Consider the following 57,671-nt stretch of genomic DNA (forward strand, 5'->3'; position numbering starts at 1 on the left):
CAAGGTAAAAACTTTAAGTAAATATTTTGACTATATCTGCGCTTTATAACTTTCAATATTTGAAATACTGGATTAAAAATTCAGTTAATACCGGAAAAAACCACAACGCGTTGTTAATAAAAAAACTAAATGTGGAAATTTTTAAATTTGGCTTTCTTTTATTGAAAATAATCCCTATACTTGCAATCCGATTTTTACGGGCTAAAAATCGCATTAAGAGCTTAAAATCATGGATTTAGTAAAATTTGTTGAAGAGCAATCAGTAGAAAAAAAGCAGCTTCCATCCTTCAAAGCTGGTGATACTGTAAGTGTTCACTATAAAATCAGAGAAGGAAATAAAGAACGCGTTCAGGTTTACCAAGGTGTTGTTATTCAGCGTAACAGCGTTGGTGTAAGCGAAACTTTTACTGTGCGTAAAGTATCAAATGGCATTGGCGTTGAGCGTATCTTCCCTGTTAACTCTCCAAACATCGACAAGATCGAAGTTAACAGCGTTGGTAAAGTTCGTCGTTCTAAACTATACTACCTGCGTGCCCTTACTGGTAAAGCAGCTCGTATCAAATCAAAACGCGTTTAATTTACCCAACCGCTTAGCGGTATATAAAAGATTAAAAGGCCTTTCTGAAATAATTTCGGTAAGGCCTTTTGCCATGTGATGGTTTTTGAAAAACGGTCCTCTTAATCTGTTGATTTTCAAATACGAAGGCAAAGGCAAGCTATCAAAGTAAACTAACGCGGGTTTGTAACCCGTGGTGAACCATGGCTTAAGCTTTCAGTTTCAACGATATCGAATCACAGATTACGCCGCCACTAAACCTGCGACAGTGCAACAGCCATAAAAACCACGTCATTGCGAAGCAATCCCCAACTTTACAGAGCGAATTTGCATAGCCGCTATACTAATAGAGGATTGCTTCTTACCTCGCAATGACGCATTTAAATAGCTTTTCGAAAAAGCACAAAAAAAGCAGATGAGTTCCCCATCTGCCTTTCTTTATATAAAACGTACGCTAATTATTCGCTATCCGCTTCCTTTGCCGCATCACCACTATCATCTTTTTTAGCTTTTGATGCTGTTTTTTTCTTAACAGGTTTCTCTGCGGCGCTTTCTTCCACTGCCGGATTTTCAGCTGTCTCAGGATGATCAACCACCAGTGACGGAGCAGGAGTAATACTGTTCATAGTAGGTGTTTCCTCTACCAAAACGGCTGGCTCAACTGGAGCTGCAGGCGGCTCAGGAACAACAATTGCATCAGGCTTTGCAGCTTCTTTTACCGGCTCCGGATCAACCAGCTCAGCCAAAACCGTACGACCGCCTTTTACTACATCGCCAATATTTACCAGGATCTTAGTACCCAGCGGCAGGAAAACATCCACTCTCGAGCCAAACTTAATAAAACCGAACTGTTGGCCCTGCTCAACAATATCCCCTTGTTTAACATACCAAACTATGCGGCGGGCCAGTGCACCGGCTATCTGTCTGAACAATACAGTTACACCTTTGCTGTTTTCAATAGCTATAGTTGTACGTTCGTTCTCGGTTGATGATTTAGGATGCCAGGCCACCAGGTATTTACCTTTATGGTATTTAAAATAACTTACCACACCTGCAATAGGGTTACGGTTCACGTGCACATTAACCGGCGACATGAAAACCGATAATTGAATACGTTTATCTTTTAAAAATTCGGTTTCTTCAGTTTCTTCAATCACTACAACCTTGCCATCGGCAGGGCAAAGGATAGTATTTTCGGCGGTTTCAATATCAAAGAATGGACTGCGGAAAAACTGCAGGATGATCAAAAATAAAGCACCCGAAAAAATATAAACTATCCATTTCAGCGTATGCGCAGTTGGCATGTAAAACTGGATGAGCGCATTTAAAACAAAAATGAACAGGATAGTAATAGCGAGTGAGGTATAGCCTTCTTTATGTATGGTCATTATTTATTGTGTTTAATACAAAACTACTAATTTGAAATTAAGTACAGGTATGCATATACAATTGGCGCGGCCATCAGCAAGCCGTCAAACCTGTCGAGCAGGCCGCCATGGCCTGGTAATATGCCCCCCGAATCTTTTACGTTAAGGCTGCGCTTGAACATGGATTCAACCAGATCACCCATGGTACCAAAGTTTGAGATGATAAGCGACATAATGATCCAGTCGAAACAATTGTATTCTGTATAAAAACGGCTCAAAATATATGCCGCCAAAGCGCAGATCAGGATGCCCCCGATAAAGCCTTCCCATGATTTTTTAGGCGAATGTCTTTCAAACAACTTGTTACGGCCAAATTTGCTGCCCACCAGGTAAGCCCCGGTATCATTGCTCCACAGCATAATTAAAAAGCCAAGCGGCACGTGAAAGTTAAAAACACCATCTCCCCGCGTAAAAGCCATGGCATGGAAAAACATGAACGGCACAACAGCCATCAGCAAACCCAAATAAGTGAAGCCAATATTAGTGAATGGCGCGGTAGATTTTTTATATAACTCGCCTATCGGAATAAAGCTAAGCAGTATGGGTAGCAGTATAATGTATTTATATGCCGGGAAATAGCAGTTAGCCGCAAAAAAGAAGAACATGATTACGCCGGCAAGTGCCCCGGTAAAACGCTCGGGCTGCATACCGCCCTGTTTAACCAGTTTGTAAAACTCCAGCAAGCAAAACAGGCTCAATAGCAGGTAAAAAACACTAAATACATAAGGGCCTAATAAATTAGACCCAATCATTACGATAATAAAAAATAAGCCAGTGATGGCGCGTTGTTTCATATATTAATTTGATTGAGGATCATGATCTCAATAGCCTTACTAAAATCCTCCTGGTGAATGTAAACTTCTATTTCGCCAAAGCTCCGGTGCGATGAATCCTGTTTATTCAGCAAAACGGTATCAATATGATTCCCGGTAAGCATTTGCTTAACAATTTCTGATTGGTAAAAATTAGTTGAAGTAAAAATTTTGACCCAGTTTTTTTCCATTTAACTCAACAGCGGGCTTTTTCCTTTAGCAGTATTTCTGTACATAAAAAGCAAAATTAAAATAATTATCAGGCTTAATGCATAGCTCTGGTAATTAAAAACGTGCTGATCGTTAGGATCAAGCGTAATGCGCTTTTGCGAATACAGATACAGGATCACAACCTGGGTGGCATTATTTAAAAAATGCGCCCAAACACTTGTCCAGATACTGCCGCTCCACATTACAAAATAGCCAAAAAACACGCCCAGCGCCACACGCGGTAAAAAGGTAAAAAACTCCATATGAAAAGCACTGAAAAGGATAGCCGTGATCCAGATAGCTGCATGCGGATTTCCTGTCCACCGGATCATGATGGTTTGCAAACACCCCCTGAATAAAAACTCTTCGGCAATGGCAGTTAACAACCCAACTACTAAAACCGCAAAAAGCATGTCGGATATGGTCTTCATTTGAAGCATGGCTTCGGTGGCTTTTTGGGCCTGGGCCTCCATTGCGCGCAACGCATCTTCCAAACTTTTTAATGGGGCCGGCAAAACCAGTTTCTGGTTAACATTTACTAATACCTCCATAACCGGGGATGAACAGATCATGATAGAGAGGATCAGCAATAACAGCACCGGTGGAAATTTGGGGGTAATCTTCAAATAATCTACAGGTTCCCTTACTATAAAGCGCGCAAAAATTACAGGGGCAAGATATAAGGGCAACGTAGTACTGATGATTTGCAACGTCCATAAAGCGGCACCAACATGCGGATTTCGGGTATTAAAAGTAAATGTATCCGTAAGTGTTTGTGATCCGAATATTACCCCGATAATCCCGGCAGCTATTAAACCGCACACAATCAGCATCCCTATAGTTAGCGCAATCAGTATTATAAATTGTAAAAACGGCGTTATTTGACTTCCCTGTGGCTGAGGGCTTTGATATGAGGCTTTTATCATTCGATGTAAAATTCGTATTTTTGCAGGCTAAAGATAAGGATGTCTGTACAAATAGGAAATATTGATTTAGGGGAGTTCCCGCTGCTGCTGGCGCCGATGGAGGATGTGAGTGATCCGCCCTTCCGCTATGTGTGTAAGCAAAACGGCGCGGATATGATGTATACAGAGTTTATTTCAAGCGAAGGCCTTATCCGCGATGCGGCAAAAAGCAGGCAAAAGCTGGATATTTTTGAATACGAAAGGCCTATCGGCATCCAGATCTTCGGGAGTGATATTGACCATATGCGCGAAGCTACCGAAATAGCTACGCTGGCCAATCCCGATTTAATGGATATTAACTATGGCTGCCCGGTAAAACAGGTGGCCTGCCGCGGTGCCGGCGCAAGCCTTTTACAGAATATTGATAAAATGGTAGCCATGACCAAAGCGGTTGTTGAGGCCACACATTTACCGGTAACCGTAAAAACCCGCCTGGGCTGGGACGATAACACTAAAAATGTTTACGAAGTTGCCGAACGCCTGCAGGATGTGGGGATCAAGGCACTTACTATACACGGCCGTACCCGCTCGCAGATGTATAAAGGCGAAGCCGATTGGTCGTTGATCAGGGATATCAAAAAAAATCCGCGGATAAAAATCCCCATTTTCGGCAATGGCGACATCGATTCGCCCGAAAAAGCAGCCGCTTGGCGCATGGAATATGAGGTTGACGGCATGATGATCGGTCGTGCGGCGATTGGTTATCCATGGATTTTTCGTGAAGTAAAGCATTATTTTAAAACCGGCGAATACCTGGATAAGCCAACAATTGCCGAGCGCGTTGCAGCCTGCCGGGCCCATTTATACAAATCAATAGAGTGGAAAGGCCCTAAAACGGGCATTTTCGAGATGCGCAGGCATTACTCTAACTACTTTAAAGGGATAGATCATTTCAAAGAGTTCAGGATGCGTTTTGTTACCGCCCCTGATCTTGAAGCAGTTGACCAGATTTTGGCCGAGATCGAAGAAAAATATGCCATCGAAATGGCTTAATATTTGCTCCCTTTCCATATATTTGAAATAAACGATACTTGTCACATGGTTACCACTATAACTGAGGGTGTTAAGGTTTCCATCGAAACCATATATCAGCCGGAGTATTCAAACCCGGCAAACGATCATTTTATGTTTGCCTACAAGGTAAGCATCGAAAACATGACCAACTACGCCATCAGGTTGATGAGCCGTCACTGGTATATATTTGACTCAAACGGTGCAAAGCGCGAAGTGGAAGGCGAAGGTGTAGTAGGCCAGCAGCCTGTTATTGAGCCGGGCCATACCCATGAGTATGTATCAGGCTGTAACCTTAAAACCGACATGGGCAACATGAAAGGCGAATACCACATGATCCGCCTGTTGGATAACGCCAACTTCAATGTACAAATCCCGGAGTTTTATCTGATAGCGCCATACAGGCTGAATTGAGAGTCAAGACGGCAAGATTCAAGAAACAAGAAAGACAAATCAAAAATATAAAGAAAAGCCCTAACGGAATCACTCCGTTAGGGCTTTTCTTTATATATGGTTTTAAGATTGGGGCTATCGTTGTCTTTCCCTATGCGGTCTTTCTTCGCGCGGAGCCAAAGCTTGCCTGCGGGGAGCTCTGTTGCTATGCTGAGCGGCAGCCCTTGCAGCACCATTATTTACTGCCGCGACATTTGTCCTCCTGGCTGGAGAATGGCTGTTAGCGGAATTGTCGGCAGATGGTGCAGCATTACCAGCATGAGCCGGATTAGCTGCTGCATTTGCTCTTACTGAGGGTTGTGCCCTGCTTCCTTCTTGTGTAAAACGGCTTCCGTTGACCTTGTTCATGGCAGCGGTTGCCGGATGCCCGTTATTATTTTTTGCAAATTGGCTTGGGTCTTTTACCGCAACCTGCCGGTGGGTAATTTGATCAGCCGTAGGCTGTATATGACTTTCCTTTTCGGCAGCCTGCTCTTGCGGCTGTGGTTTTGCGGTCACACCACCCGGTCCGTTAAAACTGTTATTATTAACGGTAACGTTGTTATTGATAACAGTTTTGTTGATATAGGTATTATGCACAACCGTGTTATTAACATTCACAACAGCGGTATTGTACTGAAATGAATTACCGGCCCAGCGCCCGCCAACATAGCCGGTTCCAACATAACCGTAGCCGTAGTTTACACCGCCATAAAACCCAATGTGCGGGGCCCAGTAGCCTTCATGAAAAACGTATACTGCACCATCGTATCCCCAGTAACCAGGCGTCCACAAATAACCCACCCTGGGTGGACTCACCCACACTCCCGGAACCCAGTAATATCCGCCATCCTGGTCATAAGCCCAATAACCGGGTGTCCATAAATATCCATCAACAGGGCAGGGCGGCTGGGTATAGGTAGGCAATACAGGCGGCGCTATATTTACAGAAACACCTATACTGATTTGTGCATAGGCTTTAACGGATGCTGCTGACACTATCAAAAGCACCATAAATACACTTGCTATTTTTTTCATGATATATGATTTTACCCAAACCTACCCGTGTAACATGAACATTACATTAAGTTTCGGCCTGTTAAATGAACAGATCATGAAGATTAAAAGCCCCCCGGCCCCCTAAAGGGGGAGTGCAAGTGTCATTTTAAAACACAAAGGCCTGTTTCCGAATGAAACAGGCCTTTATAATTACAACAATCCTTCCCCCTTTAGGGGGTTAGGGGGTTAATTCCTCCTGTTAAATAAAAACGATGCATAGTAAACCAGCGTAGCCAGAGCGCTCAACGCGGCAACTACATAGGTCATGGCAGCCCACCAGAGGGCATCTTTTGCCATTTCATGTTCTTGTCCGGTTTGTACCACAGCATAATTGTTATCCAGCCACGCCAACGCCCGGCGACTTGCATCAAACTCAACCGGCAGGGTTATAAAGCTAAAAAATGTAACCAGTGCAAGCGCGGCAACACCAACTGCCAAAACATAAGGGCTACCTGAAAAGAATAACAGCATAATGCCGATGAACAAAGTCCACTGGGTAATAGTTGATGCCACGTTGATAACGGGCACCATAGCCGATCTGAAACTTAACCAGCCGTAAGCTTCGGCATGTTGCACAGCATGGCCGCATTCATGTGCGGCGACAGCGGCAGCGGCAATGCTGCGGCTGTAAAAAACATCGGTACTCAGGTTCACTGTTTTTGTTTCGGGGTTATAATGATCCGTAAGCTGTCCTTCAACACAAATTACCTGTACATCAAAGATACCATGGGCGCGCAGCATCTTCACGGCTACTTCCTGTCCCGATAAGCCAGACATTAAGCCAATTTCAGAATACTGCTTAATTTTACTCCTGAACCGCCATTGTACAATAAAGCTTACCAGGGCAACAATAATCATCAGGAACCAGGCCGAGTTCGGCGCGATGTATCCCATAATTAATGATATGTGATTCATATGATATTGATAAATATAAGTTAAAACTAAGTAGGTTGAAACCTTACAAACGTTACAGCGCTTGTTCAAAAACTATTCCGCTTTGAGCAAAAAGTTTAAAAGCATTAGGTTACCTCAAAGTTTTTGCTTCCCGAATAGCTATTTTTGAACATGTTGGAGCCATCATTTTCATACTGGGAGCGTACAGCCTTTACCGATAACGCCGATGTTATCATTATTGGCAGCGGACTTGTTGGCCTTAGCGCCGCCCTTCAGTTAAAAAAACAGCAACCAACCTTAAAAGTTTTAGTGTTGGAACGCGGCTTCTTACCATCAGGCGCCAGTACTAAAAACGCTGGTTTTGCCTGTTTTGGTACAGTTTCGGAGCAAATTGAAGCAATAAATCATTCATCAGAAACGGAGGCCATGCACCTGGTAGCTTACAAGTGGAAAGGACTGCAACGTTTAAGGGAAAATTTGGGTGATGCTAACATCGATTATTATCAATATGGCGGGCATGAACTGTTTATGGATCATGAGGAAAGCCACGCACGTGAGTGTATTGATCAAATAGATCACCTTAACAAATTATTAAAACATGCTATAGGCCATGCTGACATTTATTCAGTAGCCGATGAAAAAATTGCAGGTTTTGGCTTCAATAAAGTGAAGCATATCATATACAACCCTTTTGAAGGACAGATTCACACCGGCAAAATGATGCGTGCTCTATTATATAAAGCATACCAACTCGGCGTATTGGTACTTAATAATTGTGGCATTTCCGTTATCGGGCAGGAAGATCAGCACATCAGGCTAAGTACCTCGCAAGGTATTTTTAAAGCGGGCAAAGTGATCCTGGCTACAAATGCTTTTGCAAGCCAGCTATATCCTCAGCTTGATGTAGTACCCGGCCGCGGACAGGTAATGGTTACCAAGCCTGTTCCAGGGTTAAAACTTAAAGGCACTTATCATTTTAACCAGGGTTATTACTACTTCCGCAATATTGATGGGCGGGTATTGTTTGGCGGCGGCCGTAACCTCAATTATAAAGCGGAAGAAACCTGGGATTTTGGGCATACCGATGAAGTTAAACAGCAATTGATAAACTATCTGAACCAGGTGATCCTCCCCGGCCAAAATGTAGAGATTGATTATTGGTGGAGCGGCATCATGGGTTTCGGGCAGGAGATCAGCCCGATAGTAAAACAGGTGCAGCCTAATATTTTTTGCGCTGTGAGATGCAATGGCATGGGCGTTGCCATGGGGAGCTTGGTAGGTGAGGAAGTGGCAGAGTTGTTACTTAATTCGTAAGTAATTGATTTTCAAGAACCCGGTAAATTACTCGCCGATTTTGTCTGAACTCGAATTTATGAAATTAAAAGAATTCATCGAATTTGCTTAGCATTCTGTTAATTGATCAAATTCCATCAATTCGAGTTCAGGCGACAGCAACACAGGTAAGAATAACCTGTTATTAGCTAAATAGATAAGCGCCTGGCACTACTGCAAATCTTTTTTGAAATTTTTTTAAATCACTGTTGAATATTTGATTTAAAAGTCTGATATTTGCAAACTCTTTTTGGATAAAGGGTTGATAATTAAAAATATTTGTCATGTCAAGAATTTGTGATCTAACAGGAAAAGGATCTATCGTAGGTAACAACGTTTCAAACTCAAACGTTAAAACAAAACGCAGGTTTCATCCTAACTTGAAACTTAAAAAGTTTTATATTCCTGAAGAAGATAAATGGATTACCTTAAAGGTATCTACTTCTGCTGTAAAAACTATCAGCAAAAACGGTATTACCGCCTGCATCAATAAATTTGTTAAAAAAGGCTACATTTAGTAGTCGGCTTTCAAGTTTAGCAGTATAATAAAATTGAAAAATTACGTAAGCCGTGAGGTGACACGTACAACATAAAAAGAAAATGGCAAAAAAAGGCAACAGGGTTCAGGTGATTTTAGAGTGCACCGAACACAAAACAAGCGGTATGCCAGGCATGTCTCGCTATATCACCACTAAGAACAAAAAAAATACAACTGAAAGATTAGAGTTGAAAAAATTCAACCCTGTTTTGAGGAAAGTAACCGTTCACAAAGAGATTAAATAATTAGTTGACCGGATTGATTGGCTCATTAAGTTTTATCTTGATATAGCCAACTCAATAATTCACTAAATCAATAATTAAACAACATGGCAAAGAAAGTAGTTGCAACGCTGAAAGTAGCAGGTAAAGGCAAAGAATATTCAAAAGTGATCACCATGAATAAATCACCTAAAACTGGTGCTTATTCATTCAAAGAGCAAATTGTCCCTAACGATTTAGTTAAGGATGCAATTGCAGGTAAAACTATATAATCACTCTTTGATTAAAATATTGAAGCCGTCTTGTTTTAACGAGAGGGCTTTTTTTGTTGAATGATATTAGATGTGCAAATTTCAGGTGTGCAAATGCGCAGATGAAGAAAGGTGATTTGATATGGCAACATATTTGAATACTGAAATTAGTACATTGAACAAACAATCTGCACATCTGAAATTAGCACATTTGCATATCAACGAACATGGGATTATTTGATTTTTTTAAGAAAAAGGAAAACACGCAGCAGGAACAGCAGGCGCTTGATACCGGTTTGGAAAAAACCAAGGATAACTTTTTTTCAAAGATCACCAAAGCCATCGCCGGTAAATCAACCGTTGATGATGATGTGCTGGATGAGCTGGAAGAGATCCTGGTTACATCCGACGTTGGCGTAAGCACCACGCTCAAGATCATTGACAGGATCCAGGCCCGTGTTGCCCGGGATAAATATGTAAGCACCAACGAGCTGAACACCCTGTTAAAAGATGAAATTCAACAACTGCTTGCCGAAAACAACAGTAACGACTTCCGCAATTTTGAATATGGCGATCATAAGCCATACGTAATTATGGTAGTTGGCGTTAACGGCGTAGGTAAAACCACCACCATAGGCAAGCTGGCCCATAAGCTTAAGCAGGCTGGCAACCAGGTTGTTTTAGGCGCTGCCGATACCTTTCGTGCAGCCGCGGTTGACCAGATTAAACTTTGGGGTGAACGTGTTGGTGTAAAAGTTGTTGCTCAGGCTATGGGTTCCGATCCTGCTTCAGTTGCTTATGATACCCTTCGTTCGGCTGTGGCCAATGGCGATGATGTAGCTATTATAGATACTGCCGGCCGTTTGCATAATAAAGTTGGTTTGATGAACGAGCTAACCAAAATCAAGAACGTGATGCAAAAGGTGATCCCCGGTGCTCCGCATGAGATACTGCTGGTACTGGACGCCTCAACCGGGCAAAACGCCATTGAGCAATGCAAGCAGTTTACCGAAGCTACCAATGTAAACGCCCTGGCGCTAACCAAATTGGATGGTACAGCTAAAGGTGGTGTGGTTATAGGAATATCAGATCAGTTTAAGATTCCGGTTAAATATATAGGTGTTGGCGAGGGAATGGATCACCTGCAGCTGTTTGACAGGCAGGCGTTTGTTGACAGCTTGTTTAAAGCTTGATTTTTTGATTTCAGTGATTTTTTTGATTTCACCGATTACCCATGGCAAGTTATGAAAACGATTCATTAACAGAGAGAATAATAGGCTGTTGCTTTGAAGTTCATAAACATTTAGGGCCAGGGTTTATCGAAAAAGTATACTCAAAAGCTTTACAACATCAGTTACAAATAGAAGGTTTAGCTTTCGAAACAGAAAAGAAATTCGAATTATATTTTAAGGAAAAGTGTGTTGGAGAATTTAGATGTGATTTTTTTATTGAAGGCAAAGTTATTGTTGAACTAAAAGCAGTGACCGGCCCTTTTTTACCGATAATTTTCCAAAAGCAACTCTTATCCTATTTAAAAGCAAGTAAAATCAAGACAGGCTTATTGATTAACTTTGGCAATGTAAGTTGTTCAATTAAAAGACTGTCTGTATAAATGGAATCAGTGAAATCAAAAAAATCACTGAAATCAATTGGAAATAATGAAGACAAAAGAAATTTCCCGTCCATCTGTTAAGCAGGCCAAACCCCGTGTAAACGTGGTTACGTTAGGCTGTTCAAAAAATATTTACGATTCGGAAATATTGATGGGCCAACTGAAGGGCAACCAGTTTGATGTGGTGCATGAGGCCGAGAAGGTAGGCAAAAATGATATTATAGTAATTAATACCTGTGGCTTTATTGATAATGCCAAGCAGGAATCGATAGATACTATTCTGCAATACAGCGAACTTAAGGAGCAGGGCAAAGTAGGTAAGGTAATTGTTACCGGCTGCCTGAGCGAGCGTTACAAGCCTGAGCTTGAAGCCGAGATCACCAACGTTGATGCCTATTTCGGTACCAATGATCTGCAAAACCTGCTGGCTTCTGTAGGTGCAAATTACAAGCACGAACTTATTGGCGAGCGTTTATTAACAACGCCATCGCATTTTGCTTATTTTAAAATTGCTGAGGGCTGTAACCGTCCGTGCTCGTTTTGTGCCATCCCTTTAATGAGGGGTAAACACCTGAGTTCGCCGATTGAACAATTGGTTGAGGATGCAAAAAAACTCGCTAAAAACGGAACAAAAGAATTGATCCTGATTGCACAGGATTTAACCTATTACGGTCTCGACCTTTACGGCAAACGCAATCTGGATGAGCTGCTTCGCCGTTTATCTGATGTGAACGGTATCGAATGGATCAGGTTGCAATATGCTTATCCTTCAGGTTTCCCGATGGAGATCCTGGATGTGATGAACGAGCGCGAAAACATCTGTAAATACCTTGACATGCCTTTGCAACACATCACCGATAACATGCTGAAATCGATGCGCCGTGGTATTACCAAGCAAAAAACCATTGATATTGTGAACGAGATCCGCGATCGTGTACCGGGCATTGCTATGCGTACTACGTTAATCACCGGTTACCCGGGCGAAACCCAGCAGGATTTTGAAGAGATGGCACAATGGGTTGAGGATACCAAGTTCGACCGTTTGGGCTGTTTCACCTATTCGCACGAGGAAAAGACCCACGCTCATACTTTGGTTGATGATGTACCTGAAGAAGTAAAACAGGAGCGTGCCGATGCCATTATGGAAATCCAGCAGGGCATTTCTTTTGATAAAAACCAGGAAAAGATCGGCAATACCTATAAAGTGCTGATTGACAAAAAGGATGGCGGCTATTTTGTTGGCCGTACAGAATTTGATTCGCCCGAGGTTGATAACGAAGTTTTGATTGATGCAAGCATTGATTATGCTACCGTTGGCAGCTTTGTTAACGTAAAGATAGACAGTGCAGAAGACTTTGACCTTTATGGACAAATTGTAAAATAATGTTAATTTGCGGTCGGCTGTAAAGCGATTTGCGATTTATAATCTAATTTCGACATCAGCATTTAATTTTATTTGCTGATGTTTTGTTTTAGGGGAAATCTGAACTGAGCATCCAAAACCCGAAATCAACAATGGACGCATCCTGTATAAGTTATAAAGACACCGGTTTTTTTTCAAGCACAGTTGCCGAATATATCGACAATAAACCCGAACTACGCCCTTTTTATGGTTACCGTCCGGATATGGCCGGTTTTGCCGAATTTCTGAAAAACAAAAAGGTAGTTGCTGACCGCGAAGTGCTGGTACGTGTTTTAACTAAGCAATATGAGTGTTTAAGCAAAGAGCCGGGTAAATTATGTACTTATTCAACTGCCCTTACAGCCCAAAACCTGGAGCTGTTAAAGCAGGATAATACCTTTACCATTACAACCGGCCACCAGCTTAATATCTTCGCCGGGCCTTTATATTTCCTTTATAAAATTGCAACGGCTATCAAACTGGCTCGGCAATTGAAAACCGCCCATCCCGATAAAAATTTTGTGCCTGTTTACTGGATGGCCAGCGAAGACCACGACTTTGCCGAGATCAACTATACCAACATTGGCGGTAAAAAAGTACATTGGTGGTATGAAGCCTCGGGGGCAACCGGCCGTATCGACCCGGTGAGCATGCGCCAGGCACTTAACCAGTACAAAGGCGTTTTAGGTATGGAAGGCCATGCAACCGAGCTGGCCGAAATTGTTGAAACCGCCTATACCAAATTTGATAAGCTTGCCGACGCTACAAGATATCTTGTTAACTCACTTTTTGGGCAGTACGGTTTGGTGATCATCGATGCCGATGACCATGAGTTTAAAAAAGAGTTCGCGCCTTTTATGGAGCAGGACATCATCGGTCAGCATAGTTTTAAAAACATTACCGAAACTAACCAAAAGCTGCATGAGCTTGGTGTACACATCCAGGTTAACCCACGCGAGATCAATTTCTTTTACCTGAAAGATCAGCTTCGCGAGCGGATAGTTTTCGAGAATGACAGCTATCATGTGCTCAATGCCGAAATCAGGTTTACTGAAGCTGAGCTGAAAAAGGAGATCGCCGAATATCCCGAACGCTTTAGCCCTAATGTGGTGATGCGCCCGCTGTACCAGGAATGTATTTTACCAAACATTGCCTACATCGGTGGTGGTGCAGAGGTAGTTTACTGGCTCGAGTTGAAATCCAATTTTGATCATTACAAAATTGATTTCCCTATCCTCATCCTTCGCAACTCGGCTTTGGTAATCAAGAAAGAACAAGCTGCCAAGATATCACGTATGGATCTGGATGCACTTGCCTTGTTTAAACAAAGCGATGCCCTGCAAACCTATTGGATCAAAAAGCACAGCGGCCATAACCTGAGCATTGCCGAAGAATGGCGCGAAATGGAAAACCTTTTTGAGAAAATAAAACTCCGCGCATACAAGATCGACCCTACGCTTTCACCATCAGCTGCGGCTGTACAGGCCCGCCTTAAAAAGGCAATGGATAACCTTGAAAAGAAGCTGATCCGTGCCGAAAAAAGAAATTACAGTGTACGGTTGGAGCAGCTAACCGCTGTCAAAGCCGAGCTCTTCCCTAAAGACAGCCTGCAGGAGCGTTCTGAAAACTTCGGCCTCATGTATGTAAAATGGGGGCAAACTTTTATTGATGAGCTTATCCGCCTGTTTGAACCGCTTGATTTTAAGTTTACGGTATTAACGGAAAAATGACAGCAGGAAGCAAAAGTTATCCCAGCACCGGCAATTACGAAAAACTTGCGCCAGATGGGGTGGTGGGGAAGACGCAATTATGCGTCTTTATGAGGCCTACCTTACATTTACCGCTCTCGGAAACTTCAATATCAAGCCGGGGTCAGGTATATTCTTCCGCCAGATCTCTTTTTCCGAAAACTTAGCTACGCCGGGATAATCGCCTTGTTTACCTTCCATATCAAACATCAGCTGGAAATGCAAATGCGGTGGCCAATGGCCGTTTTCATCGGCATTGCCAATGGTTGCTATTTGGCTGTTTTTAGACACAGGCACCCCTTTAGAAAGCCCGTTCAGGCTTTTACGGCTTAAATGCCCGTACAGGCTATAAAGTGTTAAGCCATCAAGGTCGTGTTGTAAAATAATGGTTGGGCCGTAATCACCAATGGTATTATTATCCTGGTAACTGTGTACCATGCCATCAAGCGGGGCATATACCGGCGTTCCGGCGTCGCTCCAGATATCGACACCCAAATGCAGGCGCCGGGGCTCATCATCTGTGTCAAAATGACTGCTAAAGGCATAAATGGTACGGTGTTCCATATACCCGCCAATACCGTAACGGCAATGGTTGTCATGCAGCTTTTCGTTTACTAACTGGCTAAACATCCACGGCTTGTTAATAACCTCAGCCGTCAATTCCTTATTGGCGGCGGTAAGGTCAAAATGGTAAAGGCGGTCATGATCTGCATCAAAATCAACCACTTTGCCAATGGCTTCGGGATGATTGTTAACGTAATTAGCAAACAGCGTGTGCCGGTCCATCAGTGACTATTAGTTTTCTTCGGTATCGGGCTGGCGTTCCTCTTTACTGATCTTATCAAAGATCTTGTCCATACGCTCAACGTATTCGCTGGTGTCATCAACAAAAAACTCAAGCTGCGGAATGATCCTTACCTGGTCTTTGATGCGGGCGCCCAGTTTGTACCTGATTTCCGAAGCGTGCGATTTGATGGTATGCAAAGCGGTTTGCACATTGGGATTGCCCAAAAAGCTTAAAAATATACGGGCTATGGCCAAATCGGGCGTTACGCGTACCTTGGTTATGGTTACCAGTGTATTAGGCAAATAATTCATGCCTTCGCGCTGAAAAATAGCTGCAAGGTCTTCCTGTATTACTCCGGCAAATTTTTGCTGACGTTTTGATTCCATGGGTTGTTAGTTACGCCGATAAGGCAGATGAGTGTTTAATGCTTAATGCAAAAGCCTAAGTTATTGTTTTAGGCTTTTATTAACAATGGCGGCAGGGGGTTAATTACATACGTCCTGCGGGATCTCTTTGGTTATTTTTACTACTTTTTTTACAACGAGTGTACTGTCATATTCAGACCCGCGACCAACATCGCCCGATTTTGATTTGATGCCCTCAACCTCAACGTAAACCGGTTCGTAGGGTTTTTCGAAATTGAGCTGCGAATACTGAAGCTCCAGTTGGGCCGAACTGTCAACAGCCCAAAACTCCTGGCCGCTATCGCAATCTTTAAATGATTTAATTTCAGGACCTGCACTATACAAGCCTTTATAAAGCGTAACCCCGTCTTTTTTATGGGCATCATTATTACATGCGTAAACAGCAATAACAACAAGCAGCAGAACAAAAACTTTGATATACCTCATACCCATTTAACAAATTTACAAATCCTGTTTGATTTCATCCAATCCTTTAATACTTAAACGGGCGCTGATGCCGGCAGCTATTACCGAAATGCCGCCAACGGTTAGCAGCACCAGGCCAAAATCCTTAATTTTAAGGTCGATAGGATACGAGTCTAACACCGACATTTTGGCCCCCATTTTTATCCATCCGTAATGCTGCTGCAACAGGCAAAAAATGGTGCCCAGCGTTATGCCGATAATACAGCCAATAGCGGTGATCATCATTCCCTCAAAAAAGAAAATCCCCTGGATCATATTTTTATTGGCGCCCAGTCCGCTTAAAATGGCAATGTCCTTGCGCTTATCAATAACCAGCATGGTTAACGAGCCAATGATATTAAATATTGCGATGATAAGCACAAAGGTAAGGATCATGTAAACCGCCCAGCTTTCGTAATTAAGGGTTTTGTAAAGTTCGCTGTTTTGTTCCTTGCGGTTTTTTACGGTAAAGTCTTTCCCTATTTTATCCTGGATGTCTTTTTGCATGGCATCGATATTGGTGCCGCGCTTAAAATTAAGCTGTAGTGAAGAAACATTTACCGGCTGGTCAAGCAGGTCGCGGGCAAACTCTATGGGGGTTATGGCTATATCATCAAACTCCTGTTGTGTGTCGAATACGCCCGATGGGTTAATGCTGCGTACAACAAATTCATTTAAAGGATTAGCCGAGTTTTCCGCATCGCGCCGCGGCGAATAGATCTGCATGGACGAAAGCTCGTCATGAACATTAATACTTAAGCTCCCCTGTATGGTAGCGCCAATAACGGCAAAATTTTGATCGCCGCTTTTAAGCGTGAATGAGCCGCTGGCTATGGTACTGTCGAGCTGGTTGTTTTTCAAAAAATCATCGCTCACGCCCATTACGGTACCTAAAAATGGTTTATCGCCATATTTGATCAGGGCTTTTTCCTGCAATACTTCGGTAAATGAAAATACGCGCGCATCTTTATGCAAAGAGGCGAAATAAGATGTATTGGGATTGAAGGTTTTGCCAACCTTGGCTTCTATCTTTATTTCGGGCGTAAAATTACTGTATTGCGAAAGGATAAATTTTTCAAAACCATTGAACACCGAAAGAATGATAAGCAAAGCCGCGCTGCCAATGAGCACCCCCAACATGGATATACCCGAAATAATGTTGATAGCATGCATTTTTTTGCCCGAGAACAGGTAACGCTTTGCTATGTAAATGGAGGTGTTCAATTGTGTGGGAATTATGCGTTCAGGTTTTGCTTATGCTCAGTAAAACGTTGCTATGATGTTAACTAAGTTAAAAACGGATTGTTTTGTTTTTCGTAGCCGATGGTTGTTTCGGGACCGTGGCCAGGATAAACGGTAACATCATCAGGCAGGGTAAACAGTTTGGTTTCGATGTTATCAATCAGTTGGGTGAAGTTACCTCCCGGCAAATCCGTGCGACCGATGCTTTGCCTGAACAGGACATCGCCCCCTATCAATATCTTAGCCTCTTTATCATAAAAACACAAGTGAGCGGGTGAATGGCCGGGTGCGAATATCAGATGCAGCGTAGTATTGCCAAAGTGAACACTGCCGGTTTCAGGCAAAAATTCATCTGGCATAGGCGATACATCGTAACGGAAGCCCATAGATGGTGCATAAGCTACTACGGCTGCCAATACTTCCGACTCGCCAACGTGGAAACGGGGCTTAAGGCCATACTGGTCGAACACAAATTTATTGCCCAGCACATGATCGATATGGCAATGGGTGTTGAGCAGCATAACAGGCTTCAGGTTATTGTTTTTGATAAAGCTAACAACAGTGTTTTGCTCGGGCGCGGTATACATGCCCGGGTCAATGATCACACATTCGCCGGTTTCATCATACAAAACATAAGTATTTTCCTGGTAAGGGTTATTTACAAATGATATAACTTTTGCCATGCGGTAAAAGTACGGAATAAATTGATTGGGATAAGTACGATCCGTAGAAGCGAATCATATACGCAAATACCGACGGTTACAAATTAAAACTACACCCTAAAACTTCAGAGGTGATTTTGCCGGTTAGTTCATATACCAGTTCGTATTGGTGCGCTTCATTATAAGCGAACATGACCACCTTTTTATCTTCAGGATCAATAATGAAATATTCCTTTACCCCCACTTTTTCGTACAGGTTTTTCTTTTTTAAAGTGTCATGAATACGATTACCGGATAGTATTTCAAAAACAACATCAGGTGCACCATGAATGCCATCCTTTTGGATAATTGACTTATTTTCATTCAGGATCACCAGTACATCCGGCTGTAAAACGGATTGTTCTTGTTCGAAATAAACATCAGCAGGAGCATGCAGTATTACGCCCTTACCTGTTTCTTCCAAAAAATTATAAAGCAGGGCCGAAAGTTTTACGGAAATGAATTGATGGTCGGTGTTGGGTGCCGGGGTCATGATGAGTTGGTTGTACAACACTTCGCATCTGGTACCCTCGGGCAGCCTCCGGTATATATCGACAGCAGTTGCAGGGATGGTAGGACTCATGTTGTAAATACTTTTATGCTAATTTAGTTAAAACGGCTTAAATAAAAAAGTATGCTACGCCGCCGTTGCCCCTTCAATCAACTCCACCTCCGCTACCGGGCTAAACAGATAGATACGCTTAGTAGCTACTTCGGTACATTTAAAGCGCTTACGCAGCTTTTCGTCTTTGCGGAACACTCTACCGTCCTTTAGCTTAAACAATGCCTTAAGCGGGATCTTTTCTACCGTTAAAATTGCTTCGGATGTTTTGGGGGGATCATATTTGCGCAGCGAGCGGTACAGGTTCAAATCTGAGCAGCTTGACGCCGCCGGGTTATCCAGGTAGTTTACAATAGCCTTTTTAACATCTGCCGGGAAAATCTCTTTTTCAAAAAATGGCTGCATCATTTTTTTGAAATTGTTTTTCCATTCTGTTCCGTGAGGTTTGGCTTTTTGCTTATGCTCGTTCCAGGTATGCAGGTGTGCAAACTCATGCACTGTAGTTACCAGGAAAGCATAGGGGTTAAGGTCGTAATTAACCGAGATACGGTGACCTTTGCCGCCATAAGGTGAGCGGTAATCGCCAAATTTACTGTTACGGTTGCGCGAAATTTTAAATTCACATTTGAAGTAGTCAATCCACCGGGCAATGAGCGGGGCCGCTTCTGCCGGTAGATATTTCTCTAAAACTTTTACTTTATCCAATTTTTACCTCAATACAAATGTAAGAATTTGTGGTTGATAGTCCATAAACCATAGTCGATGGTTTGTAAAACTTTGATTTACTCTCTAAGCTTCTGCTGACGGTTATTTGCTCTAAAGTATAAGTCTGCCGGGATGGGCAAACCTCTACATCCAATCTCATCCTAAATTTAAAGGGTGTAAATTTTATCTTTCCCCTTCCTTTTTCTTCACCTCCCTGGTCATCTTCAAAGTCAACAACAACAACAACCCTAACGAAACAATAATAGCAACCCAAATCAGTACAGTGTAATCTTTCCCGGCAGGTTTTGCTGCCACTGCATAGCCGGTATTTTTAACAACAGCCTCATGTTTAATAACCGGGGTGTTCCCTCCAATACTATCAGCAAAAAACTTAAGATCATATTCCGGGACCTGAGCCGAGGGGTCACCGACCAGGAACCGGTAGCTTTGCTTAGTTTCAAGGTAGCTGATCAAATATTCGTCGGATTGAAACGCTTTGATCTCGCCGATGCTCAGCGGTTGGTTATCGCCATTGCTTATTTCTATTAACAGGTGATTGGTTTTTGCAGCAATTAACAGATCAGGCGTTTTATCTGATGACAGCTCGGCTTCGCTCAAGAGCTCCCTGCCATTGTTTACAAACTGGTAAACGGTAACACTCCGTTTATAATACCTCGGCGCGCTGATATTGAGGTGCAACTTATTTACCTGGTAATTATCGTTCAGCTTAATGTCGATAAAGGTAGTTTTATTACTATCGGTACGGGTGATATTTAAAGGCGCAACAGGCGTGTAACTTTGAACTGTTGATGCGTACTCTGTATAAATGCCGGCCTCCAAAAACTTAACCGGGTTTTTGTTTTTATCGTTTACCTGGATTTTTAAATAGCGATAATTACTCGCCGGAAACGATAACGATTGCAGGTAGGTGCCTTCACTGTTTTGTACAGCTTCCTGCAAGGGGATCTCTTCCTGGATGGCAAACCACTGTTTCAGATCATCGCTGCCCAGCAGGTTCACTTTACGTTTTACGGCTGTGTTTTGCAGCCTGATCCAAAGGCGGTCGAGTACCAGTCCGGTTTTATTTTCTATGATAAAAACAGTACTGGTATCGGTTTTTGGCGTGTTACTGATCTCCGGGAAAACAACAAAGCTTTGCTGGCTTCTTTGCGGCAGGCTGCCAGCCTGGATGTAAGGCACAAAGTCGCCTTTCGCGTCTGCAATGCGAATGTCCGACAGGTCGGGTTTGGCCTTTGCTACCAATTCCGGCTGTAAGCCAATGCGGTAAAAACCGGTGCTGTCAATCTTGTGCAGCGCGGCTTTATATTTAAAATTTTTTTGTGCCGATGCCGGTAATATAGCCCCGCAAAGCAGCAGTGTTAAAAGTATTAGCTTATTCATTTTTTTTAGCTTCATCATCGGCAATGGATCTTTTTGCTGTTCGCTGGTACATAAAGGCCACAATAAGCAATAGTACTCCCAAACAAAAGAAAGCAGCTATTTTACCCCAAACCGGGATGTTTTTAATATCGAACAAAAATAATTTTAATAGTGTGAGCGAGAACAGCGTTAGCGAAGCTACACGCATCACCCGCAGTTTGTACCTCATGCCCAGCCACATCAATGCGAAGGAAAGCAGTCCCCATAATACGGGTAAGCCGGTTTTTACGTATACGGTTTCTATTTGATCGATAGAATTAGCTTTACTAAAAAATAGCAGGTTGCTCATCAGGCTCACCTCAAAACTTAAAAACAATACAACGCCCGCGCTTAATACCCAGGTAAACGCTTTTTTCAGGCCTTCGTTCATATTTTGCTGACATAAGCGGATCACCCTGTAAAACAACAGACCGATAAATACAGCACCAATCCAATGTGCCATAAAATGACTGGTCGACGGCTTCTTAGTTTCGAGCATCAAATGTTGCAGGGAATAATATTGTGGTGTAAGTAACAGGTAAACAACCAGGCAGATGAACAGTATCACAAATTTTGTGTTGCTGCTAAAATTGATAACTTGTATTTTGGGCGATGACGTATAGTAGATAAATACAAACACAGGCGTATACACCATCGCATATAAAATATTAAGGTTGGTATCCGGGTAATGGTTCAGGAACTGGTGGTTGATCTCCAGCAGGCCGCTTAAATAAAGAAGCACAAGTGCGGCTACCCCAAAAAGCTGCTCAGTAAAAACATTGGTGTGCTCCACCTTGGTTGAGTCCTTTTTAACTAATACCGAAAGTAAAAATGAACTCACAGCAGCAAATAGCGTAGTGATGAAACCCTTATTTGCAATTATGGTTAAACTCAAACTGTAGTTACTATAAGTCTGGTACATGTCCATTAGCAAGCTTAGCAACATGGCTATCCATAAAAACACAGCTGTATATTTCATGAGCTGAATGCCAGAGCGCAGGTACAGCCAATAAAGCAACACCGTTTCTGAAGCCCAGAAAATGGTAATGTTATTGCCATGCAACTGAATAGGAGCAGCTAACGAAATAAACGTGAGCGTAATGCCGATAAGCAGGTACAAAATATTAGTATCCACCTTACGATTGCGGAACAGGACGTATGAAAGCACCAGGTTTACCACAGCCAGGCAAATACAAAACAAACCCCGGTATTGCTCAGCATGCATCATGGTTAACAGGTACAGGCCGGTAGCAAAATATAACCCGGTATTAAGAAGCAAAATGCTGAAATCGGACGCGATAAATTTTTTGTTCTCGCGTACGTTGTTAGCTATGTTGATAGTAAAGTAAAGCGCGTAAAAAATGCTGGCGTAAATAAAGCCGAAATGGTAGGTAGGAGGTGTAAGAGTATACAGCACCGTTGAAAAAACGATCACCGTAAAAGCGAACGATACGATATTAAGCACCCTCCATGCTTTGTAATAAGCAATAATGAGCAAGCCGGTATTCAATATCAGCAGGTAAATGAACAGGGCATTATAATTGGCGCTGCCATTACTTACCATAAACGGACTGGCAAACCCACCTACCAATGCAATTACGGCCAGTTCCTGCTTATCATATAATAAGGAAAGCAGCACCGCAAAAACGGTGATCACAATTAAAATAATGAATGCCGTTGTTTGATTAAACAAATGAAACTGCTGAAATGCCAATGTTATGGTAAAATAAAACACGGCCAATCCACCGCCTACAAGCACCGAGCTAAAGGCCTTATAACTATTACGCAGCACATGTGCAACCGCAATTAAAATTCCGCCGCAAACAATACCTATACCCACACGGCCTACTAAGCCTATCCAATCGTTATCAATAGCATATTTTACAAAGAAGCCAATGGCCAGCACCAGGATGGCTATGCCTATTTTATTGATGAGATTTTCGCCAATGAATTTTTCCAGGTCGGGATGGCGCTCAAAGAAAGACGGCCTGGGCTGCAAAGGTTTCGCGGGCCTAAAATCGCGTGTTTTTATAGGGCGATTGATAATCGACTGGCTGTCTTCAATAACTTCGGGCTGCCGTTCAATTTTTGGAGGTGTAATAGGTTCTGGTTTTATCTCTGCCTCAACAGGAGCTTTCGGTTTTTCAACAGGATGTTCTGGTATAAAAGGTGCAGGTGGCGGAGCTATGATTGCAGGTGCCCGTTCTTCTGCTTTTTTGACATCTTCAGCACCCGGCCGGGTTATCTTAAGCTGTTCAATAATACCTTTTAGTTCGAATATTCTAAATTCAAGTTCTTTGATCTTATTGTTTAAACTGCCCTTGTGGTTCAGCATCATGATAATGACAACCACTAATAAAAAGACGGCTAATACATCCATAGTTTTAGGTTTGTAAAAAATAAAGATAACGGAATTATGAAATAATCCACTATCAGGCATGCCCGTCAATAGGCATATTGCATATAAATTAAAGCTTTAATTGTAATTTAGCTGTACGGGCAACTGCCAATCACCTATAAACCATCCTATTTCATGAAGACATCTTTTAAACGTTACTTTTTTTTGTGTTTTCTTTTTGTTACAGCATCCACCTATGCGCAAACCATCAGTCCGGCGCTTTTAAAACATCAGTGGAAAGCCTCCTGGATCACCGTTCCGCAGGAATCTTTAAAGGAATACGGGGTTTATTATTTCAGGAAAAACATTGACCTTGCCGCTAAACCTTCATCCTTTATTGTTCATGTATCTGCCGATAACCGGTATAAGCTTTATGTTAACCAAACCTTGGTTTCATTAGGCCCTGCACGCGGAGATACTTATTACTGGAATTATGAAACGGTTGATCTGGCACCATATCTTCAACCGGGCAAAAATATCATCGCTGCTGTGGTTTGGAACGATGGCGATTATCGCCCCGAAGCGCAGATCTCGCTGCAAACAGGTTTCATTATGCAGGGCGATACGCCAAATGAAGAAATAATCAATACCAATAAAACCTGGAAATGTATCCGTGATAAATCATTTAAGCCTATCACCGGTATAGGCTGGCATCCCTATTATGTTGCCGGGCCGGGCGAGCGGATAGATTTAAACCTCTCTATAAAAGATTGGAACACGACCGGGCTTGATGACAGTAGCTGGAAAAATGCTATCCGTATTGACAACGGAAATCCCAAAGGCGTAACCAATGCCTTTGGCTGGATGCTGGTTCCATCGTCAATACCCGCCATGGAAATGACCTTGCAAAGGATCCCGGTTTTACGGAAGGCGGATGGGGTAACTGTTTCATCTACATTCCCGGCAACAAAAACAGCGGGTATTATCCCGGCTAATACGTCGGCTACTTTATTGCTCGATCAAACCTATTTAACTAACGCGTTTTTAACCCTCAATTTCAGCAAGGGCAAAAACGCCGGTATTGGCATTACTTATACCGAATCGCTTTTTAAAAGCTTAAGTGGCCCGGAAGGCCCGGTTAAAGGTAACCGGAATGATGTGGATGGAAAGATCTTTGTTGGCAGGCGCGACAGCATAGTTGCTGACGGCGCCTCCGGCAATTCATTTACTACTTTAACATGGCGCACATTCAGGTACATCGAAGTGAAAATAACCACCAAAGATGAACCATTAATTATCGATGATATTTACGGAACGTTTACCGGGTATCCGTTTAAAATGAATGCCAAACTGGAAACGCCCAACCCCGAATTACAGCAAATGCTGGATATCGGCTGGCGCACCGCCCGCCTTTGCGCCGGCGAAACTTATACCGACTGTCCATACTATGAACAGCTGCAATACGTTGGCGATACCCGCATCCAGGCGCTGGTATCTTTTTATAATAGCGGCGACGACCGCCTGGTGCGCAACGCCATCAACCAGATGGATCATTCCCGCCTGGCCGAAGGGATCACGCTAAGCCGTCACCCCTCGTTCTCGCCCCAAATTATTTCCACCTTTTCGCTCTGGTATATCGGCATGCTGCATGATTACTGGATGTACCGGCCCGATAGTTTATTTATTAAAGACAAGCTGCCCGGCATGCGCGATGTGCTCAATTTTTTCAGCAAGTATCAGCAAGCCGATGGCTCCTTAAAAGATACACCCTACTGGACATTTGTTGACTGGGTTAATGACAAAGGCTGGGATTTTGGCCAGGCCCCCAAAAGCGCCAAAGGCACTTCGGCTATATTAGACCTGCAGTTGATGTGGGCCTATCGGCAGGCCGCCGAAATAGAAGCAAAAATGGGAATGCCCGCGTTTGCTGAAATGTACAAGGCCAAAGCAGCGCAATTAAAAACCGCTATCCAAAGTAAATACTGGGATGCTGGCAAAAAACTTTATGCCGATACCGAGGACAAGCAATTATTTTCGCAGCATACCAATTCTATAGCAATATTAGCAGGTATGGTATCCAATGCCACAGCGCATAACATCAGCTTAAAATTATTGAATGACAGCACACTCACCAAATGCACTATCTACTTTAAATATTACCTGCACCAGGCCATGGTTAAAGGCGGTTTCGGCGATGATTATTTAAACTGGCTTAACATCTGGCGGGATAATATCAAAATGGGCTTAACCACCTGGGCCGAAATCTCCGACCTTGACCATAACCGCTCCGATTGTCACGCCTGGGGAGCAAGCCCGAACATTGAATTTTACCGTACCATTTTAGGGGTGGATACCTACGCGCCGGGGTTCAGCAAAATAAAAATTGAGCCGCATTTGGGCCAGATCAAAAACATTAGCGGCGAAGTGCCTCACCCTAACGGAAAAGTTTATGCCAAATATGTGTTCGATAAAGGAAAATGGAGTATCAACATAGCGCTCCCCAAAAACACATCGGGCATTTTTGTGTGGAAAGGAAAAACTTTTACACTTAAAACAGGTAATAACAGTTTAAGCATTTGAAAAAAATAACCAGGGTATTTACATTTACCTTAATTGCACTGATTTTGCCACGCATAAGTAAAATACTTTTAAATATTGACTCGTTAAATAAAAGCAACGCTAACTTTACCTTTGTTGCTTCAATGGGATAAATTGACTTTATCACATTATTTAACAATTTGATATTATTAAAATGTGATATTTATGCGCTGGGAACTAAGGTTTTCACCAAATTGCCAACCAGCTAAATAAATTACGCTAAATGAAAAAAACACCATCCCAATTAAGGGTTCTCTCAATCGATATCGGTGGATCACACATTAAAGCCACTATCCTGAATAAAAAAGGGGATTTAAAAATGGAGTACGACAAGATACCTACTCCCGCTCCTGCAAATCCCGAAAACGTTATAAAAGCTATCAACACCCTTGTGAAGGATTTTCCGGCATATGATAAAATATCGGTTGGTTTTCCGGGTTATGTAAAAAACGGGGTTGTTAAAACCGCGCCTAACCTTGGTACCGATTACTGGGCCGATGTTGATTTAAGCAAAAAACTGGAAAAAGCATTAGGCAAACCAACACAGGTGGTAAACGATGCCGATATGCAGGGGCTTGGCGTAGTTGCCGGGAAAGGCCTCGAAATGGTGATAACCCTGGGCACAGGTTTTGGTACTGCTTTGTTAATGGACGGTCATTTATTGCCCCACTTTGAGCTGGCACACCTCCCGATAAAAGAAGGCATTACCTATGATAACTATATCGGCGAGAAAGCTTTGGAGAAAGAAGGCAAAGAGAAATGGAACAAACGCATGAAAAAGGTTTTCAAAATATTGAAAACTGTATTCAATTACGATACTTTATACATTGGCGGCGGCAATTCAGATGAGCTTACCTTTAAGCTCGACAAAAACATGAAAATAGTTACCAATGCCGATGGTATCAAAGGCGGCGCAAGGCTTTGGCTCAGCGAGGACGAAAGTAAAACCAAGCGCAAAATAGCAACACCTACCGAGTAAATTAAAAACTAACACTAACTACAATACCTGATAACAAAATGGAAAACCAACAAGACATAGAAAAATTGGCGATTGATACCGTAAGGGTATTGGCAGCCGATGCTGTGCAAAAAGCAAACTCAGGCCACCCGGGTACAGCTATGGCGCTGGCACCAATGGGCCACGTTTTATGGACAAAGTTTTTAAACTACAACCCTAAAAACCCTGATTGGGCAAACCGCGACAGGTTTATCCTTTCGGCAGGCCATGCTTGTATTTTACAGTACAACTTTTTATACTTAATGGGCTACGATCTTTCTTTAGATGATATCAAACAGTTCCGTCAGCTAAACAGCAAAACGGCCGGTCACCCCGAATATGGATTGGCGCCGGGCATTGAAGTAACTACTGGTCCGCTGGGACAGGGTTTTGCCAATGCTGTGGGCTTTGCCATTGCTCAAAAACACCTGGCTGCCCGTTACAACAAACCTGGTTTTGAGCTGTTCAACTACAATATTTACACCATCTGCAGCGATGGCGACTTGATGGAAGGTGTAACTTCCGAAGCGGCATCACTGGCAGGTCACCTGCAATTGGGTAACCTGATCTATTTATATGATGACAACCACATCTCAATTGAAGGCAGCACTGATATTGCTTTTAATGAAGATGTAAGCGCCCGTTTTCGCGCATACGGCTGGCACGTACAGGATTTGACAGATGTTAATGACACCCATGCGCTTGAGCTGGCCCTCATCAATGCTAAAGCCGAAACTCAGAAACCGTCATTTATCCGCGTTCGTTCGCTGATAGCTTATGGCAGCCCTAATAAATCGGGCACTGCAGGTTCACATGGTTCGCCGCTTGGCGCCGATGAAATTAAACTGGTAAAACAATTCTTCGGTTTCGATCCTGAAAAATCATTCAACGTACCCGACGAGGTGCTGGATTACTATCACAAAAAAGGTGCACGCGGCGCTGCAGTTGAAGAAAAATGGAACAAATTATTTGCAGATTATAAAGCAAAATTCCCTGAATTAGCAGCCGAATACGAAGCTGCCGCGAAAGGCGAACTACCTGCGGGCTGGAAAGATAAATTGCCGGTATTTAAAGGTTCGGACCCTAAAATGGCAACCCGCCAGGCTTCAGGCAAAGTATTAAACGCTATTGCGCCGGCATTGCCAAACCTTATTGGCGGTGCGGCCGACCTTGCCCCATCAACAGAAACCAACCTGAAAGAGTACGATTCGTTTACATCAGAAAACCGTGCAGGCCGCAACTTCCACTTCGGAATCCGTGAGCATGCCATGGGTTCGGCTTTAAATGGTATGGCTTTAACCAAAGGCTTATTGCCATTTGGTGCTACGTTCCTGATGTTCTCTGAGTATATGCGCCCGCCAATCCGTTTGGCAGCCATCATGAAAATAAACCCGATTTTTGTTTATACCCATGACAGTATCGGCTTGGGCGAGGATGGTACTACTCACCAGCCTATTGAGCAATTGGCTTCTTTACGTTCGATACCAAACTTAACCGTGATCCGTCCGGCTGATGCCAACGAAAGCGCGCATGCATGGCGTGTTGCCATCGAGAAAAAAGGCGGCCCAACTGTGCTGATCTTCACCCGTCAGGGCTTACCTATCCTTGATCAGGACAAATATGGCAAAGCCGAAAACCTGGAAAAAGGTGCTTACATCCTTTCAGAAGGCAGCAAAGGCCCTGATTTGATCCTGATCGCTACCGGATCTGAAGTCGCTTTAATTATACAGGCACAGGAAAAACTGGAAGCTGAAGGCATTTCAACCCGCGTGGTAAGCATGCCATCATGGGAATTGTTTGAAAAACAGGATGCGGCTTACAAAGAATCAGTATTCCCTAAAGCAAGTAAAAAACGTTTGGCGGTTGAAATGGCATCACCAATGGGCTGGCACAAATACATCACTGACGAAGGCGATATGTTAGGCATGACAACCTTCGGTGAATCGGCCCCTGCCGAAGACCTGTACAAACATTTCGGCTTTACTGTTGATAACGTTGTTAAAAAAGCAAAAGCTCTTTTATAGAGGCAAGAAATCAAGAGTCAGGAATCAAGATTTTCCTGGCTCTTGATTTAAAAAATATACAAGTAAGAATCAAACGGTAAGAAGATAAGTTTTTCTTCTTGTCTCTTGGTTCTTGACTTCTTGATTCTAATCAAAATGAACTGGAACAGCAACCTGATAAATAACCTGGAGTGGGCCGATAAGATTATCAATATCGAAGGCAAACAAAAGGTAGCTGCCGAAATAGCGGCGAAAGTTAAGGATGGCGATATTATAGGTGTTGGCTCGGGTTCAACATCATACCTGGCTTTGGTGGCCATTGCCCAAAGGGTAAAAGATGAAAAGCTGAATGTAAAGGCTATCCCTACTTCGGTAGAGCTTTCTATGTTTTGCGCCAAATTAGGTTTGCCTGTTACAACACTGTATGAATATAAACCCGATTGGCTTTTTGACGGAGCAGATGAGGTTGACCCCGACAAAAGCCTGATCAAAGGGCGCGGCGGGGCTATGTTTAAAGAGAAGTTGCTCATCAGCTCAAGTGAAGTAAGTTATATTATAGTTGATGAGTCGAAAATGGTTGATAAATTAGGCTCGAAATTTCCGGTACCTATCGAGGTTTTCCCGCAGGCATTGCCTCATGTGGAAAAGAAGCTGAAAAGTTTAGGGGCCATCGAAATAGCTATCCGTCCGGCAAAAGGTAAAGACGGCCCAATAATTTCAGAAAATGGCAACCTTGTATTGGATTGCAAATTCGATGAAATTGGTAAAAGTTTTGAAAGGGATATTAAATCGATAACAGGTGTAATTGAAAGCGGGCTTTTTATCGGCTTTGATGTAAATATTATCATGGCCTCGAACAGTTAGATTTAGCCTTAAGTCGACATCTTTAGTCCGAAATCTTAAAGAAAATGAGACTTTTGATTTGCTAATTCTAATTTAAGACTAAAAACCGGCATTTACTGCTAAAAACTGCAGACTTACCCCGGAAATGTTAACAAAGTATGATATAAATCTTACAATTACTGACATTCTTATTAAGAACTTTACATAATAGACCGATTTGGTAGCAATTTTTACTACCTTCATCGCGCTTTTAACAAAATAATTAACAAACACAAAAACAAACCCTATTATGGCAACTAATAACGTAGCGCAGATACATGGTTTTGGTCAGAGTATCTGGCTTGATTTTATTGACCGTGAGATCATTTCATCAGGAAAACTTAAACAATTAATTGACGTTGACGGCGTACGCGGCGTTACTTCAAACCCTGCAATTTTTGAAAAGGCTATCAGCAGCAGTTCTGATTACGATGCTGATATCGCTGCTCTTAAATCTGAAAGCGACAACGAAAAGCTGTTTTTTGAGATAGCTGTTAAAGATATCCAGGCCGCTGCCGACCTTTTTAAAGGTGTTTACGAAGAATCAAACAAAGTTGATGGTTACGTAAGCCTTGAGGTTTCTCCGTTCCTGGCTTTAGATACCGAAGGTACTGCTAAACAAGCCGAAGAACTTTGGAAAAAAGTTGACCGCGAAAACGTAATGATCAAAATCCCTGGTACTAAACCAGGTTTGGCTGCTATTCAGCAATCAATTGCAAAAGGTATCAACATCAATGTTACACTGCTGTTTGGTTTAGAGCGTTACGAAGAAGTAACTGAAGCTTACATTGCAGGCCTGGAAGAGCATTTAGCTGCAGGTCATAAAATTGCCCACATCGCGTCAGTAGCCAGTTTCTTCCTGAGCCGTATTGATGTTATTGTAGACCCGATCATTGAAGCAAAAGGCGAAAAAGAGCTGTATGGTGAGGTCGCAATCGCATCAGCTAAAAAAGCATACGAAATTTATAAAAGGGTATTCAGCAGCGAAAGGTGGAAAAAACTTGCCGAGCAAGGCGCACAACCACAGCGTTTATTATGGGCAAGTACAGGTAGTAAAAACCCTGCATTTAAAGATACCAAATATGTTGAGGCATTAATTGGCCCGGACACAGTTGATACCGTTCCTTTGGAAACTGTTGACGCTTTCCGTGATCATGGTGTTGCTGCAAACACGTTAGAAACCGGTTTAGATAAAGCTAACGAGATCTTAGCCAAACTACCATCTTTAGGTATCGACCTTGCTGCTGTAACCCAGCAGTTAGAAGATGAAGGCATCGAAAAATTCAACAAGCCATTTGAAAAGTTGTTGAACGCCATCGAAACACAGAAGAATAAGTAATCAAGTTCTAAGTCTTAAGTCGGAAGTCTTAAGTTCGAAGTCGGGATTATCTCTTTGACTTTGAACTTAGGACTTTAGACTAACGACTTCAATACAAATACATCTATGGAAGTTGCTGATCTGAAGATCCTTTTTTTTGACGTGGGCGGCATTTTGCTGTCGAACGGATGGGGGCATGAGGCGCGCGAAGAAGCGGCCAAACGTTTTAACCTTGATTACGAAGAAGTTAACGCGCTGCATAATTTCATTTTTAACGTATATGAAATTGGCAGTATCACGCTCGACGAATACCTTGATACGGTGATATTTAACCACCCGCGGGATTTTGTACGCGAAGATTTTAAGGATTTTATCTATTCTACCTCTGTTGAATTGCCTATGCTGCAATTCCTTAAAGACTGGAAAAAAGATTGTGGCTTCCGTATTATTTCAGTGAACAACGAAGGCAAGGAGCTGAACGACTACCGGGTGCGTAAATTTAAACTGCATGAATGTTTTGATGCCTTTGTATCATCATGCGAAGTAAAAATGCGCAAACCCGACCCCGGCATATGGCAGTTAGCTATGGGTATAGCCCAGGTATCGCCTCAACAATGCGTGTATTTTGACGACAGAAAGATGTTTGTTGATACCGCCCAAAAACTGGGGATCCGTTCTTTTCAGCATACCAGCCTCGAAAGCACCAAGAAAATTTTAGAAACTCTTAAAAAAGAAAACCTCAAAACAAAATGAGCGCAACAGAAAACAAATACGCCTTTGGCATGATAGGCCTGGGTGTTATGGGTCGCAGCCTGCTGCTAAATATGGCCGATCATGGCTTCGCGGTGGCCGGGCACGATAAAGATACCGGTAAAGTAGATTCATTGAACCAGGAAGCTGGTAACAGGGCCGCTAAGGGCTTTGCCGATGTTAAAGAATTTATACAGAGCCTTACCACACCAAGGGCTATCATGATGTTAGTGCCTGCCGGTAAAATTGTTGACGCTGTAATTGAGGAATTAACCCCGTTATTGGAAAAAGGCGATATCTTGATTGATGGCGGTAACTCGCACTTCACTGATACAAACCGTCGTGTTGAGGAACTGGAGGCTAAAGGCCTGCATTTCTTCGGTATGGGCGTATCAGGCGGTGAAGAAGGTGCCCGTCGTGGCCCAAGCATGATGCCGGGCGGCGATAAGGATGCTTATGCTGTGATGAAACCTATTTTTGAAGCCATCGCTGCTAAAGTTAATGGCGAACCTTGTGTTACTTACATTGGCCCTGGCGCATCAGGTCACTTTGTTAAAATGGTTCACAACGGCATCGAGTACGGTATTATGCAGGTAATTGCCGAAACTTATGAGATCCTTAAAAAAGGCTTAAAGTTAGGTAACGATGAAATTGGCGATCTGTTCACCAAATGGAACGAAGGCCGTTTACAGTCATTCCTTTTAGATATCACCAAAGATATTTTCAAATACAAAGCACCTGGAACCGATCATTTATTGTTAGATGATATTAAAGACGAAGCGAAAGCTAAAGGCACAGGTAAATGGACGTCGCAGGTGGCTATGGATTTGGTAACCCCAATCCCAACCATCGATACATCGGTATCTATGCGCGATCTTTCAAAATACAAATCACTGCGCGAAAAAGCTTCTGCCCTTTATAACGACCCTATCGAGCTTAAAGGCGATAAGGAGGAGTTATTGGTTGCTTTAGAGCAGGCTTTCTATTTTACCAGCATCCTTACTTATGCACAGGGTATGCACCTGCTTACCAAAGCATCTGAAGAGTATAAATATGACCTTCATTTGGGCGAAATTGCCAAGATCTGGAGAGGCGGCTGTATCATCCGTTCAGAATTTTTGAATGACATTTACAATGCTTACAATAAAGATCAGGCACTGCCTCACCTGTTGCTTGACAGTGATATACAGGCATTGGTTGCCGGTACCTTACCAGGCATCAGGAAAGTATTATCGGCTACTATTGCTGCCGGTGTTGCTGCTCCCGGTTATGCTTCAGCACTGAGCTATTTTGATGCTTTCCGCAGCGAAAGAATGCCTTCAAACCTTACCCAGGCCCAGCGTGATTATTTTGGCGCGCACACTTATGAGCTGATTGGTAAAGAAGGCACCTTCCATACACAATGGGCTCCGGCAAACGACTAATTGACGCTATTAATTAAAACAAAACAATGAGCACAACAGCTAAATCAGACCCTACCATATTTATCATTTTTGGTGGAACGGGAGATTTGAACTCCCGGAAAATTGCGCCGGCCCTATATAATCTATTTTTAGATGGATGGATGCCCAAACAATTTTCCATTATTGGTACCGGTCGTACCAAGCTAACCGACGAGCAGTTCAGAGAAAACCTATATAAAGATATCAACCAGTTTTCGCGCAGCGGTAAAACGGATGATAAACAATGGGCCGAATTTGTAAAAAACGTTTATTACCAGGTATCTGACGCTACTGATTTTGAAACATACAAAGAATTTGGCAAACGCATTGAAAAACACAACGCCGAGTGGAAAACTAAGGCAAACGTGTTGTTTTACCTTGCGGTAGCGCCTAATTTCTTCCCGATCATTGCCTCAAACATATCAAAAGCTAAATTGGCCGATGATAAAAAACGTGTAAGGATCATCATTGAGAAACCATTTGGACACGACCTGGAAACTGCAAAAGATCTGAACCAGTTATTGAAAAGCATTTTTGATGAATGCCAGATCTATCGTATCGATCATTACCTGGGTAAAGAAACTGTTCAAAATATCATGGCTTTCCGTTTTGCCAACTCCATTATGGAGCCGTTATGGAACCGTAACCATATTGAGCACGTACAAATTTCAGTTACCGAGCAATTGGGCGTTGAAGAACGCGGCGACTATTATGATGGCTCAGGTGCGATGAGGGATATGATCCAAAACCACCTGCTGCAATTGCTTTGCCACGTGGCTATGGAACCTCCTATCAGTTTTAGCGCCGACGAAGTACGCGACCGCAAAGTTGACGTATTGAAAGCAATGCGCAAGTTTACCGCTGAAGACGTACGTAACTCAACAGTTAGGGGCCAATACGGCAGCGGATGGATGAAAGGTAAAGAAGTACCGGGATACCGCGAAGAACCAAAAGTTAATCCGGAATCAAATACCGAAACTTTTGCAGCAATTAAGTTCTTCATCGACAACTGGCGCTGGCAAGGTGTACCATTCTACTTGCGTACAGGTAAAAGAATGCACCAGTCATCTTCAGTTATCACTATCCAGTTTAAAGATGTCCCTCACCAGATTTTCCCGGCCGAAGCTACTGAAAGCTGGCAGCAAAACAGGTTGATCATCAGCATTCAGCCAGAGATGAGCATCCGTTTGCAGGTTCAGGCTAAACGCCCGGGTATCGATATGGTATTAAACGCCGTTGATATGGTGTTTGACTATAAAGGTACTTATACCAACCAGGCGCCTGAAGCTTATGAAACACTGATCCTGGATACCATGATGGGCGATCAAACCCTGTTTATGCGTGGTGACCAGGTTGAGGCAGCATGGGAACTGGTAATGCCGATACTAAACACATGGCAAAATAAAAAGAGCCTTAACTTCCCTAATTATTCGGCCGATTCATGGGGCCCTGAAGCTGCAGAAGCTTTAATTGCCCGTGATGGTTATAATTGGTTTACTTTACCTGTAAACGGTAAAAAATAAAAAGCTGATGAAACTGAATATCTATAACACGGAAGGTGAAGTTTTAACCGGGCTGGCAGATCACTTTGTTACCCTGGCTACCGAAGCTATTAACAAAAACGGGAAGTTCAGTGTGGCGCTTTCGGGCGGCAGCTCACCTAAAAAGCTATACGAACTATTAGCTTCAACAACATACGCCGACCAGGTGAACTGGGAAAAAGTTTTCTTCTTTTTTGGCGATGAGCGCAACGTACCTCATGACCATAAGGATAGCAATTACCTGATGGCAAAAAAGGCCTTGTTTGAGCCATTGATGATCAGTCCGGCGCAGATTTTCCCGGTTGAGACATCGTTTGGCCCTGCCGAAGCCGCTGCCAAATACTGGGAAGTGATCTCAGCGTTTTTTGATGATGGCGAAGCAAGCTTTGATCTCGTGCTGTTAGGCTTAGGCGATAACTCGCACACCGCATCATTATTCCCTTATACACCGGTGCTGCATGACCGTGTACCCGGCGTAAAGGAAGTATGGCTTGAAGACCAGCAGGTATGGCGCATTACCCTCAACGCACCGCTTATTAATGATGCTGCTCAAATAGCATTCTTAGTTTACGGCGCAGGCAAGGCCGAAGCTGTAAAACACATCCTGGAAGATGATGAGGACATTGAGCTTTATCCGGCGCAGCTTATTGATTCCATATCCGGCGAAGTAGAATGGTTCCTCGACGAACCGGCTGCTGCCGAATTGGAGAATAAAGAATAATATCCGCTATTATTTTAGCAACTAAAGGGCTTGGGCATTTGCTTAAGCCCTTTTTGTTTTGGCGGTTCTATAATGATTACCGGATGCACATTGTACATTAAATTCACAGGATTTTTTTTCGATATTTAATCGTTTCGCCCAATTTCACGCAGAATTCATCATTTTTCGGGTCAAAAACACATGTTAAGCCAATGTTAATTTTGACAGAAAAACAGCAATTACGACGGCATTTTACACTGCCCTGACTAAAATACCAATAGGGTCAAAAAATAAATTACTATTAATCAATCGATTAAATATTCATGACTTTTGGATGAAAAATCGCATCTGATTTGTGTTGTTAATTTGCTGTGTGTTTAAAACAACATATATCAAAAACACAACAATAGTTATGAAAAATTTATTCAAAGTTTCAGCATTAGCCCTTGCATTTGCAGGCTTAGCATTTGGTGCAAAAGCACAAACATCTACACCTACCACCACTACTACAACATCAACTACAACTAAAAGCGGCATCCGTTACAGCATCGGTGTTGACGCAGGCATTCCTCTTGGCGATTTCAAAGATAACTACAAGTGGAATTTAGGCGGTTCGGTACAAGCTGATATCCCGGTTCTTTCAAACCAGTTATTTGTTACAGTTAACGCAGGTTACAATAACATTTTTGGTAAAAAAGATATCGGCGGTGTACAAGGCCTTGATCAAACTGATTTTCATTTGATCCCGGTTAAAGCAGGTTTGAAATACTTCCCAATCAGCAACTTCTACGTACAAGGTGAAGCAGGTGCTGCATTCCTGTTAAACAAATCTGATGTTGGCGCTAATAAATCAACTGCATTTGTTTATGCTCCGCAAGTTGGTGTTCAGTTCCCGGTAAGTGCAAGCAGCTTTATTGATGCTGGTATCCGCTATGAAGCAACTACCAAATATGCTACCGGCGTTGATGCAAGCAAGGTTAACTTTATAGGTTTACGTGTAGCCTACGGCTTTTAATATATGGCCCTACATATACCTTGATATAAAAAGGGGAGCTCATTCGGCTCCCCTTTTTTATTATGTTTTTTTAGTTGATATGAACCTTTATAATTAAATAAATCGTATAAATTAGCACATTGTTTGTATTTTGACACGTAATATTACATTTACCGCACAATAATTGCTGAATATGAAAAGGATTCTCATCATTGATGATGAAGTTAATGTGGCGTTATTGCTATCGAAGTTTTTGACGCGGAATGGGTTTGACGTTAGTACGGCATCAAGCGGTACCGGTGGGATGGAAGCGTTGAAAAATGGTGAATATCAACTTGTACTATGTGATTTCAGGCTCGAAGATACCGACGGCCGCGAAATGCTCCGCAATATTAAAATTCAATATCCTAAAACAGGGGTTATCATCATCACCGGCTATTCAGATATTAAAATGGCGGTTGAGCTTATTAAAATGGGGGCCTATGATTATATCACCAAGCCGCTGTATCCCGATGAAATATTAAATACTATTAATAAGGCCCTTGAAACACACCATGCCCTGGTTGAAATTGACGAGGAGCCCCAGGCGACTATTTTACCTGAGAAAACTAAAGTTAACACTGTAAAAAAAACCGTTTTTGCAGCCGAATTTGTAACCGGCACCAGCCGCGCGTCAAAAGAGCTCGCCCGGCAGATAGAACTGGTGGCACCAACAAACTACAGTGTTATTATTTTAGGCGAAAGCGGTACCGGAAAAGAATCCGTAGCGAAAAGCATTCACCTTAACAGTCCGCGGCATAACCAGCCTTTTATAGCAATGGATTGCGGTTCTTTAACCAAGGAGCTCGCGGCAAGTGAATTTTTTGGCCACGAAAAGGGTTCATTTACCGGCGCTTTATATACTAAAATAGGCCACTTTGAAATGGCTAACGGAGGTACTTTATTTTTAGATGAAGTGGGCAACCTTTCGTACGAGATCCAGGCAGCTTTACTTCGTACTGTACAGGAACGTAAGGTCAAAAGAATAGGCAGCACCAAGGAGATCGATCTTGATGTACGTATTATCATTGCCACCAACGAGAACCTGCAGGAGGGGATCCAGAAAGGCCGTTTCCGCGAAGATCTTTATCATCGCTTTAACGAGTTTAGTATTTACATGCCGCCTTTACGTGAGCGCGGCCATGATATTATATTACTGGCCGAACATTTTTTAAAAATAGCCAACCAGGAGCTCGGGCGCAATGTTGAATCGTTTTCGCAGGAGGTCGTGGATTGCTTTATGAACTACCGCTGGCCGGGCAATATCCGAGAACTTAAAAATGTGATCCGCCGTGCAGCGCTTTTAGCCGAGGGCAATGAGATCACGCTTAAAGCATTGCCGCTTGAAATGTCGACCTATAAATTATCGTACGAAACGGCTAATCATTATACGCAGCATCATCATACCACAGCACATGCGGTAGAAGCGCCCGAGGCTAAAGAACCCCGTCATGACCTTAAAAATGCCGCGCTCGAGGCCGAATATGAAACAATTATAAGGGTATTAAGGGAAGTTAATTTCAACAAAACCAAAGCTGCCGAGATCCTGAATATCGACCGCAAAACCCTCTATAATAAAATGAAGGCCATTAACCTTAAGTAAAATGGGTGCTCATGAAGAAAAGGACGATGCTGAGGCCATGCGCAAATTAAGGCACGATATAAAAAATCAATTATCAAACATTCACCTGGCGCTTGAGCAATTACGGTATGAAATACCCAATCCAACATCAGACTGTTTGTTTTACATGGATACCATAGAAATAAGTTCAATCCGGATCAATACCCTGCTTAACGATACCAATTAAAGGCGTTGCAATTAATGCTTGAAACGCTAAAACTTTTTGGCGTTTTTTTGTTTAAGCAAGTATCAATCAACAGCCTACATGTCAGTCTTCAATTATAAGCAGCGCAACAATATTATCCTGGCGAGTATCATTATACTTGGCTGTTTCTTATTATATGCGCTCAGCAGCTTGTTTAGCTCAATTCTTGGCGCAGTAGTGCTGTTCACCATTTTTCGTCCCCTTTACATTAATCTTGCCGAAAACAAAGGGTGGAACCGCTCGCTGGTGGCCCTGCTTATTATTTTTATATCGCTTATTGTTATCGTGATCCCTTTCTTAACACTAAGCATAATGGTTGTGGGCAAAATTTCAAGCATCAACCTTAAAGATCTCCCGATTGACCAATGGATCTCAAAAATTGACGCATTTGCCGGCGCAAACCTTAATCAACCTCATTTTGCCGAAGAGACATTACAAAAATTAGGCACTTTTGCCACCGGTCTTTTCCCGTCTATACTGGGCAGCGCGGCCAACACCATATTGACCCTGCTGGTATTGTATATTATACTGTATTTCATGTTTACCCAAATACGTGAATTTGAGGCCGGGTTGTTGAAATATGCGCCATTCAGGGAGCAGCACGCATTGAAATTTGCCAATGCCCTGCGCGATTCTACCTATTCAAACGTTTTAGGCCAAGGAATTATAGCACTTACACAGGGAATACTACTCGCCAACGGATTTTGGATATTTGGCATTCCCGACCCGATTTTTTGGGGGGTTATCGCTATCTTTATTTCGTTTTTACCCGTTGTAGGAGCACCAACGCTATGTATCCCGGCAAGCATTGTATTGTTTGCACAGGGGCACAACTGGCAGGGAGTAGCATTACTGGCTTACGGTTTATTGTTCATTGGCAATATTGATAATTTTTTGCGCATGATCATTAATAAACGCGTTGCCAACACACACCCTATTATTTCGATAATAGGCGTTTTTATAGGCCTGCCCCTTTTCGGGATCCTGGGCCTGGTGTTTGGCCCGGTACTGCTATCCTATTTCCTGCTGCTGATGGAAATTTATGAAACAAACCGCATGGCGGCCGACAGGCTTGAACGGATTAACAGCATATAAAATATATCGTACAGCCCTGAATAGTTTTGTGAACACAGGGTAAAATTTATTTGACTGATAAAAGTTAATTTATACTTAAATAAAAATAATTGTGCCAAATGCACATATTTGGCAGGATATTTACACGTAACTAATAAAATGTTCAACTTTTAATTATATTACAATGAATGATAACTCAAAAGTAGTTGTTGCATTGCTTGCCGGTTTAGCAGCAGGGGCAGCGTTAGGTATTTTGTTTGCACCTGATAAAGGCAATGAAACCCGCGACAAGCTTACCGAATCATTAAAAAACCTTGGAGAGTCGATAAAAGATACTGCCGCTGCCGAAATTGACAATCTGGTTGGCTTAAAAGACAAAGTTGTTGAAAACATCAAGTCGAAAATTAAAGGTGCCGAAGAAGAATATCAGGACGACCTGGAGCACGCATAAGCATGTATAACACCAATCCCGGATGCGGATAAAACATCCGGGATATATAACCTTACTCATGGAAGATAAAAAAGAGACTCAACCACCAGTACCCCCAATAGTTGATCAGTTAAAGGAATATGCCGAAACCCGGTTTAAGCTTTTAAAATACGAAGCGATTGAAGGTGGTACCTCCATATTAGCAAGCATCATTGCCGATTTGGTGACTGTAATAAGCATGGTACTGGCTTTTCTTTTTGCAAGTGTTACTTTAGGCTTTTTTCTTGCCGATATTTTACACTCTTACTGGATGGGTTTTGGATGTATTGCCGTGCTTTACTTTTTGATAGCCATGTTTATCAAGATATTTAAACGACACCTTGAAAGGCCGCTTATCAACATCTTTATTCAAAAAATATTTAAAAGATAAACCATGGATCTTCATATCACCAACATCAGCGATCTGCAAGCCGAAATATTCAGGTTAAAAACACTTGAAAAACAGCAATCGGTGGCTTTAAAGGCGCGCGTTAACAGCCCCTCTGCTTTATTTTCAACTGTGCTTACGCTGTTCCCGCGTTCAAATGATACTGATGGTGTAAAAAATACCAGCTTTTTTCATCCCGATATTCTCAACCTCATCTCCAGGTTCGTGATTCCGCTTACCTTGAATAAAACGCTTTTTAAACACTCCAACTTTTTGGTAAAAACACTGGTTGGCCTGGTATCACAAAAAGCTTCAAATTATGTTAATGAGGATACCGTGAGCAGCATTTGGGACAAAGCAAAAGCGCTTTTCGCCAAGTTCACTAAAAAGAAAGAAGATGCTGAATATAAGCCCGCGCCCTATGTTAAGCCGGTGGGCGGGGCAGTAGTATAATAATTTTTACACGAATTTTTCGAATTGAGACGAATTTCACGAATTAGAATTAAATTCATTTTTTTAACTCGTGCAATTCGATTTAATTGTTCAGCGATAAACAAATCAATTCGTGTTAATAATTTCTACATGAATTTTTCCAATTATTCGAATTTCTCAAACCTGCTATACAGATCCATTAAACCAATTCGTGTAATCCGATTTAATTGCTCTACAGCACGCAAATCATTCGTGTTAAAATAATTTCAATATTTTTGCGCTTTATTTTAAAAACGTAAAGTGGGAAAAGATAAGTTAAGGCGCTTTGCCGAGGTTGAAACCTTTAGTAATGTATTGCAATTAGATGCCGGCAAACCTTTCAAAGGCCAATGGAGCCGCGAATTTTTCAAGAACGACAACCCGGTAGTGCTTGAACTGGCCTGCGGCAAAGGTGAATATACCGTGAACCTTGCCCGCATGTTCCCTGATAAAAATTTCATTGGTATCGACTATAAAGGCAACCGCATCTGGCGCGGTGCAAAAACAGCTATTGAAGATGGTGTGCCCAATGTTGCTTTCCTGCGCATTCAGATCGAGAACCTGCTCGATTATTTCGCTCCCGGCGAAGTAGATGAGATCTGGATCACCTTTCCCGATCCGCAACCGCAGATAAGCCGCGAAAAAAAGCGACTGACATCGCCCCGGTTTTTGGATAAATACATCATCACGCTAAAGCCGGGCGGCTGTGTTAACCTTAAAACGGATAATGATGGCTTACACGCCTATACCGTCGAAAAAATTGACGAGCTAAAGCTAAACCTTCACGCCAGAACCGAAGACCTTTATCATTCGGAATATGCAGACGATGTGCTTTCTATCAAAACTTACTACGAGAAAAAATATTTAAAGGATAACAAAAACATTAACTACCTTAAGTTTTCATTTCCTGAAAACGCCTGATGGAGGACATTAATTTTTTTGAAAAAGTATACCAGGTAGCCCGGCTCATTCCACCCGGACGGGTAACCTCCTATGGCGCTATTGCAGCCTATCTTGGTACCAAAGGCTCATCGCGGATGGTAGGCTGGGCAATGCAGGCAGCCGGGAACGTAAAACCTCCGGTGCCAGCGCACCGGGTAGTAAACCGTCAGGGCTTGTTGACAGCAAAAGCCCACTTTGGCGGTAACCGCATGGCCGAAATGCTGGAAAGTGAAGGAGTAAAAGTAGTTGATGATCAGATCCAGGATTTCAAATCGCATTTTTGGGACCCGATGGTGGAGCTGGCGTTGTAAACTCCCGCTAAACTCATTTAACCATGTCATTGCGCAGCGCGGCAATCGCACGGAAGCATAACCGCCCTGTATAGTATGTGGTTGCTTCGTCGTTTCTCCTTATAATGACGTGATTGTAAGTTATTGATTATCAAAAGTGAATTTTGGTTTTTAATGATAATGTGGGCGTTGCCTCCGGCCCGGGCTATCCGCTACAAGTCCTCGCCTTGCCCACACACAAGGTCTCCGCACGCTGTGGGCTATCCGCTACTATCCCTAACGCTGCCCTACGCACCATACCTTAAATATACCAACGCGGAGACGTCATTTAGTTTTTTTCCAGGATTCCCTGATGGTTACTGCAACGACATATTTTTATCTCATCATCTGTTAATTTAATTCACTCCGTAAACTGCAGCAATTCCATCCTGTTCCCAAACGGATCGATAAATGAAAACCGCGTGCGATCCGGAAGAACAGGTTCTTCCCAAAACTCAACGCCATAGCTTTCCAAATGGCGGCGCGCTTCTGCAATATCAGTAACCTCAAAGGCGGTATGTCGCGATGTGCGCGGTAAAGCATCTTCAGTACTTAAATGAAGCTGGATATCTGATATCTGAAACCAGTAGCCCTTTGAATTAAAGGCTGGTCGTTCTATCCGTTGCAAACCCACAACGTCGGTATAAAAAATCCTCGCTTCTTCCAGCCGTTCCAACGGAACACAAACCTGGATATGGTCGGCGCGTTTAAAGTTGATCATATTATGAAAAAGGCGTCATTGCGAGGTACGAAGCAATCGCGAACTATACAGAGAAACTTGCTTAGTCGCTCTGCTGTTTGGGGATTACTTCGTCTCCGCAATGACGATTTGTTAATCAATAAGTTAATTATTCATGCTCGGCAAAAGTAAGCACATAACCATTATTATCTTTTATCGAGAATTCGGTTGCACCATAAAAGGTTGCTTCAAGTACTTTTAATACGGTTACTTTATCCTTTATCTCTTCAAAAAAGGTACGGATATTTTTCAGGTTGATGTACAACAGTAATGAGCCGCCATCAACTCGGCTTATCTCAGGCAGGTCATTGGCTAAACTGCTAAACGTTTGGAACATCATGGTAACGCTGCCATTGGTCATCATGGCCCAAACAAGATCAGTACCGGTTTCGGGTACACTCATGGCTACTTTAAAACCAAGCAGTTCATAGAAGCTGATGGTTGCGGCGATGTCTTTCACAAAAATATTGGGCGATAGGCTTTCCATAATTATCCGGTAAATTTTGTTATTAATGTTACCGGATAAAAATAAAGATTTATACTTTTAATTGCTAATTATTTTAGCTTAATTAGCTTAAATATTTACTCGATAATTAATTCAACATCCCGTGGGAAAACTTGTAGAAGAATTTGACGCCTATCGCTCTAAAATGAACGACAGGATCATGGAAACCGCCAATACCAACATTAAACGCTTTTTTGCGCTTGATACCACCAGCTATGCCGAAGGTGCACTGGATGTTAAAACCAAAGAAATGCTCGGCCTGGTAGCCAGTATGGTTTTACGCTGCGACGATTGTATCAAATACCACCTCGGCAAATGCCACGAAGCCGGCGTCAACCATGATGAAATGAACGAGATCTTTATGATTGCCAATTTGGTTGGCGGATCAATAGTTATTCCGCATTACCGCAGAGCTGTTGAGTATTGGGATGAGTTAAATGAAGTGAAATAAGTACGCAACAACGTCGTTATAAGGAGTGAAGCGAGTTCCTGTTTAGCAGTATAGGATTCGCTCCTTGTAATGACGTTGTTTAATCCTTTACTTAACCTTTTCACACCATGTACAGACCTAAATTCCGCAGAAAGCATTTTGACGTAGACATGTTTCCGATGTTCAATTTATTATTGATCGTGTTATCATTTCTCATGCTGAGTGGTCGTCCCGCAATACGTTATCCTATTTTGATCAATTTGCCAACGGGGTCTTCTTTTAATACTGCAGATCCTGATAGCTACTTCACCATTACCACTATACTTATCGGACAAAAAAAGTTAATGCTAAAGCTTGATGCTCCAGATATACGCGAAGCAACACTCAAACAAATAGGAAATAAATACAACACTGATTTCACACCAGCTGAGATAAATAAATTTGGCGAAACGGATGTGATCGGAACGCCATTGGCTCAAATCAAAAAATATATTTCGGGTTACTACAACGCTACAGACTATTACAATCAACCGGGATTAAGGCTCGATGAATTAGCCGAATGGATAAAAGAATCGCGCAAAGCTACATTCGAAAAACATAATAGTTTAACACGTATTTTTATTATGGCCGACGGAGAAACCCCTTACCCCGAGATCAAAAATGTAATAGACATGTTAGGCCAGCAAAAAATCACCAAATTTTCAATCATTTATTCCTACCTAAGACAATATAATGAGCAATCAAACTAACAACTTAACCCGCTGCTCCTGGGCAGGCACCGACGAATTATATATCAAATACCATGACGAGGAATGGGGCAAAGAAGTTCATGACGATCATACCTTATTTGAATTTCTGATATTAGAATCCGCACAGGCCGGGCTTAGCTGGATCACTATATTGCGCCGCCGCGAAGGCTACCGCAAGGCATTTGCTAATTTTGATGTGCAAAAAGTGGCAGCTTTTACCGATGAAGATGTTGAGCGCTTAATGCATGACGAGGGTATCATCCGTAACAGACTTAAAATATTAGCCACTATCAACAATGCTAAACTGTTCATCGGTATACAAAAAGAATTTGGTTCGTTTGATAGATACCTGTATAGCTTTATGCCCGATGGAAAGCCAATCGTAAATCATTCGCACAAAATACCGGCTACCAGCCCCGAATCTGACGCCATCAGTAAGGATATGAAAAAGCGGGGTTTTAAGTTTTTCGGCAGTACTATTTGTTATGCCCACATGCAGGCTACCGGTATGGTAAATGATCACATTCCTGATTGCAGCTTCAAATAAAACAAACACGAATCTTCACGAATGTGACCGAACTACACAAATTGATAATGAAATTAAAACTATGCAATTCATTAAAAATCGTGTTCTTTGCATAAACACCGGCATCAAAAAATTCGAGTCAATTAGCTTAAATTCGTGCAATTAGTGTCAATGATATTATGAAAAAACTATTTCTTTTGGATGGCATGGCCCTTATTTACCGGGCGCATTTTGCTTTAAGTAAAACACCACGGTTTACCTCAAACGGGCTAAACACCTCGGCAATGATGGGGTTTACCAACACCCTGCTGGACGTTTTGAAAAAGGAGGCCCCCACCCACATGGCCGTGGTTTTTGATACCGAAGCACCAACCGAACGACATACCGATTTTGAAGGCTACAAAGCCCATCGTGAAGCCATGCCCGAAGATTTGGCGAAGGCTTTACCTTATGTTATAAAAATCATATTGGGTTTTAACATCCCGGTTATCACCTCCGATGGATACGAGGCCGACGATATCATCGGTACCCTTGCAAAAAAAGCTGAGCAAAAGGGCTACACTGTTTATTGTATGACTCCTGATAAGGATTTTGGCCAACTGGTATCAGATAATATTTTCATTTACAAACCGGCCCGCATGGGCAACGAGATGGAAATACAGGGCGTTAAAGAGATATTGGCGAAATGGGAAATTGAGCGTGTTGACCAGGTGATAGATATTTTAGGCCTATGGGGTGATGCGGTAGATGGCATTCCGGGCATTCCGGGCATCGGCGAAAAAACGGCCAAAGCCCTTATTAAACAATATGGCTCGATGGAAAACATCTTTGAGCATAGCCACGAGCTTAAAGGCAAACAGCGCGAAAACGTTGAACAGTTTAAAGAGCAGGGCCTGATGTCGAAAAAATTGGCTACCATATTGCTAAATGTACCGGTTGAACTGGATGAAGAAGGCCTCGAAGTATGCGCTCCAAGTAAGGAACTATTAGAGCCGCTTTTTGCCGAATTGGAGTTCCGTACCTTAGGCAAGCGCGTTTTTGGCGATGATTTCAGCATAACCGAGTTAAAGCCTGCCGGAACCCAGATAGATCTTTTTGGCAATCCAACGGCAACTGGTCGTACCACCATGACGGTTGATGTGGAAGATATTCGTGAGGACCTGATCATCGCTGCCAAAAATATTAACAATACGCCGCATGAGTATCATTTGGCCGACACCCTTGAAAAACGGGCCGAACTGATCAAAATATTAGCGCAGCAGCCAACCATTTGCTTTGATACCGAAACCACCGGTACCGATCCTAATCATTGCGAACTGGTAGGCCTGTCGTTTTCTGTTAAACCTGGGCAAGGCTGGTATGTGCCTGTCCCTGCCGATCAAACCGAGGCGCAAAGCATTGTTACCGAATTTAGAACAGTGCTTGAAAATGAAAATATCGGCAAAATAGGGCAGAACATTAAGTTTGATATCCTGATGCTGAAGTGGTACAATATTGAGGTAAATGGCACCTTATTTGATACCATGCTGGCACACTATATCCTTGATCCGGATACCCGCCACAATATGGATATCCTGTCCGAAAATTACCTTAGCTACAAACCGGTTTCCATAACCGAGCTTATAGGCCCCAAAGGCAAAAACCAGGGCAATATGCGCGATGTAGATTTTGAAAAAATAAAAGAATACGCCGCCGAGGATGCTGATATCACCCTGCAGCTAAAAGATATTTTTGAGCCTAAACTAAAAGAGGTTGAGGGCGAAAAACTGGTGAATGAAATAGAGCACCCGCTAATTTACGTACTCGCCGATATGGAGTATGAGGGCGTAAAAATAGACCATGACACCCTTCGTGAGTTTAGCAAAACACTCGAAACCGATATTGCCCAATACGAAAAAACGGTATATGAAAAAGCAGGTGTAAAATTCAACATTGCCTCACCAAAACAATTGGGAGAAGTGCTGTTCGAAAAACTGATGCTTGATCCTAAAGCTAAAAAAACCAAAACCGGCCAGTATCAAACCGGTGAGGATGTATTGCTTTCATTAGCCGCGAAGAGCGATATTGTGCGCGATATTCTTGATTTCCGCCAGCTGCAAAAATTAAAGTCGACCTATGTTGACGCGCTACCGCAGATGGTAAATCCTAAAACAGGCCGGGTACACACTTCATACAACCAGGCAGTTGCTGCAACGGGCCGTTTAAGCAGCGTTAATCCCAACCTGCAAAATATCCCTATCCGTACCGAGCGCGGCCGTGAAGTGAGAAAGGCGTTTATCCCGAGGGATAGCAATCATACCATAGTATCTGCGGATTATTCGCAGATCGAACTACGCATCATTGCCGAGATCAGCAAAGATCCTAACATGATGCAGGCCTTTATCAATAACCACGATATCCACACGGCAACAGCTGCCAACGTTTACGGAATCGGGCTTGACGAGGTAACCAGCGATCAGCGCCGCAACGCCAAGGCGGTTAATTTCGGCATTATTTACGGGCAGTCGGCCTTTGGCTTATCGCAAAGCCTGGGCATACCGCGTAAAGAAGCTGCCGAAATTATTGAACAATATTTTATCCAGTTTGCCGGTATTAAACAATACATGAGCGATACCATGAACTTCGCCCGCGAAAATGGCTACGTGTGCACCTTGATGGGCCGCCGCCGCTATTTGCGCGATATCAATTCGGCCAATGCAACCGTTCGTGGTTTTGCCGAACGAAATGCCATTAACGCCCCTATACAGGGTTCGGCTGCCGATATGATCAAAATAGCCATGATCAATATTCACCGGGAGTTCAAAGCCCAAAAGCTGGATGCCCGTATGACCATGCAGGTACATGATGAGTTGGTATTTGACGTGCCTAACAACGAGGTAGAGATCGTGAAACCGATCATTATGCATAACATGAAAACCGCCATCAAAACCGAGGTACCCATCATGGTAGAGATCGGAACCGGATTGAACTGGCTGGAGGCGCATTAGCCCCCCAGCCCCCTAAAGGGGAGCTTCTAAAAAATGTGATCCTTGCGCTCGTTTGTAACGAGCGCTTAATATGGGCTTGCGTTTAAAACGCATCTCTGGCGATGCAATCGCCTAACCGTGTTAAGCACTCGTTGCAAACGAGCGCAAGTTAATTTTTCGGGCTACCCTGGCGGATACCGCATTGACATATCTATAATTTATGATGCATTTTGCAATACAAGACAATTCTTTCCCCTTCATAATACACTAACCTATACTTATCCCTTCCCTTTTTCCCTATCATTTTTACAACTATAACATCTTAACGGTAATAAAATTTCAGCGCTTTTAATCTAAATTTTACAAAACTATATTAATTGCCGCGGGTTTCTCTTTTGGTAATCTTTGCTTAAATTGAGCCAATAAAACCTGAATGAAAATATACCATTTGAGTGCCGAGTGCTATCCCGTTGCTAAAGTTGGCGGGCTTGCCGATGTTGTTGGCGCATTGCCTAAGTACCAGAACCTTGCGGGTTTGCAGGCTGCGGTTGTTATGCCTTTTTACGATCGTAAGTTTACCCAGGAAAACGACTTTGAAATTGTGTTTGCTGCTGCAACCTTGCTCGGTAACCGCCGTCTTTTCTTCGAGATACTGAAAGAGAAAACAAATAAACTTGGTTTTGAACTTTATTTAGTAAAAATTCCTGGCTTGCTCGACAGGGAAAATATCTACAGTTACCCTGATGAGCGCGACCAGTTCATGGCTTTTCAATTGGCATTTTTAGATTGGATCAGTTATTCACAGCAAACGCCTGATTTGATCCATTGTCATGACCACCACGCCGGGTTAGTCCCGTTTTTACTTTATCATTCCAAACTATATACAAGGCTGGCCAATACCCCAACCATATTTACCATACACAACGGCCAGTACCACGGCGCTTTCGGCTGGGACAGGCTATCCTTATTACCTGAAATTGACCTGACCAAAACGGGCTTGCTTGACTGGGCGGGCGGGATCAACCCACTTGCCGCCGCGGTTAAATGCAGCTGGCGTTATACAACGGTGTCTCCAACTTATTTGGAGGAGCTTACTTATAACTCCAATGGTTTGGAGTACCTGTTTTACATTGAACGGGCAAAGGGCTACGGTATCATGAACGGCATCGACACCGAGGTTTGGAACCCGCAAACCGACCCGATGATCCCAACCAAATTTTCGGCTAAAACACTGGCCAAAGGCAAAAGGGCTAATAAAGAAGCTATTTGCAAACGCTTTGAGCTCGATCCCGAAAAACCGTTATTCACTTTTATCGGTCGCCTGGTTGTTGAAAAAGGGGCCGACCTGTTGCCAGCCGCCATTGAGCGCAGCCTGCTCGAAAATGAAGGCGAAGTAAACTTTATCATATTAGGGGCCGGCGATAAGGAAAATGAACTGGCGCTGCTTCAGCTTAAAAATAAATATCCTGAACATTGTAATGCTTTTATTGGCTATGACGAGTCATTGGCGCACCTGATTTATGCCGGGGCCGATTTCCTGTTGATGCCATCGCGGGTAGAGCCCTGCGGCCTTAATCAGCTTTATGCACTGCGTTACGGCACCATGCCAATTGTACGTACTACTGGTGGATTGAAAGATTCTGTCATTGATTTTGGCGATGAGGGAGGCTACGGGATCCGCTTTGTACAGGCCAGCGTACAAGATATTTGCCACTCGGTTTTCAGGGCAAAACAACTTTACCAGGATAGCGCAAAAATGCAGCAGCTCCGCAAGCAAATGATGGCCCTTGATTTTTCATGGGCACGCTCAACACAACAATACACTGAACTATACGAAAGCTTAAAACTAACTTTATGACATCCAAAGTAATCTCCATTGTGCTCGGTGGCGGCCAGGGCAGCCGTTTATCACCGCTTACCGCAACGCGGTCAAAGCCGGCAGTTCCAATTGCGGGTAAATATCGTTTGGTGGATATTCCCATTTCAAACTGTTTGCACTCGGGTATTACGCGTATTTATGTGTTAACGCAATTTAACTCGGCCTCGTTAAACAAGCACATCAAAAACACCTACCACTTCAGCAGTTTTAGTGATGCTTTTGTTGATATTCTTGCGGCAGAGCAAACACCATCAAGCGTGGCCTGGTTTCAGGGTACGGCCGATGCTGTGAGGCAAAGCTTACACCACTTGGCGGTCCATGAGTTTGAGTATGTGCTGATCCTGTCGGGCGATCAGTTGTACCAGATGGATTTTGAAGATATGATCAACCATCATATCGAAACCAATGCCGAGATTTCGATAGCTACCATCCCTGTTGATGCGGCTGACGTTCCGGGTTTCGGGATCCTGAAAACTGACGAAAACAACATGATCACCTCATTTATCGAAAAACCTAAAAGCAATTTTGAAAGTTGGGCGTCAGAGGTTAGTCCGGAGATGGAAGCTGAAGGCCGTGTATACCTGGCGTCAATGGGTATCTACATCTTTAATCGAAAATTGCTATATGAATTGCTTGAAGGCAACGAGCGTACCGACTTTGGTAAAGAGATCATCCCACAATCAATTGAAGGCCATCGCGTAGCCAGCTATCAATACGAAGGCTACTGGACAGATATTGGTACTATCCCCTCATTTTTCGAGGCCAACCTGGGTTTAACCGATAACATCCCCAAGTTTAACCTGTTTGATAAAAACCCGATCTACACCCGTGCGCGCATGTTGCCGCCGTCAAAAATATCAGGCACGCTGATGGAAAAATCTATTGTTGCCGACGGCTGTATTATCAATGCCAAACAGATCATCCATTCTATAATAGGGATTCGTACCCGCATTGGAGTTAATACCATTATCGAAAACTGTTACGTAATGGGCAGCGACAATTATCAAACCCTTGAGGAAATTGCCGAATGTAAAGAAAGCGGTTCGCCAATTATGGGCATCGGCGATAATTGCCATATCCAAAACGCCATTATTGATAAAAATACTTACATCGGTAATAACGTAACCATCAACTGCGGCGAAAAACTTGAAGACGGTGACTATGGAACCCATACCGTGCAGGATGGCATTGTTGTAGTTAAGAAACGGGCTATAATACCAAGCGGCACGGTTATTTAATTAAAAAATAAAAAAAACAAACCATAGTTAATTTGTTATAGATAGAACTAACCATCTAAAACATAATCAACTATGAAAAAGGCACTATGTATGATCGCTTTAGCAGCGATCTCGTTCAGCAGCGTTTTCGCTTACGGTACAGTAGTTCGCCCCTCAAAAGGCATTATGCAAACTGATACTACCAAGAAGAAGAAAACGAAGAAAATGAAAAAAGATACCATCATGAAAAAAGACACCATGAAGATGAAAAGGAAATAAGTCTTTAGTCTGAAGCCGGAAGTTTTAAGTCCGGTGGTATCAAACAGAAACAGCCCCGGCATTTTGCCGGGGCTGTTTGCGTTTTAAAAAGGGTGTCATGTTGAGCTTGTCGAAGCATGGTGTGAGGCATCTCCGCACGAGTCTTCGACAGGCTCAGACCGACAGGCCATAATTTTAATGCGATTTTCCCTTACAACTCTATAGTTTCGCCAATAGCCGGCAACTTTAAATTCAACCCTGCTTTGATAAACTTCTCTGTTACTTCATCCTTATCAATTTTAATAACCGGGAATGAATCATAATGAATGCCGATGATGTTTTTACAATTGATAAACGCCGACGCTTTAATGGCATCATCTGCTCCCATAGTGTAATTATCGCCTATAGGCAGAAATGCCCAGTCGAGATTTTCGTCAGCCAGGAGTTTCATATCATAGGTAAGCGCAGTATCGCCTGCAAAATAGATCACTTTCCCTTCTGCATAAATTAAAAATCCGGCAGGATTACCGCCCGGCGAGCCATCAGGCAAGGTACTTGAATGTACCGCGTTTACCATTTTAACCCTGCCAAAATCAAAGTTAAAACCGCCGCCTATGTTCATGCCATGTACATTTTCAATGCCTTTATTACCAAGCCATCCGGCAATTTCGGCAATGCAAATTACCTTTGCACCGCTACTTTTAGCAATTTCCAGCAGATCCGCCACATGGTCGCCATGCCCATGCGATACCAGGATATAATCGGGTTTTAAGCTGTGAATGTCAATATCCTTTGCCAGTGGGTTAGGGCTTATAAATGGGTCGAAAAGCAGTTTCTTTCCACCAGCTACAATCTCAAGGGCCGACTGCCCATAATAAGTAGTTTTCATAGAATGTTATTTTATGATCTGATCAAAAGTAAACAGTTATGTCAACGATTTGATTTAGTGGCAGAAAAGTTACACATAGGTGTTCAAACAGATAGAGAGAATTGCAAGTTTAAAGAAATGTCATTTAGAGCGAGCCATGTTGACTTGTGCATTGTGCGAGGGGGAATCTCCTAAGCCTGTGAACCCGCCATGAATAGTTTGTTATGAATGGCGTATACGATTTCTCTTAGCGCTGCCGCTGTTGCCCGCCCTCGCTCATCGAAATGACATTTTTAAGATGGGATGGTATAATTTTATTTACCAAACATATTACCCAGGCCTCCTAAGCCGCCAAACATGCTTTGGGTCATGGCAGCCATTTCGCTTTGGCTGATGTTTTCAGCCTGTTCAAGCGCTTTGTTGATCGCAACAACCAGCAACTCTTCCAGTTCTTCTTTGTCGGCATCAGCTAAAAAATCAGGATCGATCTGTACCGATTGGATCACTTTATTGGCATTAGCGTTCACAACTATTTTGCCGCCTTCGGCTGTGCCTGATACACTGATAGCATCAAGGCGTTTTTTCATTTCACCAGCCTTTTGCTGGGCTTCCATTAATTTATCAAACATGATTTTTTAGTTTTTAGTAAGTGGTTAATTAGGTGAATGGTTGGAATACGGACAGAGGAAAGATGATCATTCGGTTTATTAAAACCACTTACCAAATCAACTCTATCAACCACTCACCAAAAAAATTAATCATCACTGGTATCGCCATTACCATTGTATGCACTTTTACGTACAATAGGCATGCCAGCAGCTTTAAACAGGTCATCGAGCTTTAATAAACTGCCGTTGGCCAGGTTGGTCAGCAATACTATGGTAATGTCGTGTTTCATATCCCGTAGGTAAATATGCCTGAACCCATGCCACCAGCCGGTATGATAAATTACCTCCTCGCCCGGTGCTGTAAATGTACGCCAGCCGTAGCCGTAGTTGAAATGTCCGTGCACCATCGGGTTGCGTGGCACATAGGCCGAATCAAGCGTAGCCGGTTTTAATAACAACCCCGCGCGCAGAGCACGATCAAACAGGAACAGGTCACCAACCGTGCTGTAAATGCCTTTATCACCCACCGGGCCGTCCAAAAAGTTCTGCACTACCGAATAACGCCACTGGCCGCGGTCGTGCCCCACCACATCAACCGGGATTTTATCATAAACCGCTTTTGAGTAAACATGGGTATGTGCCATACTGGCTGGTTTAAACACATTTTCCTGCATAAATTGGGCATAGCTCATTCCGCTCACTTTTTCAATGATGGAACCAAGCACCATAAAGTTGGAGTTGTTATACAGGAAACGCTTATTGGGCTCGTTGAAGCGCGTTGGCTTATAATCGGCAATCATTTTCATAGCCTCAGCATTGGTAAGCCCTTTGCGTTGGTTCAGATGATTTTTCCGGTAAATATCGTCGATAAAATATACATAATTCATCATACCCGAGCGGTGCGTAAGTAACAAGCGAATAGTTACACCATCGTAGGGAAAATCAGGGAAAAACTTTTTAACGTCATCGTCAAGCTTCAATTTGCCGCGTTCCATCAGCAGGAGGATGGCGGTTGATGTCATAGTTTTAGTTACCGAAGCCAGTTCAAACTGCGAACCTATTTTCAGACTGTCGCGATGCAGGTAGTCGGCCCAGCCTATGGCTTTTTCATAAACTATTTTGCCTTTTTTTGCCACCAGCACATTACCGTTAAAACCGCGGGTACGGTGCAGCTCCTGCATTACGGCGTCTATCTTTTTATCAGCATTTTTAGGATTGTAGGCCAGCAACGCCGTGGTATCAAGCGGCCTGGCGGCAAGCTGCGATTGCGATTGGTCTTTGTTTTTATTTTTGGATGAACAGGCTAACAGTAACAGGGGGGCAGCAAACACTACCAGGCTTTTGTACACTAATCTCATAATCAATTTATCTCACACTAAACGAATGCGAAAATTAGAAATTATACAGCAGGTATTGATTAAAGTTTTAAAATTTTCTGTTAGTTAGCACAATTAGTATGTTTAAGTATGATTTTGTTGAAAAAAGGCTTGTTTATTATAGCTCTCGTGCTTAGCACAGGGTTGGCGCATGCTCAAAATACAGATGTCAATAGTATTATTAAGGAAGGCATCAGGCTTAACAGCGATAAAAATTATTCGGCGGCTATTGAAAAATATAAAGAGGCACTTGCCGCCGAGCCAGATAACGCGCAGGCCAACTATCAGCTGGCCTTCAGCCTTGCTGCATCAGGCAAGGGTACGGAAGCGGTGCCTTATCTCAACAAAGTGATAAAAACAGGTGGCGACCTAACTGGGCCTGCTTATGAATTAATGGGCAGCATTTATGATACTGCACGTCAACCCCAACAGGCCATCGACGCTTATAAAGAAGGGATCAAATTGAAGCCGGGGTATCAGCCATTATATTTCAACCTGGGGATAGCCTATTTCCGCGCGCAAAAATATGCCGAGGCCGAGCAGGCTGCCATTGAAGCTATTAAACTTGATCCTAAACATGCTAATAGCCAACGCTTATACGGGCTGGTAACTTTCCACCAAAACAAAAGGGTACCGGCATTAATGGGTTTGTGTAGTTTCCTTTTACTTGACCCGGAGGGACCCCGTGCAGATGAAGCCTATACCAACCTGCAAAGTTTACTAAAAGGCGGCGACCTGAAAGCAGCTAAAGCGGATCCGGAAACCCTGTTACTCAATAAAACCCTAAGCGCCGCCGTTTCGGTTTCTGGCGGTCAGCTGGAAACCCAGTTGAAAAACATTTTTACGGCGGTTGGCAAACTTGGCGAAAAGCCGGGCAGGCAATCCTTCTTTTGGGATTATTACGCGGCTTTCTTTTATAAGCTGGCCCAATCTCAAAGCTTTTCAACAGCAGTTAAATTAATTAGCTTAAGCGCCGATAAAACAGCGGGAGCAAAGTGGCTGCAAAACAACCCAGACCAACGGAAGGCCCTGGATGACTGGATGGCATCTGCCGAAAGAAAGTTTTAATTACAAATTTATCGCTGATAAATCATTGCTATGCCATATAGAAAATGATGATTTTATAATTTACATATCAATAATTGCGAAAGCCAAAGTTTTACTATTTTTGAGCACACAAAATTTAACGACATGAATTTTCCGGCTGAATTAAAATACACCAAAGACCACGAGTGGATTAAGGTTGAAGGCAATGTAGCTACCGTAGGCATCACCGAATTTGCTCAAAGCGAACTGGGCGACATTGTGTATGTTGATATTACTTCATTAGGTAAAGAGGTTGCTAAAGACGAAGTTTTTGGCACCGTTGAAGCAGTAAAAACGGTATCAGACCTGTTTATGCCTGTTGCCGGCACCGTAACAGAAGTTAACCCGGCATTAAATAACCAACCCGAACTGGTTAACACCGACCCATATGGCGAAGGCTGGATGGTAAAGATCACCGTAGCTGATGCTGCCGATGCTGACTCACTTTTATCTGCCGGCGATTATAAAACGGTTATCGGCGTATAAGATGAAGCTGTTTTTAAAATATCATGGGCCCGCTATTTTGTGGGCCTTATTTGTTTTAATTATTTGCTCGGTACATCTTGATTCTGTTGATAAATCCCCGCTGTTTTTTAGGGGCTTTGATAAACTCACGCACTGCGGTTTGTTTTTCACCCTTATTGTACTGGTTTGTTTTGGTGTTATCAGGCAACAAAAACCACGGCGGATTACGTATACAAGGGCATTCGTGATATGGGCAACCAGTGTATTTTTCGGGGCGCTTATTGAAGTGCTGCAGGCATCTGTTTTCACCTGGCGCAGCGGCGACTGGAACGATCTTTTTTGCGATGTACTTGGAGCTTGTATGGGGATTTTTAGTGTAATGCTAACTGTTGAGGCAATTGGAAAAAATGAAAAAAAATAAACTGGTCATTTTATTGGGCGCGCTGTTCTTAACGGCAGGTTCATCATGCGGCATTTTCCATAAGGGTTGCGGCTGTCCGCATTTCGGGAAAATTAAATCCGCCGACTCCAGATGTGCAGATGTGCAAATGATGGCTTAGCCAGGTAAATCTATATCAGCAAAGCACATTTACTATTCAATTTGCGGGTGTTCAATTTTTTAAAGTGTAAACACTTGCAATTATTTTCAAAAAAAACACCACTGATAATCAGCTACTTAATTTTGCTAACTATTAGCAAAGTACCCAACATGAACACATCATCATTGATAATCAGCGACTTGCATTTTTTAGAAATTAAACGTTGAACACCCGCTTTTTAAAAATTGAACACTGACATAATCGTGTCAGTGAAGGCACCCAATATATGCTTTGCCGATCCGGAATCTGCACATCTAAATCCTCACAACTGCATCTCGAATTGTCATTTACAAATCAAAAATCACCTGCCTGTTTAAAATCTGCACATCATAGCAAATCTTATTTGGATTTAATATAAATAAGCTTACATTTGCTACGTTATATATTATAAATGATGAAGCTGTCACAACTGGAAATAGGCGAAACTGGTATTGTAAAGGAATTTACCGATCTTGAAATGTCAGTAAAACTGATGGAGATGGGCTGTTTACCCGGCGAAGAGGTCCGCATTTCACGCATCGCCCCTCTTGGCGATCCTATTGCCATCAGCGTATCAGGCTACCAGCTTAGCTTACGCAGGTTTGAAGCATCCACCATCATTTTGCAGTAGTTTGTAAGCGTTGAAAACCAATATAAGAGTTGCACTTGTAGGAAATCCAAATACCGGTAAATCAACTCTCTTTAATATATTAACCGGGTTAAATCAAAAAATCGGGAACTTTCCGGGGGTTACTGTTGATAAAAAAACAGGCTTTTGCCAACTGCCTGACGGCCGCACCGCCGAAATAATTGACCTTCCGGGTACTTACAGCATCTATCCCAAAAGTAAAGACGAATCCATCGTATTTTCGGTACTGGCCGATAAATCAAAAGGCATGGTGCCCGATTTGGTTGTGGTGATCCTTGATGCATCCAATTTAAAACGCAACCTGCTGCTTTATACCCAGGTTGCGGACCTCAAGATCCCCGTAGTGGTGGCGCTTAACATGGTAGATGTGTCGGACAAGGCGGGCATCAAAATCAATATTGATCTTTTTGCCAAAAAACTGGGCGTTCCGGTAGTCCCTATCTCCGCCAGGAAAAATACAGGCATTGACAAGCTTAAAAGCGCCATTGCTTTTGCCAACAGTGTGCCGCTGCAGCAGGATACCATTGATATTGAAAGCATCGCGCCAGGCATCATAGCGCAAATAAAAGGGGAGATGCAGGTTGAAAATCCATATATAGCCTTGCAACTTGCCCACCAGCACGAAACGCTAAGCTACCTTTCAGCAGCCGAGAGCGACCGGATTGAACAACTGGAGCAGGAGCATTCTTTCCACTCGCAAAAGGCGCAGGCTACGGAAACCATCGCCCGGTACAACTTCATCAACGACCTGCTTTACGATACGGTTAAAAAAGCTGAAACGGCGCACGACGAAACCATAAGCAACAAGATAGATAAGATCCTTACCCATAAAGTATTTGGCTTTGTGATCTTCTTCGCCATCTTACTGTTCATATTCCAGGCTATCTTTTCATGGTCGGAATACCCGATGTCGCTC

60 protein-coding genes and 1 pseudogene (1 of these 61 only partly in view) are annotated in these 57,671 nt (G+C 42.9%); 41 read left to right on the forward strand and 20 right to left on the reverse strand.

Going from position 1 to position 57,671, the window contains the following annotated elements:
- The first annotated feature begins 229 nt into the window (after positions 1-229).
- Complete coding sequence (rplS, locus tag BLP33_RS19555) at positions 230-577, forward strand: 50S ribosomal protein L19 (RefSeq protein ID WP_090532282.1); 348 nt, start codon at positions 230-232, stop codon at positions 575-577.
- A 713-nt stretch (positions 578-1,290) separates the two neighbouring features.
- On the opposite strand, the pseudogene BLP33_RS19560 reads toward rplS, so the two are convergent.
- The 4 genes and pseudogenes from BLP33_RS19560 to BLP33_RS19575 form a co-directional block, all read right to left on the reverse strand.
- Positions 1,291-1,944 (reverse strand): annotated as a pseudogene (locus BLP33_RS19560) (phosphatidylserine decarboxylase family protein); the annotation flags it as partial.
- A gap of 26 nt (positions 1,945-1,970) precedes the next feature.
- Positions 1,971-2,777 carry a phosphatidate cytidylyltransferase gene (locus BLP33_RS19565; protein ID WP_090532284.1) on the reverse strand — a complete coding sequence of 269 codons (807 nt, stop codon included), beginning with the start codon at positions 2,775-2,777 and terminating at the stop codon, positions 1,971-1,973.
- The gene (locus tag BLP33_RS19570) at positions 2,774-2,986 is read right to left on the reverse strand and encodes a putative signal transducing protein (RefSeq protein ID WP_090532286.1); all 213 of its coding nucleotides are present in this window, start codon (positions 2,984-2,986) and stop codon (positions 2,774-2,776) included. Before BLP33_RS19570 ends, BLP33_RS19565 begins: the two co-directional genes overlap by 4 nt.
- Positions 2,987-3,931, reverse strand: a complete 945-nt coding sequence (locus BLP33_RS19575) for a CPBP family intramembrane glutamic endopeptidase (RefSeq protein WP_090532289.1) — start codon at positions 3,929-3,931, stop codon at positions 2,987-2,989. It lies immediately after the preceding gene.
- Positions 3,932-3,970: 39 nt separating this feature from the next.
- On the opposite strand from BLP33_RS19575, the gene dusB reads away from it, so the two are divergent.
- Together dusB and apaG are read left to right on the forward strand one after the other, a co-directional pair.
- On the forward strand, positions 3,971-4,963 hold the full coding sequence (gene dusB / locus BLP33_RS19580) for a tRNA dihydrouridine synthase DusB (RefSeq protein ID WP_090532290.1): 993 nt from the start codon (positions 3,971-3,973) through the stop codon (positions 4,961-4,963).
- A 45-nt stretch (positions 4,964-5,008) separates the two neighbouring features.
- Positions 5,009-5,395 (forward strand): Co2+/Mg2+ efflux protein ApaG, encoded by a 387-nt coding sequence (gene apaG, locus BLP33_RS19585; RefSeq protein WP_090532292.1) that lies wholly within the window; start codon positions 5,009-5,011, stop codon positions 5,393-5,395.
- Between the two features lie 114 nt (positions 5,396-5,509).
- On the opposite strand, the gene BLP33_RS19590 is transcribed toward apaG, so the two are convergent.
- Together BLP33_RS19590 and BLP33_RS19595 are read right to left on the reverse strand one after the other, a co-directional pair.
- On the reverse strand, positions 5,510-6,451 hold the full coding sequence (locus BLP33_RS19590; protein WP_217633193.1) for a YXWGXW repeat-containing protein: 942 nt from the start codon (positions 6,449-6,451) through the stop codon (positions 5,510-5,512).
- A 207-nt stretch (positions 6,452-6,658) separates the two neighbouring features.
- Positions 6,659-7,387 carry a zinc metallopeptidase gene (locus BLP33_RS19595; protein ID WP_090532294.1) on the reverse strand — a complete coding sequence of 243 codons (729 nt, stop codon included), beginning with the start codon at positions 7,385-7,387 and terminating at the stop codon, positions 6,659-6,661.
- Between the two features lie 150 nt (positions 7,388-7,537).
- Here BLP33_RS19595 and BLP33_RS19600 point away from each other — a divergent pair, with 150 nt between their 5' ends.
- The 8 genes from BLP33_RS19600 (at position 7,538) to bshC (ending at position 14,452) form a co-directional block, all read left to right on the forward strand.
- On the forward strand, positions 7,538-8,680 hold the full coding sequence (locus BLP33_RS19600; protein ID WP_090532296.1) for an NAD(P)/FAD-dependent oxidoreductase: 1,143 nt from the start codon (positions 7,538-7,540) through the stop codon (positions 8,678-8,680).
- A 302-nt stretch (positions 8,681-8,982) separates the two neighbouring features.
- On the forward strand, positions 8,983-9,216 hold the full coding sequence (rpmB, locus tag BLP33_RS19605) for a 50S ribosomal protein L28 (protein WP_022830076.1): 234 nt from the start codon (positions 8,983-8,985) through the stop codon (positions 9,214-9,216).
- Positions 9,217-9,298: 82 nt separating this feature from the next.
- Positions 9,299-9,481: a 50S ribosomal protein L33 gene (gene rpmG, locus BLP33_RS19610; RefSeq protein WP_022830075.1), complete on the forward strand. Its 183-nt coding sequence runs from the start codon at positions 9,299-9,301 to the stop codon at positions 9,479-9,481.
- Between the two features lie 83 nt (positions 9,482-9,564).
- On the forward strand, positions 9,565-9,729 hold the full coding sequence (locus tag BLP33_RS19615) for a DUF4295 domain-containing protein (protein WP_090532298.1): 165 nt from the start codon (positions 9,565-9,567) through the stop codon (positions 9,727-9,729).
- A gap of 206 nt (positions 9,730-9,935) precedes the next feature.
- Positions 9,936-10,901 carry a signal recognition particle-docking protein FtsY gene (ftsY, locus tag BLP33_RS19620; protein ID WP_090532299.1) on the forward strand — a complete coding sequence of 322 codons (966 nt, stop codon included), beginning with the start codon at positions 9,936-9,938 and terminating at the stop codon, positions 10,899-10,901.
- Between the two features lie 41 nt (positions 10,902-10,942).
- A complete protein-coding gene (locus BLP33_RS19625; RefSeq protein WP_090532301.1) occupies positions 10,943-11,320 on the forward strand; it encodes a GxxExxY protein in 378 nt (125 codons plus the stop codon).
- A gap of 46 nt (positions 11,321-11,366) precedes the next feature.
- The gene (gene rimO, locus BLP33_RS19630) at positions 11,367-12,704 is read left to right on the forward strand and encodes a 30S ribosomal protein S12 methylthiotransferase RimO (protein ID WP_090532303.1); all 1,338 of its coding nucleotides are present in this window, start codon (positions 11,367-11,369) and stop codon (positions 12,702-12,704) included.
- Between the two features lie 131 nt (positions 12,705-12,835).
- Positions 12,836-14,452: a bacillithiol biosynthesis cysteine-adding enzyme BshC gene (bshC, locus tag BLP33_RS19635; protein WP_090532305.1), complete on the forward strand. Its 1,617-nt coding sequence runs from the start codon at positions 12,836-12,838 to the stop codon at positions 14,450-14,452.
- Between the two features lie 96 nt (positions 14,453-14,548).
- Here bshC and BLP33_RS19640 read toward each other — a convergent pair whose 3' ends face one another.
- The 9 genes from BLP33_RS19640 to BLP33_RS19680 all read right to left on the reverse strand — a co-directional run bounded on the left by BLP33_RS19640 (position 14,549) and on the right by BLP33_RS19680 (position 23,135).
- Positions 14,549-15,256: a peptidoglycan DD-metalloendopeptidase family protein gene (locus BLP33_RS19640; RefSeq protein WP_090532307.1), complete on the reverse strand. Its 708-nt coding sequence runs from the start codon at positions 15,254-15,256 to the stop codon at positions 14,549-14,551.
- Positions 15,257-15,265: 9 nt separating this feature from the next.
- Positions 15,266-15,643 (reverse strand): 30S ribosome-binding factor RbfA, encoded by a 378-nt coding sequence (gene rbfA, locus BLP33_RS19645; RefSeq protein WP_090532309.1) that lies wholly within the window; start codon positions 15,641-15,643, stop codon positions 15,266-15,268.
- 99 nt (positions 15,644-15,742) lie between these two features.
- Positions 15,743-16,108, reverse strand: a complete 366-nt coding sequence (locus BLP33_RS19650) for a hypothetical protein (RefSeq protein ID WP_090532839.1) — start codon at positions 16,106-16,108, stop codon at positions 15,743-15,745.
- Positions 16,109-16,123: 15 nt separating this feature from the next.
- The gene (locus BLP33_RS19655) at positions 16,124-17,350 is read right to left on the reverse strand and encodes an FtsX-like permease family protein (protein ID WP_090532311.1); all 1,227 of its coding nucleotides are present in this window, start codon (positions 17,348-17,350) and stop codon (positions 16,124-16,126) included.
- Between the two features lie 62 nt (positions 17,351-17,412).
- Positions 17,413-18,051 carry an MBL fold metallo-hydrolase gene (locus BLP33_RS19660; RefSeq protein WP_090532313.1) on the reverse strand — a complete coding sequence of 213 codons (639 nt, stop codon included), beginning with the start codon at positions 18,049-18,051 and terminating at the stop codon, positions 17,413-17,415.
- Positions 18,052-18,127: 76 nt separating this feature from the next.
- A complete protein-coding gene (locus tag BLP33_RS19665; protein ID WP_090532315.1) occupies positions 18,128-18,652 on the reverse strand; it encodes a Uma2 family endonuclease in 525 nt (174 codons plus the stop codon).
- A gap of 54 nt (positions 18,653-18,706) precedes the next feature.
- Positions 18,707-19,336 (reverse strand): SprT-like domain-containing protein, encoded by a 630-nt coding sequence (locus BLP33_RS19670; protein ID WP_090532317.1) that lies wholly within the window; start codon positions 19,334-19,336, stop codon positions 18,707-18,709.
- A 183-nt stretch (positions 19,337-19,519) separates the two neighbouring features.
- Positions 19,520-20,737, reverse strand: a complete 1,218-nt coding sequence (locus tag BLP33_RS19675) for a hypothetical protein (protein ID WP_175490068.1) — start codon at positions 20,735-20,737, stop codon at positions 19,520-19,522.
- Positions 20,730-23,135, reverse strand: coding sequence for a DUF2339 domain-containing protein (locus BLP33_RS19680; RefSeq protein WP_090532841.1), 2,406 nt, complete (start codon positions 23,133-23,135; stop codon positions 20,730-20,732). Before BLP33_RS19680 ends, BLP33_RS19675 begins: the two co-directional genes overlap by 8 nt.
- Before the next feature lie 153 nt (positions 23,136-23,288).
- Between BLP33_RS19680 and BLP33_RS19685 the strand changes: the two genes are divergently transcribed.
- The 18 genes from BLP33_RS19685 to BLP33_RS19770 all read left to right on the forward strand — a co-directional run bounded on the left by BLP33_RS19685 (position 23,289) and on the right by BLP33_RS19770 (position 41,838).
- On the forward strand, positions 23,289-25,673 hold the full coding sequence (locus BLP33_RS19685; RefSeq protein ID WP_090532323.1) for an alpha-L-rhamnosidase-related protein: 2,385 nt from the start codon (positions 23,289-23,291) through the stop codon (positions 25,671-25,673).
- Positions 25,674-25,914: 241 nt separating this feature from the next.
- Complete coding sequence (locus BLP33_RS19690) at positions 25,915-26,670, forward strand: ROK family protein (RefSeq protein WP_090532325.1); 756 nt, start codon at positions 25,915-25,917, stop codon at positions 26,668-26,670.
- A 38-nt stretch (positions 26,671-26,708) separates the two neighbouring features.
- Positions 26,709-28,712: a transketolase gene (tkt, locus tag BLP33_RS19695; protein WP_090532327.1), complete on the forward strand. Its 2,004-nt coding sequence runs from the start codon at positions 26,709-26,711 to the stop codon at positions 28,710-28,712.
- 135 nt (positions 28,713-28,847) lie between these two features.
- Positions 28,848-29,555, forward strand: coding sequence for a ribose 5-phosphate isomerase A (rpiA, locus tag BLP33_RS19700; RefSeq protein WP_090532329.1), 708 nt, complete (start codon positions 28,848-28,850; stop codon positions 29,553-29,555).
- A gap of 268 nt (positions 29,556-29,823) precedes the next feature.
- The gene (gene tal / locus BLP33_RS19705; RefSeq protein ID WP_090532330.1) at positions 29,824-30,912 is read left to right on the forward strand and encodes a transaldolase; all 1,089 of its coding nucleotides are present in this window, start codon (positions 29,824-29,826) and stop codon (positions 30,910-30,912) included.
- Between the two features lie 105 nt (positions 30,913-31,017).
- Entirely contained in the window at positions 31,018-31,644 is a 627-nt protein-coding gene (locus BLP33_RS19710; protein WP_090532332.1) for an HAD family hydrolase, read from the forward strand.
- The gene (gene gndA / locus BLP33_RS19715; RefSeq protein ID WP_090532335.1) at positions 31,641-33,065 is read left to right on the forward strand and encodes an NADP-dependent phosphogluconate dehydrogenase; all 1,425 of its coding nucleotides are present in this window, start codon (positions 31,641-31,643) and stop codon (positions 33,063-33,065) included. Before BLP33_RS19710 ends, gndA begins: the two co-directional genes overlap by 4 nt.
- A gap of 26 nt (positions 33,066-33,091) precedes the next feature.
- Entirely contained in the window at positions 33,092-34,606 is a 1,515-nt protein-coding gene (gene zwf / locus BLP33_RS19720) for a glucose-6-phosphate dehydrogenase (protein WP_090532336.1), read from the forward strand.
- 7 nt (positions 34,607-34,613) lie between these two features.
- Entirely contained in the window at positions 34,614-35,345 is a 732-nt protein-coding gene (pgl, locus tag BLP33_RS19725) for a 6-phosphogluconolactonase (protein WP_090532338.1), read from the forward strand.
- Between the two features lie 391 nt (positions 35,346-35,736).
- Positions 35,737-36,339 (forward strand): outer membrane beta-barrel protein, encoded by a 603-nt coding sequence (locus BLP33_RS19730; RefSeq protein ID WP_090532843.1) that lies wholly within the window; start codon positions 35,737-35,739, stop codon positions 36,337-36,339.
- Between the two features lie 172 nt (positions 36,340-36,511).
- Complete coding sequence (locus BLP33_RS19735) at positions 36,512-37,960, forward strand: sigma-54-dependent transcriptional regulator (protein WP_090532340.1); 1,449 nt, start codon at positions 36,512-36,514, stop codon at positions 37,958-37,960.
- A gap of 1 nt (position 37,961) precedes the next feature.
- Complete coding sequence (locus tag BLP33_RS19740) at positions 37,962-38,165, forward strand: hypothetical protein (protein ID WP_090532342.1); 204 nt, start codon at positions 37,962-37,964, stop codon at positions 38,163-38,165.
- A gap of 78 nt (positions 38,166-38,243) precedes the next feature.
- A complete protein-coding gene (locus tag BLP33_RS19745) occupies positions 38,244-39,278 on the forward strand; it encodes an AI-2E family transporter (protein ID WP_090532343.1) in 1,035 nt (344 codons plus the stop codon).
- A gap of 163 nt (positions 39,279-39,441) precedes the next feature.
- A complete protein-coding gene (locus BLP33_RS19750) occupies positions 39,442-39,708 on the forward strand; it encodes a YtxH domain-containing protein (RefSeq protein WP_090532345.1) in 267 nt (88 codons plus the stop codon).
- 58 nt (positions 39,709-39,766) lie between these two features.
- A complete protein-coding gene (locus BLP33_RS19755; RefSeq protein ID WP_167516304.1) occupies positions 39,767-40,117 on the forward strand; it encodes a phage holin family protein in 351 nt (116 codons plus the stop codon).
- Positions 40,118-40,120: 3 nt separating this feature from the next.
- Positions 40,121-40,567: a hypothetical protein gene (locus BLP33_RS19760; RefSeq protein ID WP_090532349.1), complete on the forward strand. Its 447-nt coding sequence runs from the start codon at positions 40,121-40,123 to the stop codon at positions 40,565-40,567.
- Between the two features lie 279 nt (positions 40,568-40,846).
- On the forward strand, positions 40,847-41,506 hold the full coding sequence (gene trmB, locus BLP33_RS19765; protein ID WP_090532351.1) for a tRNA (guanosine(46)-N7)-methyltransferase TrmB: 660 nt from the start codon (positions 40,847-40,849) through the stop codon (positions 41,504-41,506).
- Entirely contained in the window at positions 41,506-41,838 is a 333-nt protein-coding gene (locus BLP33_RS19770) for an MGMT family protein (RefSeq protein WP_090532354.1), read from the forward strand. The genes trmB and BLP33_RS19770 overlap by 1 nt, the downstream gene beginning before the upstream one ends.
- Positions 41,839-42,217: 379 nt before the next feature.
- On the opposite strand, the gene BLP33_RS19775 is transcribed toward BLP33_RS19770, so the two are convergent.
- Both BLP33_RS19775 and BLP33_RS19780 read right to left on the reverse strand, forming a co-directional pair.
- Positions 42,218-42,577 (reverse strand): VOC family protein, encoded by a 360-nt coding sequence (locus tag BLP33_RS19775; RefSeq protein ID WP_090532356.1) that lies wholly within the window; start codon positions 42,575-42,577, stop codon positions 42,218-42,220.
- A gap of 127 nt (positions 42,578-42,704) precedes the next feature.
- On the reverse strand, positions 42,705-43,082 hold the full coding sequence (locus BLP33_RS19780; RefSeq protein WP_090532358.1) for a VOC family protein: 378 nt from the start codon (positions 43,080-43,082) through the stop codon (positions 42,705-42,707).
- Positions 43,083-43,203: 121 nt separating this feature from the next.
- On the opposite strand from BLP33_RS19780, the gene BLP33_RS19785 reads away from it, so the two are divergent.
- The 7 genes from BLP33_RS19785 (at position 43,204) to BLP33_RS19815 (ending at position 51,146) form a co-directional block, all read left to right on the forward strand.
- Positions 43,204-43,551 carry a carboxymuconolactone decarboxylase family protein gene (locus BLP33_RS19785; protein WP_090532360.1) on the forward strand — a complete coding sequence of 116 codons (348 nt, stop codon included), beginning with the start codon at positions 43,204-43,206 and terminating at the stop codon, positions 43,549-43,551.
- Between the two features lie 107 nt (positions 43,552-43,658).
- A complete protein-coding gene (locus tag BLP33_RS19790; protein ID WP_090532362.1) occupies positions 43,659-44,279 on the forward strand; it encodes an ExbD/TolR family protein in 621 nt (206 codons plus the stop codon).
- On the forward strand, positions 44,263-44,826 hold the full coding sequence (locus tag BLP33_RS19795; RefSeq protein ID WP_090532364.1) for a DNA-3-methyladenine glycosylase I: 564 nt from the start codon (positions 44,263-44,265) through the stop codon (positions 44,824-44,826). Before BLP33_RS19790 ends, BLP33_RS19795 begins: the two co-directional genes overlap by 17 nt.
- A 158-nt stretch (positions 44,827-44,984) precedes the next feature.
- Positions 44,985-47,792, forward strand: a complete 2,808-nt coding sequence (gene polA, locus BLP33_RS19800) for a DNA polymerase I (protein WP_090532365.1) — start codon at positions 44,985-44,987, stop codon at positions 47,790-47,792.
- A 412-nt stretch (positions 47,793-48,204) separates the two neighbouring features.
- The gene (locus BLP33_RS19805) at positions 48,205-49,629 is read left to right on the forward strand and encodes a glycogen synthase (RefSeq protein ID WP_090532367.1); all 1,425 of its coding nucleotides are present in this window, start codon (positions 48,205-48,207) and stop codon (positions 49,627-49,629) included.
- Positions 49,626-50,888: a glucose-1-phosphate adenylyltransferase gene (locus BLP33_RS19810; protein ID WP_090532368.1), complete on the forward strand. Its 1,263-nt coding sequence runs from the start codon at positions 49,626-49,628 to the stop codon at positions 50,886-50,888. Before BLP33_RS19805 ends, BLP33_RS19810 begins: the two co-directional genes overlap by 4 nt.
- 72 nt (positions 50,889-50,960) lie before the next feature.
- Complete coding sequence (locus BLP33_RS19815; RefSeq protein ID WP_090532369.1) at positions 50,961-51,146, forward strand: hypothetical protein; 186 nt, start codon at positions 50,961-50,963, stop codon at positions 51,144-51,146.
- A 190-nt stretch (positions 51,147-51,336) separates the two neighbouring features.
- Here the strand turns inward: BLP33_RS19815 and BLP33_RS19820 are convergent, their stop codons facing one another.
- From BLP33_RS19820 to BLP33_RS19830, 3 genes are all read right to left on the reverse strand, one after another.
- Complete coding sequence (locus BLP33_RS19820; protein ID WP_090532371.1) at positions 51,337-52,014, reverse strand: metal-dependent hydrolase; 678 nt, start codon at positions 52,012-52,014, stop codon at positions 51,337-51,339.
- Positions 52,015-52,307: 293 nt separating this feature from the next.
- Complete coding sequence (locus BLP33_RS19825; protein WP_090532373.1) at positions 52,308-52,622, reverse strand: YbaB/EbfC family nucleoid-associated protein; 315 nt, start codon at positions 52,620-52,622, stop codon at positions 52,308-52,310.
- A 125-nt stretch (positions 52,623-52,747) separates the two neighbouring features.
- The gene (locus tag BLP33_RS19830) at positions 52,748-53,959 is read right to left on the reverse strand and encodes a serine hydrolase domain-containing protein (protein ID WP_090532375.1); all 1,212 of its coding nucleotides are present in this window, start codon (positions 53,957-53,959) and stop codon (positions 52,748-52,750) included.
- Positions 53,960-54,067: 108 nt separating this feature from the next.
- On the opposite strand from BLP33_RS19830, the gene BLP33_RS19835 reads away from it, so the two are divergent.
- The 5 genes from BLP33_RS19835 to feoB all read left to right on the forward strand — a co-directional run.
- Positions 54,068-55,045: a tetratricopeptide repeat protein gene (locus BLP33_RS19835; protein ID WP_090532378.1), complete on the forward strand. Its 978-nt coding sequence runs from the start codon at positions 54,068-54,070 to the stop codon at positions 55,043-55,045.
- A gap of 123 nt (positions 55,046-55,168) precedes the next feature.
- Positions 55,169-55,549, forward strand: coding sequence for a glycine cleavage system protein GcvH (gene gcvH, locus BLP33_RS19840; protein WP_090532379.1), 381 nt, complete (start codon positions 55,169-55,171; stop codon positions 55,547-55,549).
- Between the two features lies 1 nt (position 55,550).
- Positions 55,551-55,949: a VanZ family protein gene (locus tag BLP33_RS19845; protein ID WP_090532381.1), complete on the forward strand. Its 399-nt coding sequence runs from the start codon at positions 55,551-55,553 to the stop codon at positions 55,947-55,949.
- A gap of 572 nt (positions 55,950-56,521) precedes the next feature.
- Positions 56,522-56,737: a FeoA family protein gene (locus tag BLP33_RS19850; protein ID WP_090532383.1), complete on the forward strand. Its 216-nt coding sequence runs from the start codon at positions 56,522-56,524 to the stop codon at positions 56,735-56,737.
- Between the two features lie 10 nt (positions 56,738-56,747).
- Positions 56,748-57,671: the start of a ferrous iron transport protein B gene (gene feoB / locus BLP33_RS19855; RefSeq protein WP_090532384.1), read on the forward strand. It continues 1,191 nt past the right edge of the window; the window shows 924 of its 2,115 coding nt (coding positions 1-924); its start codon is at positions 56,748-56,750; its stop codon lies beyond the right edge, outside the window.

The sequence above is a fragment of the Mucilaginibacter sp. NFR10 genome (assembly GCF_900100445.1).
Taxonomy (GTDB): Bacteria; Bacteroidota; Bacteroidia; order Sphingobacteriales; family Sphingobacteriaceae; genus Mucilaginibacter; species Mucilaginibacter rubeus.

Bases quoted from the DNA above. Each gene is read 5' to 3' on its own strand.
- rplS (WP_090532282.1), top strand. From the start codon at position 230: ATGGATTTAGTAAAATTTGTTGAAGAGCAATCAGTAGAAAAAAAGCAG.
- BLP33_RS19565 (WP_090532284.1), bottom strand. From the start codon at position 2,777: ATGAAACAACGCGCCATCACTGGCTTATTTTTTATTATCGTAATGATT.
- BLP33_RS19570 (WP_090532286.1), bottom strand. From the start codon at position 2,986: ATGGAAAAAAACTGGGTCAAAATTTTTACTTCAACTAATTTTTACCAA.
- BLP33_RS19575 (WP_090532289.1), bottom strand. From the start codon at position 3,931: ATGATAAAAGCCTCATATCAAAGCCCTCAGCCACAGGGAAGTCAAATA.
- dusB (WP_090532290.1), top strand. From the start codon at position 3,971: ATGTCTGTACAAATAGGAAATATTGATTTAGGGGAGTTCCCGCTGCTG.
- apaG (WP_090532292.1), top strand. From the start codon at position 5,009: ATGGTTACCACTATAACTGAGGGTGTTAAGGTTTCCATCGAAACCATA.
- BLP33_RS19590 (WP_217633193.1), bottom strand. From the start codon at position 6,451: ATGAAAAAAATAGCAAGTGTATTTATGGTGCTTTTGATAGTGTCAGCA.
- BLP33_RS19595 (WP_090532294.1), bottom strand. From the start codon at position 7,387: ATGAATCACATATCATTAATTATGGGATACATCGCGCCGAACTCGGCC.
- BLP33_RS19600 (WP_090532296.1), top strand. From the start codon at position 7,538: ATGTTGGAGCCATCATTTTCATACTGGGAGCGTACAGCCTTTACCGAT.
- rpmB (WP_022830076.1), top strand. From the start codon at position 8,983: ATGTCAAGAATTTGTGATCTAACAGGAAAAGGATCTATCGTAGGTAAC.
- rpmG (WP_022830075.1), top strand. From the start codon at position 9,299: ATGGCAAAAAAAGGCAACAGGGTTCAGGTGATTTTAGAGTGCACCGAA.
- BLP33_RS19615 (WP_090532298.1), top strand. From the start codon at position 9,565: ATGGCAAAGAAAGTAGTTGCAACGCTGAAAGTAGCAGGTAAAGGCAAA.
- ftsY (WP_090532299.1), top strand. From the start codon at position 9,936: ATGGGATTATTTGATTTTTTTAAGAAAAAGGAAAACACGCAGCAGGAA.
- BLP33_RS19625 (WP_090532301.1), top strand. From the start codon at position 10,943: ATGGCAAGTTATGAAAACGATTCATTAACAGAGAGAATAATAGGCTGT.
- rimO (WP_090532303.1), top strand. From the start codon at position 11,367: ATGAAGACAAAAGAAATTTCCCGTCCATCTGTTAAGCAGGCCAAACCC.
- bshC (WP_090532305.1), top strand. From the start codon at position 12,836: ATGGACGCATCCTGTATAAGTTATAAAGACACCGGTTTTTTTTCAAGC.
- BLP33_RS19640 (WP_090532307.1), bottom strand. From the start codon at position 15,256: ATGGACCGGCACACGCTGTTTGCTAATTACGTTAACAATCATCCCGAA.
- rbfA (WP_090532309.1), bottom strand. From the start codon at position 15,643: ATGGAATCAAAACGTCAGCAAAAATTTGCCGGAGTAATACAGGAAGAC.
- BLP33_RS19650 (WP_090532839.1), bottom strand. From the start codon at position 16,108: ATGAGGTATATCAAAGTTTTTGTTCTGCTGCTTGTTGTTATTGCTGTT.
- BLP33_RS19660 (WP_090532313.1), bottom strand. From the start codon at position 18,051: ATGGCAAAAGTTATATCATTTGTAAATAACCCTTACCAGGAAAATACT.
- BLP33_RS19665 (WP_090532315.1), bottom strand. From the start codon at position 18,652: ATGAGTCCTACCATCCCTGCAACTGCTGTCGATATATACCGGAGGCTG.
- BLP33_RS19675 (WP_175490068.1), bottom strand. From the start codon at position 20,737: ATGAATAAGCTAATACTTTTAACACTGCTGCTTTGCGGGGCTATATTA.
- BLP33_RS19680 (WP_090532841.1), bottom strand. From the start codon at position 23,135: ATGGATGTATTAGCCGTCTTTTTATTAGTGGTTGTCATTATCATGATG.
- BLP33_RS19685 (WP_090532323.1), top strand. From the start codon at position 23,289: ATGAAGACATCTTTTAAACGTTACTTTTTTTTGTGTTTTCTTTTTGTT.
- BLP33_RS19690 (WP_090532325.1), top strand. From the start codon at position 25,915: ATGAAAAAAACACCATCCCAATTAAGGGTTCTCTCAATCGATATCGGT.
- tkt (WP_090532327.1), top strand. From the start codon at position 26,709: ATGGAAAACCAACAAGACATAGAAAAATTGGCGATTGATACCGTAAGG.
- rpiA (WP_090532329.1), top strand. From the start codon at position 28,848: ATGAACTGGAACAGCAACCTGATAAATAACCTGGAGTGGGCCGATAAG.
- tal (WP_090532330.1), top strand. From the start codon at position 29,824: ATGGCAACTAATAACGTAGCGCAGATACATGGTTTTGGTCAGAGTATC.
- BLP33_RS19710 (WP_090532332.1), top strand. From the start codon at position 31,018: ATGGAAGTTGCTGATCTGAAGATCCTTTTTTTTGACGTGGGCGGCATT.
- gndA (WP_090532335.1), top strand. From the start codon at position 31,641: ATGAGCGCAACAGAAAACAAATACGCCTTTGGCATGATAGGCCTGGGT.
- zwf (WP_090532336.1), top strand. From the start codon at position 33,092: ATGAGCACAACAGCTAAATCAGACCCTACCATATTTATCATTTTTGGT.
- pgl (WP_090532338.1), top strand. From the start codon at position 34,614: ATGAAACTGAATATCTATAACACGGAAGGTGAAGTTTTAACCGGGCTG.
- BLP33_RS19730 (WP_090532843.1), top strand. From the start codon at position 35,737: ATGAAAAATTTATTCAAAGTTTCAGCATTAGCCCTTGCATTTGCAGGC.
- BLP33_RS19735 (WP_090532340.1), top strand. From the start codon at position 36,512: ATGAAAAGGATTCTCATCATTGATGATGAAGTTAATGTGGCGTTATTG.
- BLP33_RS19740 (WP_090532342.1), top strand. From the start codon at position 37,962: ATGGGTGCTCATGAAGAAAAGGACGATGCTGAGGCCATGCGCAAATTA.
- BLP33_RS19745 (WP_090532343.1), top strand. From the start codon at position 38,244: ATGTCAGTCTTCAATTATAAGCAGCGCAACAATATTATCCTGGCGAGT.
- BLP33_RS19750 (WP_090532345.1), top strand. From the start codon at position 39,442: ATGAATGATAACTCAAAAGTAGTTGTTGCATTGCTTGCCGGTTTAGCA.
- BLP33_RS19755 (WP_167516304.1), top strand. From the start codon at position 39,767: ATGGAAGATAAAAAAGAGACTCAACCACCAGTACCCCCAATAGTTGAT.
- BLP33_RS19760 (WP_090532349.1), top strand. From the start codon at position 40,121: ATGGATCTTCATATCACCAACATCAGCGATCTGCAAGCCGAAATATTC.
- BLP33_RS19770 (WP_090532354.1), top strand. From the start codon at position 41,506: ATGGAGGACATTAATTTTTTTGAAAAAGTATACCAGGTAGCCCGGCTC.
- BLP33_RS19775 (WP_090532356.1), bottom strand. From the start codon at position 42,577: ATGATCAACTTTAAACGCGCCGACCATATCCAGGTTTGTGTTCCGTTG.
- BLP33_RS19780 (WP_090532358.1), bottom strand. From the start codon at position 43,082: ATGGAAAGCCTATCGCCCAATATTTTTGTGAAAGACATCGCCGCAACC.
- BLP33_RS19790 (WP_090532362.1), top strand. From the start codon at position 43,659: ATGTACAGACCTAAATTCCGCAGAAAGCATTTTGACGTAGACATGTTT.
- BLP33_RS19795 (WP_090532364.1), top strand. From the start codon at position 44,263: ATGAGCAATCAAACTAACAACTTAACCCGCTGCTCCTGGGCAGGCACC.
- polA (WP_090532365.1), top strand. From the start codon at position 44,985: ATGAAAAAACTATTTCTTTTGGATGGCATGGCCCTTATTTACCGGGCG.
- BLP33_RS19805 (WP_090532367.1), top strand. From the start codon at position 48,205: ATGAAAATATACCATTTGAGTGCCGAGTGCTATCCCGTTGCTAAAGTT.
- BLP33_RS19810 (WP_090532368.1), top strand. From the start codon at position 49,626: ATGACATCCAAAGTAATCTCCATTGTGCTCGGTGGCGGCCAGGGCAGC.
- BLP33_RS19815 (WP_090532369.1), top strand. From the start codon at position 50,961: ATGAAAAAGGCACTATGTATGATCGCTTTAGCAGCGATCTCGTTCAGC.
- BLP33_RS19820 (WP_090532371.1), bottom strand. From the start codon at position 52,014: ATGAAAACTACTTATTATGGGCAGTCGGCCCTTGAGATTGTAGCTGGT.
- BLP33_RS19825 (WP_090532373.1), bottom strand. From the start codon at position 52,622: ATGTTTGATAAATTAATGGAAGCCCAGCAAAAGGCTGGTGAAATGAAA.
- BLP33_RS19830 (WP_090532375.1), bottom strand. From the start codon at position 53,959: ATGAGATTAGTGTACAAAAGCCTGGTAGTGTTTGCTGCCCCCCTGTTA.
- BLP33_RS19835 (WP_090532378.1), top strand. From the start codon at position 54,068: ATGATTTTGTTGAAAAAAGGCTTGTTTATTATAGCTCTCGTGCTTAGC.
- gcvH (WP_090532379.1), top strand. From the start codon at position 55,169: ATGAATTTTCCGGCTGAATTAAAATACACCAAAGACCACGAGTGGATT.
- BLP33_RS19845 (WP_090532381.1), top strand. From the start codon at position 55,551: ATGAAGCTGTTTTTAAAATATCATGGGCCCGCTATTTTGTGGGCCTTA.
- BLP33_RS19850 (WP_090532383.1), top strand. From the start codon at position 56,522: ATGAAGCTGTCACAACTGGAAATAGGCGAAACTGGTATTGTAAAGGAA.